General features: G+C 65.3%; 43 protein-coding genes, 2 tRNA genes and 1 pseudogene. 26 read left to right on the top strand and 20 right to left on the bottom strand.

The features are described 5' to 3' along the window. The coding region (locus RT97_RS29140) for an alpha/beta fold hydrolase (RefSeq protein ID WP_042582348.1) at window positions 1-239 on the bottom strand (239 nt) is incomplete at its 3' end. A 327-nt stretch (window positions 240-566) separates the two neighbouring features. Here RT97_RS29140 and RT97_RS29135 point away from each other — a divergent pair. The 3 genes from RT97_RS29135 (at window position 567) to RT97_RS33275 (ending at window position 2,438) form a co-directional block, all read left to right on the top strand. Beyond that, window positions 567-1,784 carry a zinc-dependent alcohol dehydrogenase gene (locus RT97_RS29135; protein ID WP_042582347.1) on the top strand — a complete coding sequence of 406 codons (1,218 nt, stop codon included), beginning with the start codon at window positions 567-569 and terminating at the stop codon, window positions 1,782-1,784. Window positions 1,785-1,824: 40 nt separating this feature from the next. Beyond that, window positions 1,825-2,034 (top strand): DUF3606 domain-containing protein, encoded by a 210-nt coding sequence (locus RT97_RS29130; RefSeq protein WP_042582346.1) that lies wholly within the window; start codon window positions 1,825-1,827, stop codon window positions 2,032-2,034. A 128-nt stretch (window positions 2,035-2,162) separates the two neighbouring features. Beyond that, a complete protein-coding gene (locus RT97_RS33275; RefSeq protein ID WP_155403930.1) occupies window positions 2,163-2,438 on the top strand; it encodes a hypothetical protein in 276 nt (91 codons plus the stop codon). On the opposite strand, the gene RT97_RS33270 is transcribed toward RT97_RS33275, so the two are convergent. Beyond that, window positions 2,435-2,899 (bottom strand): hypothetical protein, encoded by a 465-nt coding sequence (locus RT97_RS33270; protein WP_155403929.1) that lies wholly within the window; start codon window positions 2,897-2,899, stop codon window positions 2,435-2,437. The genes RT97_RS33275 and RT97_RS33270 overlap by 4 nt on opposite strands. Window positions 2,900-3,253: 354 nt before the next feature. Here RT97_RS33270 and RT97_RS29120 point away from each other — a divergent pair, with 354 nt between their 5' ends. Further along, complete coding sequence (locus tag RT97_RS29120; RefSeq protein ID WP_042582345.1) at window positions 3,254-5,554, top strand: FdhF/YdeP family oxidoreductase; 2,301 nt, start codon at window positions 3,254-3,256, stop codon at window positions 5,552-5,554. Between the two features lie 51 nt (window positions 5,555-5,605). On the opposite strand, the gene RT97_RS29115 is transcribed toward RT97_RS29120, so the two are convergent. Both RT97_RS29115 and RT97_RS29110 read right to left on the bottom strand, forming a co-directional pair. Beyond that, entirely contained in the window at window positions 5,606-7,354 is a 1,749-nt protein-coding gene (locus RT97_RS29115) for a RecQ family ATP-dependent DNA helicase (RefSeq protein ID WP_042582344.1), read from the bottom strand. Next, window positions 7,354-7,662: a hypothetical protein gene (locus RT97_RS29110; RefSeq protein ID WP_042582343.1), complete on the bottom strand. Its 309-nt coding sequence runs from the start codon at window positions 7,660-7,662 to the stop codon at window positions 7,354-7,356. The genes RT97_RS29115 and RT97_RS29110 overlap by 1 nt, the downstream gene beginning before the upstream one ends. Window positions 7,663-8,351: 689 nt before the next feature. Between RT97_RS29110 and RT97_RS29105 the strand changes: the two genes are divergently transcribed. Next, window positions 8,352-8,747, top strand: coding sequence for a response regulator (locus RT97_RS29105; RefSeq protein WP_042582350.1), 396 nt, complete (start codon window positions 8,352-8,354; stop codon window positions 8,745-8,747). A 208-nt stretch (window positions 8,748-8,955) separates the two neighbouring features. Here RT97_RS29105 and RT97_RS29100 read toward each other — a convergent pair whose 3' ends face one another. From RT97_RS29100 to RT97_RS29080, 5 genes are all read right to left on the bottom strand, one after another. Then, window positions 8,956-10,257 carry an NAD(P)/FAD-dependent oxidoreductase gene (locus RT97_RS29100; protein ID WP_042582342.1) on the bottom strand — a complete coding sequence of 434 codons (1,302 nt, stop codon included), beginning with the start codon at window positions 10,255-10,257 and terminating at the stop codon, window positions 8,956-8,958. Continuing rightward, window positions 10,254-10,874, bottom strand: coding sequence for a TetR/AcrR family transcriptional regulator (locus RT97_RS29095; protein ID WP_042582341.1), 621 nt, complete (start codon window positions 10,872-10,874; stop codon window positions 10,254-10,256). The genes RT97_RS29100 and RT97_RS29095 overlap by 4 nt, the downstream gene beginning before the upstream one ends. An 87-nt stretch (window positions 10,875-10,961) precedes the next feature. Beyond that, on the bottom strand, window positions 10,962-12,428 hold the full coding sequence (gene adeC / locus RT97_RS29090; RefSeq protein WP_042582340.1) for an AdeC/AdeK/OprM family multidrug efflux complex outer membrane factor: 1,467 nt from the start codon (window positions 12,426-12,428) through the stop codon (window positions 10,962-10,964). 10 nt (window positions 12,429-12,438) lie between these two features. Further along, window positions 12,439-15,600: an efflux RND transporter permease subunit gene (locus RT97_RS29085; protein ID WP_042582339.1), complete on the bottom strand. Its 3,162-nt coding sequence runs from the start codon at window positions 15,598-15,600 to the stop codon at window positions 12,439-12,441. A 15-nt stretch (window positions 15,601-15,615) separates the two neighbouring features. After that, the gene (locus tag RT97_RS29080) at window positions 15,616-16,830 is read right to left on the bottom strand and encodes an efflux RND transporter periplasmic adaptor subunit (RefSeq protein WP_042582338.1); all 1,215 of its coding nucleotides are present in this window, start codon (window positions 16,828-16,830) and stop codon (window positions 15,616-15,618) included. A 143-nt stretch (window positions 16,831-16,973) separates the two neighbouring features. On the opposite strand from RT97_RS29080, the gene RT97_RS29075 reads away from it, so the two are divergent. From RT97_RS29075 to RT97_RS29065, 3 genes are all read left to right on the top strand, one after another. Continuing rightward, window positions 16,974-17,597: a TetR/AcrR family transcriptional regulator gene (locus tag RT97_RS29075; RefSeq protein ID WP_042582337.1), complete on the top strand. Its 624-nt coding sequence runs from the start codon at window positions 16,974-16,976 to the stop codon at window positions 17,595-17,597. 171 nt (window positions 17,598-17,768) lie between these two features. Continuing rightward, window positions 17,769-17,845, top strand: a tRNA-Arg gene (locus tag RT97_RS29070). Between the two features lie 132 nt (window positions 17,846-17,977). Continuing rightward, window positions 17,978-18,421, top strand: coding sequence for a hypothetical protein (locus RT97_RS29065; RefSeq protein ID WP_042582336.1), 444 nt, complete (start codon window positions 17,978-17,980; stop codon window positions 18,419-18,421). Window positions 18,422-18,441: 20 nt separating this feature from the next. Here RT97_RS29065 and RT97_RS29060 read toward each other — a convergent pair whose 3' ends face one another. Beyond that, entirely contained in the window at window positions 18,442-19,044 is a 603-nt protein-coding gene (locus RT97_RS29060; protein WP_253278336.1) for a class I SAM-dependent methyltransferase, read from the bottom strand. A gap of 262 nt (window positions 19,045-19,306) precedes the next feature. On the opposite strand from RT97_RS29060, the gene greB reads away from it, so the two are divergent. Beyond that, on the top strand, window positions 19,307-19,885 hold the full coding sequence (gene greB / locus RT97_RS29055) for a transcription elongation factor GreB (RefSeq protein WP_042582334.1): 579 nt from the start codon (window positions 19,307-19,309) through the stop codon (window positions 19,883-19,885). A 25-nt stretch (window positions 19,886-19,910) separates the two neighbouring features. On the opposite strand, the gene RT97_RS29050 is transcribed toward greB, so the two are convergent. From RT97_RS29050 to RT97_RS29035, 4 genes are all read right to left on the bottom strand, one after another. Then, the gene (locus RT97_RS29050; protein WP_042582333.1) at window positions 19,911-22,166 is read right to left on the bottom strand and encodes a RelA/SpoT family protein; all 2,256 of its coding nucleotides are present in this window, start codon (window positions 22,164-22,166) and stop codon (window positions 19,911-19,913) included. A gap of 93 nt (window positions 22,167-22,259) precedes the next feature. Next, window positions 22,260-22,463, bottom strand: coding sequence for a DNA-directed RNA polymerase subunit omega (gene rpoZ, locus RT97_RS29045; protein WP_021009011.1), 204 nt, complete (start codon window positions 22,461-22,463; stop codon window positions 22,260-22,262). Between the two features lie 31 nt (window positions 22,464-22,494). Then, window positions 22,495-23,115 carry a guanylate kinase gene (gene gmk / locus RT97_RS29040; protein ID WP_013543329.1) on the bottom strand — a complete coding sequence of 207 codons (621 nt, stop codon included), beginning with the start codon at window positions 23,113-23,115 and terminating at the stop codon, window positions 22,495-22,497. A gap of 14 nt (window positions 23,116-23,129) precedes the next feature. Further along, window positions 23,130-24,053 (bottom strand): YicC/YloC family endoribonuclease, encoded by a 924-nt coding sequence (locus tag RT97_RS29035; RefSeq protein ID WP_042582332.1) that lies wholly within the window; start codon window positions 24,051-24,053, stop codon window positions 23,130-23,132. Between the two features lie 91 nt (window positions 24,054-24,144). Between RT97_RS29035 and RT97_RS29030 the strand changes: the two genes are divergently transcribed. From RT97_RS29030 to RT97_RS28985, 10 genes are all read left to right on the top strand, one after another. Then, window positions 24,145-25,152, top strand: coding sequence for a serine/threonine protein kinase (locus RT97_RS29030; protein WP_042582331.1), 1,008 nt, complete (start codon window positions 24,145-24,147; stop codon window positions 25,150-25,152). A 1-nt stretch (window position 25,153) separates the two neighbouring features. Beyond that, the gene (locus tag RT97_RS29025; RefSeq protein ID WP_042582330.1) at window positions 25,154-26,059 is read left to right on the top strand and encodes a PP2C family protein-serine/threonine phosphatase; all 906 of its coding nucleotides are present in this window, start codon (window positions 25,154-25,156) and stop codon (window positions 26,057-26,059) included. Window positions 26,060-26,098: 39 nt separating this feature from the next. Beyond that, on the top strand, window positions 26,099-26,830 hold the full coding sequence (gene rph, locus RT97_RS29020) for a ribonuclease PH (RefSeq protein ID WP_042582329.1): 732 nt from the start codon (window positions 26,099-26,101) through the stop codon (window positions 26,828-26,830). Window positions 26,831-26,886: 56 nt separating this feature from the next. Beyond that, window positions 26,887-27,486, top strand: a complete 600-nt coding sequence (locus RT97_RS29015; protein WP_042582328.1) for a non-canonical purine NTP pyrophosphatase — start codon at window positions 26,887-26,889, stop codon at window positions 27,484-27,486. Window positions 27,487-27,493: 7 nt separating this feature from the next. After that, on the top strand, window positions 27,494-28,765 hold the full coding sequence (gene hemW, locus RT97_RS29010; RefSeq protein ID WP_042582327.1) for a radical SAM family heme chaperone HemW: 1,272 nt from the start codon (window positions 27,494-27,496) through the stop codon (window positions 28,763-28,765). Between the two features lie 41 nt (window positions 28,766-28,806). Continuing rightward, window positions 28,807-28,894 (top strand) — tRNA-Ser (locus tag RT97_RS29005). A gap of 848 nt (window positions 28,895-29,742) precedes the next feature. Next, window positions 29,743-30,516 carry a hypothetical protein gene (locus tag RT97_RS29000; protein WP_042582326.1) on the top strand — a complete coding sequence of 258 codons (774 nt, stop codon included), beginning with the start codon at window positions 29,743-29,745 and terminating at the stop codon, window positions 30,514-30,516. A gap of 5 nt (window positions 30,517-30,521) precedes the next feature. Beyond that, complete coding sequence (locus tag RT97_RS28995; RefSeq protein ID WP_080898474.1) at window positions 30,522-31,040, top strand: GTP-binding protein; 519 nt, start codon at window positions 30,522-30,524, stop codon at window positions 31,038-31,040. Window positions 31,041-31,107: 67 nt separating this feature from the next. Further along, a complete protein-coding gene (locus tag RT97_RS28990) occupies window positions 31,108-31,491 on the top strand; it encodes a roadblock/LC7 domain-containing protein (RefSeq protein ID WP_042582325.1) in 384 nt (127 codons plus the stop codon). Window positions 31,492-31,580: 89 nt separating this feature from the next. Further along, window positions 31,581-31,940: a hypothetical protein gene (locus tag RT97_RS28985; protein WP_042582324.1), complete on the top strand. Its 360-nt coding sequence runs from the start codon at window positions 31,581-31,583 to the stop codon at window positions 31,938-31,940. Between the two features lie 69 nt (window positions 31,941-32,009). On the opposite strand, the gene RT97_RS28980 is transcribed toward RT97_RS28985, so the two are convergent. Together RT97_RS28980 and RT97_RS28975 are read right to left on the bottom strand one after the other, a co-directional pair. Beyond that, window positions 32,010-32,801, bottom strand: coding sequence for an SDR family NAD(P)-dependent oxidoreductase (locus RT97_RS28980; protein ID WP_042582323.1), 792 nt, complete (start codon window positions 32,799-32,801; stop codon window positions 32,010-32,012). A 114-nt stretch (window positions 32,802-32,915) separates the two neighbouring features. Further along, window positions 32,916-33,863 (bottom strand): alpha/beta fold hydrolase, encoded by a 948-nt coding sequence (locus tag RT97_RS28975; protein ID WP_042582322.1) that lies wholly within the window; start codon window positions 33,861-33,863, stop codon window positions 32,916-32,918. Window positions 33,864-33,982: 119 nt separating this feature from the next. Between RT97_RS28975 and RT97_RS28970 the strand changes: the two genes are divergently transcribed. After that, on the top strand, window positions 33,983-34,909 hold the full coding sequence (locus RT97_RS28970) for a LysR family transcriptional regulator (protein WP_042582321.1): 927 nt from the start codon (window positions 33,983-33,985) through the stop codon (window positions 34,907-34,909). Between the two features lie 91 nt (window positions 34,910-35,000). Here the strand turns inward: RT97_RS28970 and RT97_RS28965 are convergent, their stop codons facing one another. Next, complete coding sequence (locus RT97_RS28965) at window positions 35,001-36,014, bottom strand: AraC family transcriptional regulator (RefSeq protein ID WP_042582320.1); 1,014 nt, start codon at window positions 36,012-36,014, stop codon at window positions 35,001-35,003. A 194-nt stretch (window positions 36,015-36,208) separates the two neighbouring features. On the opposite strand from RT97_RS28965, the gene RT97_RS28960 reads away from it, so the two are divergent. The 5 genes and pseudogenes from RT97_RS28960 (at window position 36,209) to RT97_RS28945 (ending at window position 41,298) form a co-directional block, all read left to right on the top strand. Beyond that, complete coding sequence (locus tag RT97_RS28960) at window positions 36,209-37,000, top strand: SDR family oxidoreductase (protein WP_042582319.1); 792 nt, start codon at window positions 36,209-36,211, stop codon at window positions 36,998-37,000. A 38-nt stretch (window positions 37,001-37,038) separates the two neighbouring features. After that, window positions 37,039-38,277 carry a styrene monooxygenase/indole monooxygenase family protein gene (locus RT97_RS28955; protein ID WP_042582318.1) on the top strand — a complete coding sequence of 413 codons (1,239 nt, stop codon included), beginning with the start codon at window positions 37,039-37,041 and terminating at the stop codon, window positions 38,275-38,277. 14 nt (window positions 38,278-38,291) lie between these two features. Next, window positions 38,292-39,527 (top strand): annotated as a pseudogene (locus RT97_RS34165) (styrene monooxygenase/indole monooxygenase family protein); the annotation flags it as partial. Next, complete coding sequence (locus RT97_RS33950; protein WP_253278337.1) at window positions 39,528-40,028, top strand: flavin reductase family protein; 501 nt, start codon at window positions 39,528-39,530, stop codon at window positions 40,026-40,028. 49 nt (window positions 40,029-40,077) lie between these two features. Then, the gene (locus RT97_RS28945) at window positions 40,078-41,298 is read left to right on the top strand and encodes a dienelactone hydrolase family protein (protein ID WP_042582316.1); all 1,221 of its coding nucleotides are present in this window, start codon (window positions 40,078-40,080) and stop codon (window positions 41,296-41,298) included. A gap of 33 nt (window positions 41,299-41,331) precedes the next feature. On the opposite strand, the gene RT97_RS28940 is transcribed toward RT97_RS28945, so the two are convergent. Beyond that, window positions 41,332-42,051: a hypothetical protein gene (locus RT97_RS28940; protein WP_042582315.1), complete on the bottom strand. Its 720-nt coding sequence runs from the start codon at window positions 42,049-42,051 to the stop codon at window positions 41,332-41,334. A 205-nt stretch (window positions 42,052-42,256) separates the two neighbouring features. Further along, the gene (locus tag RT97_RS28935; protein WP_042582314.1) at window positions 42,257-43,114 is read right to left on the bottom strand and encodes a LysR family transcriptional regulator; all 858 of its coding nucleotides are present in this window, start codon (window positions 43,112-43,114) and stop codon (window positions 42,257-42,259) included. Between the two features lie 161 nt (window positions 43,115-43,275). Between RT97_RS28935 and RT97_RS28930 the strand changes: the two genes are divergently transcribed. Beyond that, window positions 43,276-44,589, top strand: coding sequence for an aspartate aminotransferase family protein (locus RT97_RS28930; protein ID WP_042582313.1), 1,314 nt, complete (start codon window positions 43,276-43,278; stop codon window positions 44,587-44,589). Between the two features lie 44 nt (window positions 44,590-44,633). Here RT97_RS28930 and RT97_RS28925 read toward each other — a convergent pair. Beyond that, window positions 44,634-45,221, bottom strand: a 588-nt coding sequence (locus tag RT97_RS28925) for a catalase (RefSeq protein ID WP_042582312.1), incomplete at its 5' end; no start/stop codon positions are given.

Here is a 45,221-nt window from a genome sequence, read left to right as displayed (position 1 = left end):
ATGTGGATGTCGTAGGGCCAGCCGTGAAGAAGGATCACCGGCGCGCCGTTGGCCGGGCCGGCCTCGAAGTAGCCCATGCTCAGGCCGTTGGCCTCGATGCTCTTGAGCGGTTCGAGGCGTTTGAGCGCGCCAGCGGGCTGCGCGAAGGCGGGAGTGATCGCTGCGAGCTGAGCGGCAGTAGCGCTCAGCGCGGTCGCGGCAAGGAAGGCTCGGCGTGGCATTTGGAACGACGATGTCATTGGATCTCCGTGGTGGCAGGTTCTGTTGGAAGGGCTGGTTGATCCAAATGTCGCCCGCGAGATAACCGCTTGACCTGTCCTGCGTATCGCTCTGTATCTCCCCCCGTCTTTCCAACAATACATTTCGATGTTGACGTGTGATGCGCGACGCGCGGCACATTCACAGGCTCTCTTGCCTGGCTGGAAACGAAGTTCCAGAGCGCGGGCCATCCCGACGGACCGGGCGCGCACGTCCAGGGCCTGCGCTCCTACAGCATCGAAAAAAGTGGCGCCCTAGTTTGACCGGCCGACTCAGCGAACTCACCCGCCCATCTTAAGGAACGCGCCATGAAAGCCCTCACGTACCAGTCCTCCAAAAACGTCAGCGTCGAGACAGTGCCCGACCCGGTGCTGGAGCAGGAAGACGATGTGCTGCTGCGCGTGACCGCCACCGCGATCTGCGGTTCGGACCTTCACATCTTCCGGGGCAAGATTCCGGACATGGAGTCGGGCGACATCCTCGGCCACGAGTTCATGGGCATCGTGGAAGAAACAGGCAAGGGCGTCACGCGATTGAAGAAGGGCGATCGCGTGGTCGTGCCGTTCACGATCGCCTGCGGACAGTGCTTCTTTTGCAGCCGCACGCTTTTTGCCGCGTGCGAGACCACCAATCCGGGCCGCGGCGCGATTCTCAACAAGAAGAACGTGCGCTCGGGCGCCGGGCTCTTCGGCTATTCGCACCTGTACGGTGGCTACCCGGGCGGCCAAGCCGAGTTCGTGCGCGTTCCCAAGGCGAACGTGGGCCCGCTCGTGATTCCGCCTGGCCTCGCCGACGAACAGGTGCTGTTCCTGTCCGACATCCTGCCCACCGGCTACCAGGCCGCGATCAACGGCGAGGTCGGTCCCGGCTCGACGGTGGCCATCTTCGGCGCGGGGCCGGTGGGCCTGATGGCCGCGGCCTCGGCCCGCCTGCTGGGCGCCGAGCGCATCTTCATGGTCGACGAACACGCTTACCGTCTCGAATTCGCACGCGCGACCTACGGCGTGGAGCCGATCAATTTCAAGGACATCGACGATCCCGCGGGCGCGATCATCGAGCGCACCGACTTCCGCGGGGTGGATGCGTCCATCGACGCCGTCGGGTTCGAAGCCAAGGGCAGCACGCTGGAAACCGTCATGACCGACCTGAAGCTGGAGGGGTCCAGCGGCAAGGCGCTGCGCCAGGCCATCGCGGCCACGCGGCGCGGCGGCGTTGTCAGCGTGCCCGGCGTGTACGCGGGCTTCATCCACGGCTTCCTGTTCGGCGATGCGTTCGAGAAGGGCCTGACCTTCAAGATGGGCCAGACCCATGCGCAGCAGCACATGCCCAGGTTGCTCGAACACATCCAGGCAGGAGACCTGAAGCCCGAAGTCATCATCACGCACCACATGGCCCTGGAAGACGCCGCGCGCGGCTACGACATCTTCGAGAAGGCCGAGGAAGAGTGCCGCAAGGTCGTGCTGACGCCTTCCGGTCCTGCGGTGACCCACGCAGCGCTTGCAGGCGATCGCGCACTTCCGCTTTGATCTTCGCCCGTCCGTTATTCATTCCTTTCCGGAGAACACCATGGCAGCCACTGGAAACACCGCGACTCCTCGCATCGACATGCAAGACGCAGCGCAACGCGCGCGTTGGACGCGCGAATTCAACGTCACGGACGACCAACTCGAGCAAGCCGTCTCCAAGGTTGGTGAAGTGGCCGCCGATGTGGAGCTGTATTTGAAGGGGAGCCGAAGTTCGACGAACTCGGACGCGACGGGCGACACGGGTTCATGAACCCGACCTGCAGCCAGGCCAGCATCCAGTCAAGTAGATGAGGTCCAAAGATCCGCTATGACTTGGCCTCGGCGCGCTTGCAGCGCAGCAGCCATCGACGGTCTTTCCACATACGTAAAGAGCACACAGTGAACAAAGCCAACACCCCCACATCTGAACCGGCCTCGAGCGGCCGACGCGCGAAGGCCGCCGGCGCGGTGAATGGTGAAGAGTCAGAAATCGGCGGCGACGACGCACAACGCACGATGAGCGGCTCGAATATTGAGCAGAACCGGCTGGTCGGCATCGACTCGCCAGAGAAAGGAAGCCGCATGGGACGAGAGGCGAACAAGCCTTCCGGAGATCCCGGGGAGCGCGGAGAGGAAGCCGAAGTCCCAGCCAAGCCGCACAGCACGTCGCGTTAGGGCAGATCCAGAAAGTCGTCGCGCGGGCTTTCGGTATCGCCCAATTCGGGCACCAGACAGTCCGAGAGAAATCCCGCCACATCCGTGCTGCGGAAAAGCAATCCCGCGACCATCCCGAGCGACAGAAGGCGCCAAGGCTTGAACAAGGCAATCAGCGCTCCGGTACCCGCGGCGTAAGCGATCAGACGGGCCGGGTGCCTCGAGGCATAGCCTTGGAGCAGAGGCCTGCCCACCTCGGCCACTGTGCTCAGACGGCTTCGCCGCCACCAGCGCCCGAGCATGCTCCGCTCGACTCTTCGTCGAGCCTGGCCACTCCATGTCAGGCCTCCACGGCCATCGCCTTTTGCAACGGCCACGATTCGCGGACCCGACTCTGTATCAGTCATCGTGAAGCCCATCGCCCCAAGAAGCGCGGCGCGGGACGACTCAAGCTTTCGCTTCGCAGAAATATCGCTGGTCATTGATTTTTCTCCCGCATGAGATGGGCGGTCACTTTGCGCACAGTTCAACTCCAAAACAATTGCCCTACACATTCGGGACAGGCGAAGTGCGCCGCGGTGTCGGGTTGGACGTCGATGTCTTGTAGGCGGAAACAAACCCAGGTCGAGTTGTTAACGCGTGCCGCTTCTTGATAAGTTTTCAGGGTGCGCATGGGCCCGTTTGCTGATCGGCATTGTGGCGACCCTGGGGCGCGGCAGATCGGGCTTTTGCATCGGTGCGCCAGCGCTGTACCCACAGCTCGGCTCGGCACCGGCCTACAACCCGTTGCGACCGGTCGCATACGGTGTGCCCACGTCATAGAAAGCTGGAGCAGTGTGAACGACAAAACGCGATTCGAGCCGTACACCCATGCGGCAGGTGGTTGGGGTTCGCTCAAAGCGGTCGGCACCTATCTGCTGCGCGAACGAATCCCCATCATCGGCGCCGAGGCGCTGTGGAAGCAGAACAAGCCCGAAGGCTTCGCCTGCGTGAGTTGTGCGTGGGCCAAGCCCGAGCATCCGCACGCTGCGGAATTCTGTGAGAACGGCGCCAAGGCAACCGCTTGGGAGCTGACTAGCAAGCGGTTGCCGGCGGCGTTCTTCCTCGAGCACACGGTGACCGATCTGCTGGCATGGGACGACCACGAGCTCGAAGCGGGAGGGCGCCTGACCGTGCCGATGAAATGGGACGCCCAGACCGATCGTTACCTCGAGACCAGTTGGGAGGAGGCGTTCGCCGGCATCGGCGCGCATCTGCGGGACCTCCGTGTTGAGGATCCAGCGTCGGTCGTCTTCTACGCCTCGGGTCGGGCGTCGCTGGAGACCAGCTACATGTACCAGCTGCTCGCACGCTTGTATGGCAACAACAACCTGCCCGACAGTTCGAACATGTGCCACGAGAGCACGTCGGTGGCGCTGCCTGAAACCATCGGCGTGCCGGTGGGCACCGTGCGTCTGGACGATTTCGAGCAATGCGATGCGATCTTCATCTTCGGTCACAACACCGGCGTCAGCAGCCCGCGCATGCTTCACCAGTTGCAGGACGCGCGCAAGCGCGGCGCATCCATCGTTACCTTCAATCCGCTGCGGGAGCGCGGCCTCGTCGAGTTCGTCAATCCACAGTCGCCCACGGAGATGCTGACGCCCGCGCACACCGACATCAGCACCCAGTATCTGCAGCTGAAGAACGGAGGGGATCTGGCGGCACTGACCGGCTTGTGCAAGGCGCTTGTCGCAGCCGACGACCGCGCGCTCGCCGAGGGGCATGCGCGCGTGGTCGACGCCGCATTCATCGCGGAACACACCGAGGGCTTCGAAGCCTTCGCAGCATCGTTGCGTACGACAGAGTGGGCTGCGATCGAGGCGGAATCAGGCCTGCTGCAGGCTCAACTGGAGGCCGCGGCAATTACGTTCGCGAACGCGAAGGCCGTGATCGGCATCTACGGGATGGGCCTCACGCAGCACCGCAAGGGCGTGGAAAACGTCCAGATGGTTTCCAACCTCTTGCTGCTCGGCGGCCACATCGGCAGGCCGGGCGCCGGCATCTGCCCGGTGCGCGGGCATTCCAACGTACAGGGTCAGCGGACTGTCGGCATCACCGAAAAACCGGAACTCGCACCGTTGGACAAGCTGGCGGAAATGTATGGGTTCATGCCGCCGAGGGAGAAGGGCCTCAACACCGTGGAGACCTGTGAAGGCGTGTTGGCAGGCGCAGTGCGCGCCTTCGTCGGTCTGGGCGGCAACTTCTTGCGGGCTGCGCCGGACACCGAAAGGCTGGAGGCGGCCTGGCGAGGCCTGGGCTTGACGGTGCACGTGGCCACGAAACTCAACCGCAGCCACCTCATTCACGGAGAGGTGTCTTACCTGCTGCCGTGTCGGGGTCGGATCGAGGTGGACCTCCAGGCCAGCGGAGAGCAAACGGTGTCGGTGGAGGATTCGACAGGCGTGATGCATGCCTCCCGAGGGGTGGCGCAGCCTGCCGCGGACACGCTGCTGTCCGAGCCGGCCATCGTCGCCGGCATTGCCATGGCGAGCCTGCCGGCCAACCCGAAGGTGCCGTGGACCGAATGGGTTGCAGACTACGCGTTGGTGCGCGACCAGATTGCACAGGCCTTGCCCGAAATTTTTCATGACTTCAACGAGCGCCTGGAGGCGCCTGGTGGTCTTCCGCGCCCTCTGCCGGCGAGCGAGCGCATATGGAAGACACCCAATGGGCGCGCGAACTTCAAGGGCTACGGCAACCTCGTTGCGGACCCCGATACGCCGGAGACCGCTCCCGACGTGCTGCGACTCATGACGCTGCGCAGTGACGACCAGTTCAACACCACGATCTACAGCCTGGATGACCGTTTCCGCGGCATCTACGGCACGCGTCGCGTGCTGCTGATGAATCGCAGCGACATCCAGCGTTTCGGTTTCGAGGTCGGCGGCTTTGTCGATGTGAGCACTGCGGTGGACGACGGCCATGCGCGAACGGTCAAGGGGCTGCGCATCACGGCATACGACATTCCGGCCGGCTGCGCCGGGGGGTATTACCCCGAGTGCAACCCGCTGGTTCCCCTGGCGCACCATGCGGAAAAGAGCAAGGTCCCGGCGTCGAAGGCCATTCCGATACGGCTGCGCGCGGCGGCGCTCTGACCTGATGCCTTTGGTGGCTGGCCGGCACTGTCAATTGCGGCTAAATAACGGCTAGGCGACCTCTGCAGCAGATTCTCGTTTCGCATCGCCTCGCGCCCGCGCGCGGCCCAGGCGAGTCACGTAGTCGGGATGAAAACAGCGGCTCGCGCCGTCCGCGAAGCCGACGGTAATCGACGCCGAATCCGAAGCGATGACCACACCCGGACCGAATCGCCGGACCTTCACCGGATCGCCGGCAACCAAGGCGGGCTTCTGTCGCACCGAGATCGCGACGTCTTCGCTCACCACGATCGGCTGTGCCATGGCCGCCTCAAGGGCCGCGATTCGTCGGCAGTTGTCGCACGAACCGCAACGTTGCCGATCCGGGTCCGGCGCGAGGTCGTTCAGCAGCAGTTGCCACCTGCACTGGCCCGATTGCGCATAGGAGATCATGCGTTCCAGCGTCTCGCGGTCTTGCCGACGCCGATCCTTGTAGGTCTCCAGCACCGCTGAAAAATCGACGCTCGCTGCGGCGCGGGGGCGCACCGAGATGGCTCCGCGCCGATCGACCTTCAACACCTGCTCCTGCTTGAGCACGGCAATGGCTGACTGCATCCGGGTGCGCGGCCGGTCCAGCGCGTCCAGCAGACCGGCTGCGGTCCAGCCTGTAGCCTCCGGCGGCTCGGCGAGCAGTTGCCGATAGATCGCGTCCAGGTCTTCCAGCTGCGGATACCTGCCCGCAAGAAAGAACTGCTGCACCGCTCTGTCTTTGGCGTGGAAGAGCAGCATGCAACGCGCGCGCTGTCCGTCGCGGCCCGCACGCCCCGCCTCCTGGTAGTAGGCCTGCAGGCTCGATGGCATCTGGCAATGCAGGACGAACCGGATATCTGCCTTGTCGATGCCCATCCCGAACGCGTTGGTGGCCACCATGGTCCGAACGTCGCCCGCCATGAACGCCTCCTGCGCCGCGTTGCGCTCGCGCGTGCCGAGCTTGCCGTGATAGAGCGCGACGGACTCGTCGCACGCCTTCAACGCTTCGAAAACCCGCTGCGCCGCTTTCACCGTGGCGGCATAGACGATGCCGTTGCCTGCCTCCTGCCGGACGAATTCGACGGTGCGCCGCAAGCGCTCCTTTTCGTCGGTCGCTTGCTCCACCGCGAATTGCAGATTGGCACGAAAGGCGCCGGTGTCGATCAGGCCCGATCGCGGAATCTCCAGAAGCTTCATGACGTCGGCCGCCACGCCGTCACCCGCGGTGGCCGTCAGTGCCAGCACCGTCGGGTTGCCCAGCGTCCGGATGGCAGGGCCTATTTCCAGGAAGGCGGGTCGGAAATCATGTCCCCACTGCGAGATGCAATGCGCTTCGTCAACGACGACCAATGCCACGTGACGCGTGCCCAGCAGCCGGAGAAATTCCGGTTCGCACAGGCGCTCCGGCGTCGTCAGTACGATGCGGGCGTTGCCGTTGGCGACATTGCGTGCGGCTTGCGCAAGGTCATCCGAGTTCACCGCGCTGTTCACCTGCACCGCGTGCACACCCAGGTCGCGCAACCTTTCGCACTGGTCCTTCATCAAGGCAATGAGCGGCGACACGACGACCGTCAAGCCTTCGAACAGCACGGCTGGCAGTTGATAACAAAGGGACTTGCCTGCGCCCGTGGGCATCACCGCAAGCGTGGACGCGCCGGCCAAGACCCGCTGGATGACATCGCCCTGACCGCTTCGGAGCCGGCTGTGCCCGAAGACATCGCGAAGGGCCTGTTCGATGCGTTCAGGGGAGGGCGGTCGCATGGAGACGGCTCGCGCAGGGAGGGCGGCCATCAAGCGGTCTCGTCGTCTTCGTCGTCGCTCCCGCTGTCGTCGGCAAGCTCTTCGGCACTGGCCGCTTCTGGATCGTCTACAGCCGTCGATGCTTCGTGTGCCGCTTCGGGGATCACACCGATCCGGTCCGGCAGGATGTCCGAATTTGTGGGCTCTTCGAGCCCTGCCTCGGAGGAAGCACGGCTTGAACCGGTGCCCGCTGCGTCGCTGCCGCTGTCGCTGGAGTCGCTGGGGCCAAGGCTGTCCTCGTCGGTCCCCTTGGGTTCGATGGGCGGGCGTTCGCCGCCCAGGATGCTGCTTGTTGCCATGACGTGGTCCTTCGGTTGAGGAATATTGAGAAAGTGAAAGGGCGTTACTGCGGAGGCGGCTTGGCCGCAGCTCCCGCACCTTGCGGGCCTACACCCCGGCTCGAGTGACCTGACGCCTTGTCGGCCTTATCGGACGTCGATGGGGCCGAGCCGGCGTTGCCGGGGGAATTCGCCGTCTGCGAGCGGCTCTTCACCGTCTCCTGGTCGGTCACGATTTTTCCGCTGTCCCCGAATCCGGTGGTGGGTGCGCGAGATGCAGGCGCCTTCTGTGCATCGCTGGTCGGCCCCGGCGCAGAGCCCTTGGGGCTACCTGTGGACTGGGCGGCGGCGGGCAAAGCAAGGCCTGCCGCGATGGCGAGGAAGGCGCCGCAGCGGCCTGCCGTGAGCTGGAGGGAATGAGTTTTCATGCATGAACATTCGATCCAACGATTCCGGTGTTGCGTAGGAGCAAGCCAGCACCGCTTGTATGAGCATCTGCAACGCCGCGCGAGGTAGGACTCTTCACGCATCGTTCGTTGCCCGGTGGACTCGTACCTGAGAGGGATGCCCATCAGCAGCTTGCTGTGTGCACTGGTTGTGCCGGCTGGCTCTCTTCTTAGGTGCCTGTCCGACAGGTTCAGAAGTGGATTGACCACCGGGCGAAATGCCACTGCGCTTAGTGTCGGATGCAACAACTGGAGAGGATCACTGTGGCACTCATCGCCTTTCTCGTGGAAGACAACAAAACGATCCGAGACCAACTGATCCCGACCCTCGAGGAGTTGACCAACGCACGTGTGCTTGGCGCTGCCGAGACCGAACTCGAGGCCGTGCACTGGATGACAACGCACGACGGCATGTGGGATATCGCCGTGGTTGATATGTTCTTGAAAGAGGGGTCTGGGCTCGGGGTGCTGCGGGGTTGCAAGGATCGAAAGCCACATCAGCGGGTCGTCATCCTGTCCAACTACGCCACTCCTGACATCCGAGCGCAGTGCCTGGCGCTCGGAGCGGACGCGATCTTCGACAAATCGACCGAGCTCGAGGCGTTGTTTCAGTTCATGGGGTCCATGCCGGGGAACGGGACTGCAACGAGTTCTTCATAGCAGGCCTCCTAAGTCATGAGTAGCTTCTTGAGAAGAAACAGTGCCCCGAACAAGGCGCCCAGGATCATGAAATACGCCAAAGGCGCGCCTGCCATGGTCTCCCACCATCTCGGTGGACCGCATGGCTTGGGTTTACGCGTCCGGGAATTCATTTTTTTCCTTTTTTGATTCATGCCGCAGCCTTCGTCCGCCAGATCTTTGCTGTTCTTCAACTGATCCGGATCTTCGGATTCACCAGCGCGTTGATCCGCTCAGCCACCCATAGCAGCAACGCGCGGCCGGGGCCATGCAATGAAAGCTGATGATTGCGATAGAGCAGGGCATGGCTCAACTGTGCGAAGCGGCCCCTGATAAAGCCGCCACGGAAAAAGCCGAAGCGTCCCAGTGTTCCAAAGGCGTTGTAGTCACTGAGTGAAACGAGAGCGCCGAAATCGCGAAAGCTGAAGGGCGGCACCTGTCTCCCGGACAACCATGCCGGAAGATGTCTTGCCAGATGCAGTGCTTGCTGGTTGGCGACCTGGGCTGTCGAAGGAAGCGGTCGCTCGGCGTCTTGCAGAACCAGGCTGGCGCAATCGCCAATGGCGAAGATGCAATCTTCGCCATTGGCCAGCAGGCTCGGCGTCACCACCACTTGGCCGAGTTTGTTCAGTTCGAGCTCGCTGCCTGCGATGCCGTCGGCCGCTCGGATGCCGGCCGCCCACACCTTGAGAGTGGCGTTGATCCGCTCCCCGCTTTCAAGCACGAATCCTTCGGAGTCGGCTGCCATGACCCGCACCCCGGCGCGAACGTCGATCCCCAGCGCGCGCAACTGCGTCGATGCCAAGATCGAAATTGCTTCCGGAAAAGCGTTGAGTATTCGGGGCGCGCCTTCCAGCAACGTCAGGCGGAGGCGCTGGCGAATGCCGGTCTCGGTTCCATAGCTGGCAGCAAGCTCGACCATGCGGCTCATCTCGGCGGCCAGTTCCACGCCTGTTGCGCCGCCGCCCACGATCGCGACATCGATGTGGTTCCCGCTCACGAAGCTGCGCGCCACGTGTGCACGCAAGCGCCTGTTGAAGGCATCTGCCTGCTCCTGGCTGTCTATCCTATGGCAATGTTCGTTGACCCCCGGAGTACCGAAGTCGTTGGCACTGCTGCCCAGCGCCAGCACGAGTGCGTCGTATGCCAGTTCGCGAGCTTCCGCCACCGTTTCTCCTTCCAGCCGGATCGGCGCCAGATGGATGCGTCGAGCGGCGCGGTCGATGCCGTCGAGTTCGCCGGGCACATAGCTGAAGTGATGGGCCCGCGCATGCGTCAGATACTGAACCTGCTGTTGATAGGCATTCCAGGTCCCTGCGGCGATGGTGTGCAGCATGGGCTTCCAGAGATGCGTCGGGCTTCGGTCGACAAGGGTGATCGCGGCACGCCCTGTCGCGCCGAGCGTGCGCCCCAGGCGGGTCGCGAGGATCAAGCCGGCGACGCCGCCTCCCACCACCACGATGCGCCGCGGATGCGGGTGAAGCGCGCTCATGGCGTTGACCCGATCAGGAGTCGTACCTGCTCGTTGGTCATGTCCACCACGGTGGCACGGTCTCGCCGCGGATCGACGATGGAGCGAAACGCCAAGCCGCTGAACAGCGCCGCGATCATGTCCATGCGATTCATGAGCGTCGTTTCGTCCAGTCCTGACGGCAGACCGATGCGCCGCGCCATGTCCAGAAAACGCTTTTTGACTGCACGATCTGTCCTCTGCAGGATCTTTGCGACAGCTGGGTTTCGCGCCGCTTCGGCTGCCAGCTCAAGCATCAGCCCGACAGAAGCCGGATCGCTGTTGCGCTCGACCATCTCTTGAGTCCGGCGAATCAACCGGGTCGCGAGGTTTCCACCGCCCAAGTCCTGTTCCATGCGGCGCACGAGTTCGGCCATGTCGCTTTCCTCGCGTTCGGCAATGGCTTCGACCATCGCTTCCTTGCAGGCGAAGTAGCGATAGAGGCCGGCCGGGCTGATACCGGCAACCTGGCAGATGGTGGCGGTGCTGCTGCCATGAAAGCCTTCCCGACGGAAACATTCCGCCGCGGCATCCAGCACTTGGTTCCGGCGCAACTCATCGTTGACCGGACCGGGATCGGGTTCTGATTGGGAGCTCATTTCGTTGTTTCAGCTGCGTGATGAATTACGTGCGATCGGGTTTTTTGGGGAGTACTCGATTTGTTCGGGAGCGCAATCGAACGCGCCTCATGACGCCGGTTCCGTGGTGCGTGCGAGGGCCCCGGTCATCGGGTTTTCCGAGGTTTCGACCCAACCGCCGCCCATCGTCTTGTAGAAGGTCGTCAGGTTGGTGAGGCGCGACAGTCGCGTGCCGATCAGGTCCTGCTGGGCGGTGTAGAGCGAGCGCTGCGAGTCGAGCACGCTCAGGTAACTGTCGGTGCCGCGCTGGAAGCGCGCCTGCGAAAGGCGGTAGCTGTCTGCCGTTGCGTTCACCAGCGACTGCTGCGCATCGAGTTGGCGCCCGAGGGTGCTCCGCTGTGCCAGGGCATCCGAAACCTCGCGGAACGCCGTCCGGATGGCCTTCTCGTACTGCGCCACCGAGATGTCGCGGTTCACGGTGGCGATCTTCAGGTTCGCGCGGTTGGTGCCGCCGTCGAAGATCGGCATCGAGATCTGCGGTGCGAAGCTCCAGCTGCCGGAGCCGCCCTTGAACAAGCCCGAGAGTTCGCCGCTCGACGTGCCTGCCAAAGCGGTGAGGGTGATGCGTGGATAGAAGGCCGCGCGCGCCGCGCCGATGTACGCGTTGGCGGCCTTGAGCTCGCGCTCGGCCTGCAGGATATCGGGGCGCCGCTGCAGCAGCTCCGACGGCAGGCCTGGCGGTATGGTGGCAAGGGGGCTCGCAGAGGCCGTTGCACCCTCGGGCAGCGTTTGGGGCAGCAGGTGCTGCGGGACCTCCGTGCCCACGAGCAGCACCAGCGCGTTGCGGTCCTGCGCAACCTGCGCGGTGTAGCGCTCGACATCCACGCGCGCTGCATCGACGCTGGTCTGCGCCTGGCTCAGGGTGAGCGCCGACGCCACGCCCAGCTCGAAGCTGCGCTGGTTGAGCCGGTAGGAGTCGCTCTGGCTCTGCAGCGTGTCGCGCGCAAGCTTCAGCCGGTCCTGGTCGGCGGCCAGCGTGAGGTAGCTGGTCGCCACCTCGGCCACCAGGCTGATCTGCGTGCTGCGGCGAGCCTCGGCCGTGGAGAAAAACTGCTGCAGCGCCTGTTCGCTCAGGCTGCGCACGCGGCCGAACAGGTCGATCTCGTAGGCGCTGAATCCAAGAGATACGCTGTACTGGCGCGCGGTGAGCGCCTCGCCCGCGGACGACAGGTCGGCCGGTGTGCGGCTGCCGCTGCCGCCGCCGCTGGCGTTGACGGCTGGAAAAAGCGCCGCGTCCTGCACCCGGTATTGGGCGCGGGCCTTCTCGATGTTGAGTACCGCCACGCGCAGGTCGTGGTTGTTTGCAAGGCTCATCTCGATCACGCGCTGAAGCGAGGGATCGGTGAACACCTCGCGCCAGCCGAGATCGGCAACCGCCGTGGGCGCCGGGTCGCCGCTCGCGTCGCCGGCGAACTTGCCGGGCACGGGGGCTGCCGGCTGCTGGTAGGCGGGCATCAGGCTGCAGCCGGCCATCAGGGCGGCGAGCGCGAGCGGTGTGAAACGCAACAGATTCATGACGGACACCTCAGGATGCGGCCGTGGCCGGTTGTGCATGCGTGTCGTGCGCGGGGGAACCGCTTCGGTCCTTGCCCTTGAAGAGCCCGCGCACCAGCACGAAGAAAAGAGGCACGAAGAAGATTGCGAGGACGGTGCCTGACAACATGCCGCCGATCACGGCCGTGCCCAGCGCATGCTGTGCGCCGGCCCCGGCACCGCTGCCAAGGACCAGCGGCAGCACGCCGAGGATGAAGGCCAGCGAGGTCATGAGGATGGGGCGCAGGCGCAGGCGCGCCGCCTCCAGCGCGGATTCGACCAGTCCCTTGCCTTGTGCGTGGAGGTCTTTCGCGAACTCCACGATCAGGATGGCGTTCTTAGACGCCAAGCCGATGGTGGTGAGCAGGCCGACTTGGAAATAGACGTCGTTCATCTTCCACGTCAGGAGCGCGCCGGCCAGTGCGCCCAGCACGCCGAGCGGCACGACCATGATCACCGAGAACGGGATGGCCCAGCTCTCGTAGAGCGCGGCCAGGCAGAGGAACACGATCAGGATCGACAGCCCGTAGAGCAGGCCGGTCTGGCCGCTCGATTCCTTTTCCTGGCGCGACAGGCCGGTCCATTCGTAGCCGATGCCGGCAGGCAACTTTGCGACCGCTGCTTCCACGATGGCGAGCGCCTCGCCGCTGGACGCGGCTCCCGGCGCCGCCATGCCCAGGATTTGAACGGACGGAACTCCGTTGTAGCGTTCCAGCCGCGGCGAGCCCGAACTCCAGCTCGACTTGGCGAAGGAGGTGAAGGGCACCATGGATCCGGCGCTGTTGCGCACGTACCATCGATCGATGTCCTCGGGCAGCATGCGGTACTGCGCATCGGCCTGCAGCATCACCTTCTTTACGCGGCCCTTGTCGATGAAGTCGTTGACATAGCTGCTGCCCCAAGCAGCAGAGAAGGTGTCGTTGATGTCGCTCATCGAAAGGCCCTGGGCCTGCGCCTTGTGCGGATCGATTTCGAGCCTGAATTCGGGCGTGTCTTCCATCCCGTTGGGACGCACGGCCACCAGGCGCGGGTCCTTGGCCAGCGTGGCAATCAACTGGTTGCGCGCCTGCATCAGGGCCTCGTGGCCCAGATTGGCGCGGTCTTGCAGCATCAGGTCGAAGCCGGTCGCGTTGCCCAGCTCCGCCACGGCCGGCGGTGCGAAGGCAAACACCTTCGCGTCGCGGATCGTGTTCAAGAAGGCACCGGCCTTCGCTGCCACGCCCGTCACGCTCAGTGCTTCGCCCTTGCGCTCGTCCCAGGGCTTGAGACTGACGAAGACGATGCCGGTGTTCTGTCCGCTGCCCGCGAAGCTGAAGCCCGCCGCCGTGAAGACGCTGGCGACCGCTTCCTTCTGGTCGACAAGGAAGTGATGCTCGACCTGCTGGAGCACTTCCTGCGTGCGCGCCTTCGTCGCACCCGCCGGCAACTGCACCAGCGTGAACATCGTGCCCTGGTCCTCGTCCGGCAGGAAGCCCACAGGCAGCTTCATGAAGCCGAATACCACTGCGGCCAGCAGCACCGCATACAGCGCCATGTAGCGCCATCCCTTTCCCACAATGTGCCGCACGATTCCCTGGTAGCGGTGATTGCCGCGGTCGAAGCTGCGGTTGAACCAGCCGAAGAAGCCTGTGTTCGTCATGGCGTGGCCCTTGGCCACCGGCTTTAGCAGCGTCGCGCACAGGGCGGGCGTGAGCACCAGCGCCACCAGCACCGACAGCGTCATCGCCGAGACGATGGTGATCGAGAACTGCCGGTAGATCACCCCCGTGGAGCCACCGAAGAATGCCATCGGCACGAACACCGCGGCCAGCACCAAAGCCACGCCAACCAGTGCGCCGGTGATCTGGTCCATCGACTTGCGCGTTGCCTCTTTCGGCGAGAGGCCTTCCTCCGTCATTACCCGCTCGACATTCTCGACCACCACGATCGCGTCGTCGACCAGCAGACCGATGGCCAGCACCATCGCAAACATGGTCAGCGTGTTGATGGTGAAGCCGAAAGCCGAGAGCACGCCGAAGGTGCCCAGCAGCACCACGGGCACGGCGATGGTGGGGATGAGCGTGGCGCGGAAGTTCTGCATGAAAAGGTACATCACCAGGAACACCAGCACCACGGCTTCGATCAGCGTGTGCACCACCTCCTCGATGGAGATCCGCACGAAGGGCGTGGTGTCGTAGGGCTTGTGCACCTTCATGCCCTGCGGAAAGAACTTCTCGAGCTCGGCCACCCGGGCATCGATGGCCTTCACGGTGTCCAGCGCATTGGCGCCCGTGGCCAGCTTGATGGCCAGGCCGGCGGCCGATTTGCCGTTGTAGCGGCCGACGATGTTGTATGACTCGCTGCCGAGTTCGATGCGGGCCACGTCGCGCAGACGGACCTGGGCGCCGTTGGTCTGGGTGAGCAGCAGGATGTCCTCGAACTCCTGCGCGGTCTTCAGGCGCGTCTGCGAAGTGATCGTCGCGTTGAGCTGCTGGTTGCCGTCCGCAGGCAGGCCGCCGAGCTGCCCGGCCGACACCTGCGCGTTCTGGGCCTGGATTGCGTTCTTCACGTCCAGTGGCGTGAGCTTGAAGTTGACAAGCTTGTTCGGATCGAGCCACACACGCATGGCGTACTGCGAACCGAGGAGCGTGGTGTCACCCACGCCTTCGACGCGGCTGATGGCGTCCTGCACGTTCGCGGCCACGTAGTCCGACAGGTCGGCGCCGTTCATGCTGCCGTCCTCGGAGGTGAAGGCCAGCACGTTCAGGAAGTTGGTTGCCGACTTGCTGACGATCACGCCTTGCTGCTGCACCTCCTGGGGCAGCAGAGGCGTGGCCAGCGAGAGCTTGTTCTGTACCTGCACCTGGGCAGTGTCGGGGTCGGTGCCGTTCTCGAAGGTGAGCGTGATGGTGACCGAGCCCGACGACTCGCTGGTCGAGGCCATGTAGCTCAGATTGTCGAGGCCCTTCATCTTCTGCTCGATGACCTGGGTGACGGTGTCCTCCAGCGTCTTGGCGGAAGCGCCGGGATACTTGGCGGTGATGGCGACGGCAGGCGGCGCGATGCTCGGGTACTGCGCGATCGGGAGGGTGACGATGGACATGACGCCGCCCAGCATCACGATGATGGCGATGACCCACGCGAAGATGGGGCGGTCGATGAAGAAACGTGCCATGGATGTCTTTCGCGATCAGTTGCCCGCAGCGGCTGGCTCGGCGGGAGCAGCCTCGGCCGTTTCGGTGCCGGTGCCGGGCTTGGGCTTGGGATTCCATTGCACGGTCTTCACCTCGACGCCCGGCGCCGCGTGCTGCTGGCCGTCCACCACGAGCTTGTCGCCGGCCTGCAGGCCGCTGCGCACCAGCCACTGGTCGCCGATGGCGCGTTCGGTCTCGAGCACTCGCCGCTGCAGCTTGTGCTGGGCATCCACCACGTAGGCCATCGGCTTGCCGGTGCCGTCGCGCGACACCGCTTGCTGCGGCACCATGAGCGCCTGCTCCTTCACACCTTCCTGCAGCACGGCACGAACGTACATGCCGGGCAGCAGGTCCGCCTTCGGATTGGGGAACACCGCACGCAGCGTGATGGCCCCGGTGCTCTGGTCCACGGTGACGTCGGAGAACTCGAGCTTGCCTTCGAGCGGATACACACTGCCGTCTTCCAGCATCAACTGCACCCTGGCAGCATTGGCGCCGCTCTTCTGAAGGTCGCCGCGACCCATCGCCTGCTTGAGCTGCAGCACCGCGGCGCTGGGTTGCGTCACGTCGACATAGATCGGATCGAGCTGCTGGATGGTCGCAAGCGAAGTCGGCTGGTTGGCGGTGACGAGTGCCCCGGGCGTGACCGTCGACTTGCCGATGCGTCCCGAGATCGGCGCGTCGATGCTCGCATAGGCAAGATTGATGCGGCTCATCTCTACATTCGCCTTCGCAGAGGCGACGTCCGCTTCACCTTGCTGCAGCGAGGCTGCGGCGTCGTCGTAGTCCTGCTGGCTCACCGCCTTGATGGCCACAAGCTCCTTGTATCGCTCGGCCTTGAGCCGCGTGGTGCGCAGGCTGGCTTGCGCCTTGGCGAGCGCGGCAACGTTGCTTTCGTAGGTGGCCTTGTACGTGGCGGGGTCGATCTGGTAGAGCGCCTCTCCGGCCTTCACGTTGCTGCCTTCGCGGAACTTGCGTGCTTTCACGATGCCGCCGACCTGCGGCCGCACGTCGGCAATGAGGAAGGGCACGGTGCGACCCGGCAAGTCGGTCGTGATGGCCACGCGCTGCAGCTGCACCGTGACGATGCCGACTTCGGGCGTGCCGGGCGTCGGCGGCGGACCGCCCGGCGGCTTGCCGCAGGCGACGAGCAGGCAGGTGGACGCGAGCGTTGCGGCAAACGTCAGCCGGTAGGCGAGAGGGGGGCGCATGGAGATTCTCCTGGGGAAGTGCGGTAGATCCGTGGCACGTCCGACAACTTTTAAATGGACAGTGCTGTACTGAAATGTATTTTGACTTTCAGGTGCTGTCAATCAATAATGATCACTTGTGTTCAGAAATAAGGAGGCGCGAGATGCGGGTCAAAACCGAAGCCAAGCGCGAGGCCATCGTTCAGGTGGCATCGGAGGTCTTCAGGGAACTGGGGTTCGAGGGGGCTTCGATGGTGGAGATCGCCGCGCGCGTCGGCGGTTCGAGGGCCACGCTCTACGGATACTTCAGCTCCAAGGAGGAGCTGTTCGTCGCCGTGATCCATGCCTCGGCCAAGAGCCACTTCGACCCGATCTTCACGGCGCTGGCCGAAGAGGGCGATGACGACATTGAACGTGTGCTGCAGCGCTTCGGCGAGAAGGTATTGGCCGTGGTGTGCTCGCAAGAGGTGATCCAGGCGCAGAGGGCGGTGATAGCAGAAGCCGGCCGCAGCGACATCGGGCGGCTTTTCTTCGAAGGCGGGCCCAAGAAGGGCATTGCCGCACTGGCGGGTTTCCTGGAACGGCAGATGCGCAATGGCCGGCTGCGCAAGGCTGATCCGCATGTGGCGGCCGGCCATTTGATGGCCCTGCTGGATTCTGAAACCGTCAGGCCGAGCCTTCTCGGCATGCAGGGGCCGCTGACCCGCAGGGAACTGCGAGAAGCGACGCGCCGCGCGGTCCAGGTGTTCCTGGGTGGCTACGCATCGGCCAGCATCCCGGACGAATGACGATGGGCGGAGACCCCTCGAACACTCACTTCGATCGGCAGGCTTGGTCCCATGAAGCCGGCGTCCGAGCCGCAGTTGTGGCTCCCGATCGCATCGATGTGCACCGCATTCTCAAATTTCGATGATGCGGGTCCGGAAGGTCAAAAAACGCATGCTATACTTGCAAGCTGTGCGGCTGTAGCTCAGTTGGATAGAGTACTTGGCTACGAACCAAGGGGTCGTGGGTTCAATTCCTGCCAGCCGCACCACTCTCTCAATGGCCTAGAAGGTTTACCTTCTAGGCCATTTTCTTTTGGGGCACCGCGTGCCTGAGCGCGGATCTGGGGCCGGTGCATAGGTGCACGTTTTTCCTCTGGCGTATGGGCGCTAAAGTCCCAACCATGAACACTCGAATCACGCGGCTCGCATGCCGGTTGCTCCTGCTGCTTTCGGCTGCGAGCTCGGTGTCTGCGGGGACCATCGCATGCGTGCCAGGTTCCGGCGGCGCGGGCGGCGCTTTCCACTGGATTCGCCGCATCGCCATCGACGAGCACTCGCGAACCGTCAACATGGACATCGTTCGCTCCAGGACGAAGGACACCGAGACCATGGGCAAGATGCGCGCCGAACTCGTGAATATGGAGGGGACCTCCTCCGGCGAGCCTGTCTATCTCTTCAATTCCATTCCCACCGCCGGAGATGAGGTCACGAACCTATTCAAGTTGTACAAGGCCGGCGAGTGGCAACTGGCCAGGGTTGGGGTCGTCTTCGTCAACAAGGTGCCCGTATTGCGAGGCGTCGAGCCGACAATGACATTCGACTGTAAGCGCTCGGACCTGGGTTGACTCGATGGCGTACGCTGGCCCTACAACGGCTTCCTCATGACGAACACCTCGAGGAACTCGCCATCGATGCCAAGCGATCGATCGCGCGTGATGTAGGTAGCCAGCGGATAACCGCACCAGGTGTTGAGCAAGAACTCGAAATCGTCGCCGTAGTCCCATGTCACCAGCGCCTTGCCGTCACCGACAGGATTGCCGTGATAGGCCTCTTCCGCGAAATGGACAATCTGCGAGCTTTCGAACGCCGCACGTTGAAAGCTCTTCCTCATTCCCTTGTGCTTCGGCGCAGTGAACACATGCGCGCCTCCAGGCTTGAGCACTCGCATGATTTCCTTGGCGGCCTTCGCTGGATCGAAGACATGTTCGAACACATCCTGTGTCAGGAACAGGTCGAATGACCCGTCCACGAAGGTCAGATGCTCTAGGTTCTCGCAGCGCCTGCCGTTGACCTCTTGTCCGATATGTTCTTCGTCAAAATAGAACGAATAAGAGTAGCCGGGGCAAAGTTGGCCGATCAGCCCATTCGAGGGCGAGGACTCATGGATCTTCTGGCTTTCCCAACCAGGGAAGTACGTGTCCAGGATGAGTTGAAGATGCCGCTGCCGAGGAATCGAGCGGCAGGACATGCAGAGGTACTCGTCTCGCAACCAGGGGCCCGTTATCTCAAACACTGCTGTCGATCTGCAGCAGTGGCAGTACCCTTCGTTCCTGGCTCCGATCATGTGGTTCCTCGCGGTTGTTGTAGCGCTTGAGTGTACATAGCGGTCTTGCTGGACGTGCCCTGTGGAGGTCCATACATTGCACGCTCGAAGTGCGCCGTGCCAGATGCTCGTACGCTTTGGAGTCGCAATCAGCTCCACCCGTTTTTCATATTCAAAAGGCTCTTCGTTGAACAAGGCATTCACCAAGGAAACCGACAACGACGCGGACGACGACGGTGCCGACAACGCAGCGCCTCCGCTGCCGGCCGGCAGCAGGAACTACATCACTCCGGCGGGCTACGCACGCCTTCGCGATGAGTTGCTCCAGCTGATGGACGAGGAGCGCCCGAAGGTCGTCGAGGCAGTGCACTGGGCCGCCAAGAACGGCGACCGCTCGGAGAACGGCGACTATCTCTACGGCAAGAAGCGTCTGCGCGAGATCGACCGGCGCATTCGATTTCTCACCAAGCGCCTCGAGATTGCCGAGGTCACCGATCCATCTGTGCACCATGGCAGCGACCAGATTTTCTTCGGCGCCACGGTCCGCTATGTCGACGAGACCGGCGACGACGAGCGCACCATCACGATCCTCGGCATCGACGAGGCGGACAGCGCCCAGTCGCAAGTCAGCTGGATTTCTCCGATCGCGCGTGCCCTGCTCAAGTCGCGCGAGGGCGACGTGGTGAAGCTCGTGACGCCGGGTGGGGCGCACGAGGTGGAAATACTGTCGGTGAGTTATCCGGCGCCGCGTCCGGCCGCGGACTGATTGGCGCGAAGCGCGGCCCGCTTTTTTAGAGGGCCGGAACAGTTCGCGCCGCGGTCAGCACCGACGCAGTCCGCCGGGCGGCGCGCAGCACGGCATCGAGGTGCGTGCGGTCGCGCACTGCGATCACGAAGCGAAGGTCGGTCGAGTCCTGCGGGGTCTCGTCGGCCATTTCCACGTGTGTGATGTCAGCTTCAGCATCCGCCAGCGTGGCCGCCACGCGCGCCAGCACGCCCTTGTCGTTGCGAACCGTGATCACCACGCCGGTCTCGAAGGCACGCGTCGGCTCGTCTGCCCATTCGACCGCGAAGAAGCGCTCGCTGTCCTTGTGGCGCAAGCGTTGGCCAACGCCGCAATCTTCGGTGTGCACCACCAGTCCTTCGCCGTGCCCGAGGTAGCCCACGATCTGGTCGCCGGGAATGGGGCGGCAGCACAAGGCAAAGCGCACGGACGAGTTCTCGCTGCCGTCGAGGGTGACCGCGCCCTGCGACACGGTCTCGTGCGAGATGAAGCGTTCGCGGCTCAGCAGCAGTGCGTCGGGCCGTTCGCCCAACTCGGCGAGAAGCGCCATGAGCCGCTTGGCGACGATGCTCGCAATGCGCTTGCCTAGGCCGATGTCGGTCAGCAATTCCGCGCGGTTGCGGTTGCCGGTGAAGCGCAGCAGCTTTTCCCACAGCGCCTGGTGTTCCTCGTCCTCGTCGGGCAGCTTGCCGAGGCCTTCGGCACGCAGCGCCTGCGCAAGCAGCTTTTCGCCGAGACCTTCGGATTCGGCATGCGCCAGAGTCTTCAGGTAGTGACGGATCTTGGAGCGCGCCCGACCGGTTCGAACGAACCCGAGCCAGGCGGGATTGGGCGTCGACACCGGCGCCGTGATCACTTCCACCACATCGCCGTTCTTGAGCTCGGTGCGCAGCGGCACCTGGTCGCCATTGATGCGCGCCGCCGAGGTGTGGTCGCCGATGTTGCTGTGGATGGCGTAGGCGAAGTCGACAACCGTCGCGCCGCGCGGCAGGGCCATGATCTGGCTCTTGGGCGTGAAGACGTAGACCGCGTCGGGGAACAGGTCGACCTTGACGTGGTCCCAGAACTCAGCGGCGTCGCGCGTCTCGTCCTGGATGTCGAGCAGCGACTGCAGCCACTTCGTGCCCAGCCGGTCGTTGCTCGCCCCGTTCGGCTCGGCCGCCTTGTAGAGCCAGTGCGCCGCCACGCCGGACTCGGCCACCACGTGCATGGCCTCGGTACGCAGCTGGAACTCGACGCTCACGCCGGCCGGACCCACCAGCGTCGTGTGCAGCGATTGGTAGCCGTTGAGCTTGGCGATCGCAATGTGGTCCTTGAACTTGCCGGGCAGCGGCTTGTACATCTGGTGAAGGATGCCTAAGCCCGTGTAGCACGCGATCACGTTCGGCACGATCAGCCGGAAGCCGTAGATGTCGGTCACCTGGGCGAAGCTCAGGTGCTTTTCTTCCATCTTGCGGTAGATGGAATAGAGCGTTTTCTCACGCCCTGCGATCCGCAGCGTCATGCCCGCGGAGGAGAAGGCTGCTTCGACTTCCTTCTGCACCTTCTGGATCAAGTCTCGTCGTCGCCCGCGCGCCTTCGCCACCGCTTTGGACAGCGTCGCGTAGCGCCAGGGCTTGAGGTGCCGGAACGACAACTCCTGCAGTTCGCGGTAGGTCTGGTTCAGGCCGAGGCGGTGCGCGATGGGCGCGTAGATCTCGAGCGTTTCGCGCGAGATCCGAGCCCATTTCTCGCGCGGCGCATCGGCCAGCGTGCGCATGTTGTGCGTGCGGTCGGCCAGCTTGACCAGGATGACGCGCACATCGCGCGCCATGGCCAGGAGCATCTTGCGAAACGACTCGGCCTGGTTCTCTTCGCGGGTATTGAACTGCAGCTTGTCGAGCTTGGTGAGCCCGTCGACCAGTTCGGCCACCGGGGCGCCGAAGCGCTCGATCAGCTCGGGCTTGGTGACTCCGCAATCTTCGATGGCGTCGTGCAGCAGTGCTGCCATCAGCGCCTGGGCATCGAGCTTCCACTCGGCGCATTGCGCCGCCACGGCGATGGGGTGGGTGATGTACGGCTCGCCGCTGTTGCGCAATTGGCCCAGGTGGGCCTCATCGGCGAAGCGGTAGGCGCGGCGAACCAGTTCGGTGTCTTCGGGGCCCAGGTAGTCGAGGCGTGCCGTCAATGCAGCGAAGCTTGCGGCAGCCGCATTCAGTGCCGCCGGGCTCGGCTTCGGCACGCCCGTGGGGGCTTGGGACTGATGTTTGGCAACCGCGCTCATGGCTACCACTTTAGCGTGACCATTCCATGGACGCGTCCAGACATAAAAAAAGCACCGCTTTGCGGTGCCTTTTCGTTGCAGGGCTGCGTCAGATCAGCCCGGCACTTTCTTGAGCATTTCGATGCCGATCTTGCCTTCCGCGATTTCGCGCAGGGCGGTCACGGCGGGCTTGTTCTTGCTCTCGATCTTGGGCGCGTGGCCTTGGCTCAGCATGCGCGCACGGTATGTGGCGGCCAGCACGAGCTGGAATCGGTTGGGAATCTGAAGCAGACAGTCTTCGACGGTGATGCGGGCCATGATGAGTATCTTTCGGTCGGTGAGCAGGGGATCAGGGGATGTTCAGTGCGGCAAAGGTGTCGGCACGTGCACGGCGCTGTGCGGAATACCGAAGCCGCTGAGCGTGGACAATCGCCTTGAGATCAAAAAGCGCCCGCTCAAATAACTCGTTGATTATAACGAAGTCGAATTCCCCGGCCCTGGCCATCTCTTCCGCGGCGTTTTTCAGGCGCAGTTCGATGACCGAGGCGCTGTCTTCGCCGCGTCGCTCGAGCCGGGAGCGCAGTTCTTCCCAGCTGGGCGGCAGGATGAAGATCATCACTGCGTTGGCAAAGGTCTTGCGGATCTGCAGCGCGCCCTGGAAGTCGATCTCGAGAATCACGTCCGCCCCCTGGGCGATCCGCTCCTCGATCGCCTTCTTGGAGGTGCCGTACCGGTGGCCGTGCACATGGGCCCATTCCACGAAGCCGTCGGCTGCGATCAGGGCGTCGAATTCGGGCGGCGAAGCAAAAAAGTACTCGCGGCCGTGTTTTTCCTGGCCGCGTGGCGGCCGCGTGGTGTGCGACACCGACGGCTGAACCGCCGAGTCGAGTTCCATCAGCGCCTTGACCAGGCTCGATTTGCCAGCCCCGCTGGGCGCGGCGACCACGAAGATGTTGCCGGGGTAGTCCATTCTTTCGCTCGTCGTCATTCGATGTTCTGGACCTGTTCGCGCATCTGCTCGATCAGGACCTTCATGTCCACGCCGATGCGCGTGAGCTCCAGGGCTGCCGACTTGGAGCCCAGGGTGTTGGCCTCGCGGTGCAGTTCCTGAATCAGGAAGTCCAGGCGTTTGCCGATCTCGCCGCCCTTCTTGAGCAGCCGCTCGATCTCGTCGAGGTGCGAATTGAGCCGGGTGAGCTCTTCCGCCACGTCGATGCGGATGGCGAAAGCGGTGGCTTCGGTCAGCGCGCGGTCCTGGGCGGCTTCGGGCAGCGTGCCGCCCGTGCCGGCGGTCAAGCCCATGGCCTCCTGCCAGCGCTCCAGGAAGCGGTTGCGCTGCTGCTCCACCAGCTGGGGCACCAGCGGGCCGGCTTGCTGCACCAGGGTGCGCAGCTGGGCCAGATGGGCCTCGAGCATCTTGGCGAGCCGGGCGCCTTCGCGTTGCCGGGCCGACATCAACGCTTCGAGCGCCTTGCCGGCCACCTCGATCAGGTCGGGGCCCCAGTCGCCGCGGGTGGCGCCGTCGCCGCCGGCAAGGCGGATCACGTCGGCCACGCTCAGTTCGCGGGCTCCAGGCAACCAGGCCTTGATGCTGTCCTGCACCCCGTTGAGCCGTTGGAGCAGCTTGACGGAAGGCTCGACGACGCCCGCCTGGGCGGTGTTCTCGATGGCCGCGCGCACCTCGACCTTGCCGCGCTTGAGCTTGCCCGTGAGCAGCTCGCGCAGCGCCGTCTCATGCTGGCGCAGCTCCTCCGGCAACTTGAAGGTGAGGTCGAGGAAACGGCTGTTGACCGAGCGGATTTCTACCCCGAGTCGGCCTGCGGCGGAAGGCCGTGCTTCGGCTTCGGAGTGGCTGCCTGCGGACCCGTTCTGGCCGCTGGCGTAGCCGGTCATGCTGTAAACTGGCATTGCGCCTCACTGTGGTTTTGCTTGCATGCACCGAGGCGTCGGTACAGCGTTCGCTTGCCGCACCATCGCCTTCGGGCGAAACTCCCGGATTATGTCAAAGGTCAAGCCTTCGCCCCTGTTGCCCGATACGGTCATTGGCGGTTACCGCGTTGTTCGCCGGCTTTCGGCGGGTGGTTTTGGCGTTGTCTATCTCGCCATCGACCCCAGCGGACAACAGGTGGCCATCAAGGAATACCTGCCTTCCTCGCTGGCCACCCGTGGGCCCGGCGAGCTGCATCCGCAGGTGCCGCCCGAAAAACTGTCCCTCTACCGGCTGGGGCTCAAGAGCTTTTTCGAAGAAGGCCGCTCCCTCGCGCAGATCTCGCATGCCTCGGTGGTGAGCGTGCTCAATTTCTTCCGGGAGAACGAGACCGTCTACATGGTCATGAACTACCTGGAAGGCGCGACCCTGCAGGACTTCGTGGTCACCGCGCGGGACCTCAAGCGCCAGAAGGTCTTCCGCGAATCGACCATCCGGTCTCTTTTCGACGAGATCCTGCGCGGGCTTCGCATCGTGCACCAATACAAGATGCTGCACCTGGACATCAAGCCGGCCAACATCTTCGTCACCGACGACGACCGCGCCGTGCTGATCGACTTCGGTGCCGCGCGCGAAGTGCTCAGCAAGGAAGGCATCTTCATCCGTCCCATGTACACGCCGGGCTTCGCCGCCCCCGAGATGTACCGCCGCGATTCGTCGATGGGCCCTTGGACCGACATCTACGCCATCGGCGCCTGCATCTACGCCTGCATGCAGGGCTACCCGCCCAACGACGCGCCGCGCCGCATCGAGAAAGACCGCCTGAGCCTGTCGCTCTCGCGCCTTCGCGGCGTGTATTCCGACAACCTCATCGAGGTGGTCGAGTGGTGCATGTCGCTCGATCCGCTTTCGCGTCCGCAGTCGGTCTTCGCGCTGCAGAAGGAACTCAGCCGCGAGGGCGAGCGCCGCTACACCAAGCTCACCGTCGGCGAGAAGGTGCGGCTGTCGATCGACAACATCCGCTCCTTCGACAAGAAGAGTCTGCCCCGGGCTGCGGCCCCCACCACGCGCCCCGCATGACATGAAATTCTCTGTCTTCCAGGTCAGCCGCAAAGGCGGACGTCTCAAGAACGAAGACCGCATGGGCTATTGCTACACGCGGGAGTCGGGGCTGTTCGTGCTCGCCGACGGCATGGGCGGCCACCCCGAGGGCGAGGTCGCGGCCCAGCTGGCCTTGCAGACCATTGCCGCGCTCTACCAGCGCGAGGCGCGCCCCACGGTGAAGGACGTCAAGGGCTTCCTGGCCGAATCGGCCATGGCCGCGCACCAGCAGATCATGCGGTACGCAAGCCACAAGGCGATGCTCGACACGCCCCGCACCACCGTCGTCGCGGCCGTGCTGCAGGGCACGAGCGCCACCTGGATGCATTGCGGCGATTCGCGCCTGTACGTCGTGCGCGACGGCCGCCTGCTCACCCGCACGCGCGACCACTCGCACGCCGAGCGCCCCAAGCCCCATGGCTCGGACATGCCGGTCAACCGCAACCTGCTGCTGACCTGCCTCGGTTCGCCGACCACGCCGCTCTTCGACATTTCGCCCCCGCTGCAACTGCAGCGCGGCGACCGCATCATGCTGTGCTCCGACGGCGTGTGGGGCGTGCTCGACGATGCGCTCATCGTGCACACGCTCTCCTCGGGCAAGCCGGTGTCCGATGCGGCCCCCGACCTCGCCGAGATGGCGCTGCGCAAGGGCGGCGCCCACAGCGACAACGTGACGCTCATCGCGCTCGAATGGGAAATGTCCGAGACCCCGGGCGAAGACCGCGGCATCTCCACCGAGACCATCGACGACGGCGTGTTCGCCTCCACCATCCAGGCCGGCATGCCCTCGGACAGCGAGATCGACGACATGGACGAGGACGCGATCGAGCGCTCCATTGCCGAGATCAACGAAGCCATCCGCCGTTCAGCCGCGCGCAAGACCTGAGTCGGCGCGCGCTCTTTTTTTCTTTTCGAGCTTCCAACAATGACTGCTTTCACCCGAAGCGGCGGCCGTGCCGCCGACCAGCTGCGCCCGGTTCGCATGACCCGCGGCTTCACCATCCACGCCGAGGGCTCGGTGCTCATCGAGTTCGGCCAGACGCGCGTGCTGTGCACCGCCTCGGTCGAGGAGCGCGTGCCCCCGCACAAGAAGGGCAGCGGCGAAGGCTGGGTCACGGCCGAATACGGCATGCTGCCGCGCGCCACCCACACCCGAAGCAGCCGCGAGGCGGCCAAGGGCAAGCAGACCGGCCGCACCCAGGAAATCCAGCGCCTCATCGGGCGCTCGATGCGCGCGGTGTTCGACCTGGCCGCGCTCGGCGAACGCACCATTCACCTCGACTGCGACGTGCTGCAGGCCGACGGCGGCACGCGCACTGCGGCCATCACCGGCGCCTTCGTTGCGGCACAGGATGCTGTCAACAAGCTGCTGGCTGCCGGCACCCTCAAGGCTTCGCCGATCAAGGGCCACGTGGCTGCCATCTCGGTGGGCATCGTCGGCGGCACGCCGCTTCTGGATCTCGAATACACCGAGGACTCGAGCTGCGACACCGACATGAACGTCGTCATGACCGGCGCCGGCCACTTCGTCGAAGTGCAGGGCACGGCCGAAGGCGTGGCGTTCACGCGCGAAGAAATGAACCTCCTGCTCGGCCTGGCCGAAAAGGGCATCGGCGAGCTCGTGACGCTGCAGCAGCAAGCATTGCTCTCGAACTGAAATTCCCCAGCGACTGACGTCCGCCCGCCGGCCGTCACAGCCACTTTGATCGATCCATGAAACTGGTCCTGGCCTCCAACAACCAAGGCAAGCTCGCCGAACTCCAGCAACTGTTCGCGGCGCTGTCCGTCACCCTGGTGCCGCAATCGTCGCTGGGCGTGGGCGAGGCTGAAGAACCCTTCCGTACCTTCGTCGAGAACGCGCTCACCAAGGCACGCCACGCCAGCACCGCCACGGGCCTTGCGGCCATCGCCGACGACGCGGGGCTGTGCGTCGATGCATTCGGCGGCCTGCCGGGCGTCGACACGGCGTACTACGCCACGCAATTCGGCTACGCCAAGGGCGATGCCAACAACGTGAAGGCGCTGCTCGAGCAACTCGACGGCGTGGTCAATCGCCGCGCCGCGCTCGTCAGCACGCTGGTCGCGCTGCGCAGCCACGACGACCCCGAGCCGCTCATCGCCGTCGGCCGCGTGGTCGGCGAGATCGCATCCGCGCCCATCGGCGACAACGGCTTCGGCTTCGATCCGGTGATGTACCTGCCCGCCTTCGGCAAGACCTTTGCGCAGCTCACGCCCGAGGTCAAGAACGCCAACAGCCACCGCGGCCGCGCGGCACAGGCGATGCTTGCGCTGATGCGCGAGCGCTGGCTGTAGGCCGCAGATGGCCACCGTCTTCCCGATCCAGCCGGCGCAGCCCACGGGTCAAGCCGGCGCTGTGCAGGCCAACGACGTGCTGCACTGGATGCGGCCCGGCCCGCTGCAACTTGCGGCACTGCCGCCGCTCTCGCTCTACATTCACCTGCCGTGGTGCCTGCGCAAGTGCCCGTACTGCGACTTCAACTCGCACGAATGGCGCGCCACGAGCGCGGCCGATGCCGAGGGCATTCCCGAGGCGGCATACATCGATTCGCTCGTGGCAGATCTCGATGCGGCGCTGCCATTGATCTGGGGCCGCACCGTCCACACCATCTTCATCGGCGGCGGCACGCCCAGCCTCTTCTCGCCGCAGGCCATCGACCGCCTGCTCGGTGACGTGCGCGCGCGCCTGAAGCTCGCGCCCGACTGCGAGATCACGCTCGAGGCCAACCCCGGCACCTTCGAGCGCAACCGCTTTCGCGCGTACCGCGCGGCGGGCGTCACGCGCCTGTCGGTGGGCGTGCAGAGCTTCAACGACGAACACCTCACCGCGCTCGGCCGCGTGCACGACCGCGCCCAGGCCATCGCCGCGGTGGAGGAGGCCGCGAGCGCTTTCGACACCTTCAACCTCGACCTGATGTATGCGCTCCCCGGCCAGACGCTCGAGCACCTGGAGGCCGACCTCTCGCAGGCGCTGGCGCTCGCGCCGCCGCACATTTCGGTCTATCACCTCACCATCGAGCCCAATACCTGGTTCGCGAAGTTTCCGCCGACGCTGCCCGAAGACGACATCGCCTACGCCATGCTCGACCGCATCACCGAGCGCACCAGCGAGCGCGGCATGTCGCGCTACGAGGTGTCGGCCTATGCGCGCGAGGGGCACCAGTGCGCTCACAACCTCAACTACTGGCAGTTCGGCGACTACCTGGGCATCGGTGCCGGCGCGCACAGCAAGCTGAGCTTCGCGCACCGCATCGTGCGGCAGGTGCGCTATCGCGAGCCGCGCCTGTACATGGAGAACGCGCGCGCTGGCGCGGCCGTGTCGCAGAGCGACGAGGTGTCGCTGGCCGACCTGCCGTTCGAGTTCATGCTCAATGCGCTGCGATTGAAGGCGGGGTTCACGCTGCCGCAGTTCAGCGAGCGCACGGGGCTCGCGATGACTTCGATCCAGCGCGGGCTCGAAGAGGCCGAGCGCAAGGGGCTCGTGGCGCGCGACCTGTTCCGCGTGTGGCCGACCGAGCGCGGGCTGGATTTCCTGAGCGACCTTCAGACGCTATTTCTGCCCGATGGCGATTGAGGGGATCGAGGCATCGGCCTCGGCATAAAATCGACAGTTCCGGAGAGTTGGGTGAGTGGTTTAAACCAGCAGTCTTGAAAACTGCCGACGTGAAAGCGTCCGTGAGTTCGAATCTCACACTCTCCGCCAGGATCCATCTCTGGCCGTTTTTGAAAGTCCCGCGCAGTCCATGCGACGGGACTTTTTCAATTGGCAGCTGAGTTTCTTCAAGTCCGGCGGAGCCTTCCGCCAATCGTCTACAGCCAAGCATCAATCGCGGCGTCAGTCACGGGGAAACACTGACCTCCGAGGCTGATATGTGACGCTTCAACTGCCGATCGCTGACCCCGGATATCGCAGCACCGTGCAGCTGCCCTGGCGGATAGGTCCAGCGCCGTCGCGACCTTGTCGGCGTATTGCAGGCTTGTGCGCAACCCGCTGGTAGCCATGCCCAACCTCCGCATCCGACCGGGCGACACCGAGCGAATGCCTGGACAGATTTACGGCTCGACGCCTTCGCGTTGCTGAAGGTGTTAGCGGACCGGACGGCCGATGTCGCCGCCCGATTCGACGACGCTGCATGCCCCTGAGCCCTCGACTTAGCCGACCCGACGGCGGTTGATACGGCCGAGCGTCGCGCAAAGCTCCTTCTGCTCCCATTGCGCAAACCACAACGCAGCCAGCAGCGCTGGCTGGCGCCCGAATCCGGGCGGAGATTCGAACGCCAGTCGCCCACCACGCAGTGGCCGAGTCGCCACACTTCTCTCACCGATTTCCGTAGCCATCAATTGGCTTTTGTAATCTAGTGTTTTTTTGTGCAACTGATGTTATATTTTTAAAGACAGTATCTATAACTTAAGTACTAATTTCGGCGTCGCCTCAAGGCTTCGCATGGATGTATCACCGACGGGAGCTCCTGAATTGCAGTCAACGCCGCAAAAAAGCCTCAAATTGGTGCATTCCAAGCCGGTTGTCGCATGGCGGCTTCCGCGACGCCAATGACCACGCCCGCCGCGATGCAGCGGACTCACCGCCCCCTGTTGAGCTTCAGTGTCGAAGGCTTGCCTGCCCGCGATGAGCTGCTGTTCAAGTCCCTCGTGCGGCTGCTGGACCACCGCACCCACCAGCACTGGGCCTGGCAGGTCGAGGACGCCGATCTGCTCGTGGTGGGTGAACGGCCGCCGATAGCGCCCCACGACGCGGCCGACCGGACGGTCCCAAGGCTCACGCTCGGAGAAACGCCGCCGCCGCAAGGCCTGTTCCTTCGGTTGCCGTTGCACGCAGACGCACTCGAGGGGATGCTCAACCGCCTCGGTGCAATGGTGATCCATGCCCGAGAACTCGGCCTGCCCGAAGCCCGGGACCGCAATGAACGAAGCGGGCGGGGCGAGGAATACCGCCTGCTGCGCTGGCCTTCGGTCGCGCTGCTCGACACCCCTGTGCGCATGAGGCTCGCCGCCGTGCTCGCGAGCCGCCCGGCCTCGCTGCAGGTGCTGCAGCAGCGCTCGAACGCCAGCGCGCACGAGTGCGCCGATTTCATCGCAGCGCTCGAGCGCGCGGGTTTCGCTGCAGGCAATGGCCGCACCAGCACCAGCGCCAGCACCGGCTTTGCGCCCAGCCGTTCGCCTGAATCGCTCTGGCCCGACTCGCAGGTTTCGTCCGGCGCGGATGCCCCCCGCGTTGCCGAGTCGGTGCGCGGCGTCGTGGAGCCGGGCCTGCTGGCGCGCATCCGCAGCCGCCTCGGGCTGTTTTCCTCCGGATCGAAGGCCTGAAGAACGTGGAACACAAGATCCTTTTCACCGGCACCATGGGCGCTGGCAAGACGACCGCCATTGCCGCGGTGAGCGAGATCGCGCCGGTTCGCACCGAGGTGCGCAACAGCGATGCCTCGGTCGCCAAGGCCACCACCACTGTCGGGCTGGACTACGGCGAGCTCACGCTCGACAACGGCGAGAAACTGCGCCTGTACGGCACGCCGGGGCAGGCCCGTTTCGACTTCATGTGGCGAATCCTTGCGCGCGGCGCACTCGGCCTGGTGATCCTGGTGGACAACAGCCGCCCCGATCCGCTGGCCGACCTGGAGGTCTATCTCGACGGCTTCGCCGAGCTCATCGAAAAGACCGCCTGCGTGGTCGCGGTGGGCCGCATGGAAACCCATCCCGAGCCGGACCTCGATGCCTACGCCCAGCGCATGCAGGACAAGGGCGTGATGTGCCCGGTGCTCCCCGCCAACGTGACAGACCCGGGCCAGGTGGTGCAACTGCTCGAACTGCTGCTGATCCAGCTCGAAGCCTGAGCACGACGACGCCGCTCCTTTCTTCGTCTTCTTCCTTCTCTCCTCGCAACGCCGGATCCCCAGCCACATGAACATCGCACCCCGCATCAAGGACGCCGCCGAGACGGCCGTGAACACGCTCATGCGCGAGATCAAGGGCGTGAAGGCCGTCGTGATCGCGACCGAGGACGGTCTCGAACTGGCCGCGCGCGCGGAAAACACGGCGCAGGTCGCGCGCATGTCGGCCATCGCGAGCTCGCTGGCCGCGCTCGGCGCGGTGGCCGGCGTGGAGAGCGGACTCGGGCAGTGCGAGAACGTCGCGATCGAGACCGATTCGGGCCACATCCTGATGCTGCAGGCCCGCCACGCCGAGATCGACCTGATCGTGAGCGTGGTGGCGGGCAAGGAGGCCGTGATCGGCCAGGTCCTGTACTTCTCCAAGCTGGCGACGCTTGCGCTGCAGCGCGCCTGAACCGCTTCCCTTCTTCAAAAAACGGCTGACGCTCATCACTCGCCCGGGCGCCGGCCGATCCTCAGGGCGATGGACTACGAAAGATTCCGATGGCAAATATCAAGCAATCCATGGACGAACTGATGACGATCGACGGCGCGCTGTGCGCCGCGCTGGTCGACTCCGGTAGCGGCATGGTCCTGGGGCAGATCGGTTCCGGCGTCGACCTGGAAGTGGCCGCCGCAGGCAACACCGAGGTGGTGCGCGCCAAGCTCAAGACGATGAAGGCGCTCGGCCTGAACGACGTGATCGAGGACATCCTCATCACGCTCGGCCGCCAGTACCACATCATCCGGCCGTTGAACAAGCACGAAGGCCTGTTCGTCTACCTGGTTCTCGACAAGTCGAAGTCGAACCTCGCGCTTGCGCGCCGCAAGACGCAGGACGTGGAGCAAGGGCTGGCAGTCTGATCGAGCGACAGCGACGGCGCACTGCCGGCGAGCGAGCCCGGTCTCGTCGTCGCGTTCAGCGCGCCTTCGTCAAAAGGCGCTCTTGACGACGCCGCCGTCAACCCGAAGGGCAGCGCCCGTGGTCGCCGACGCGAGGGGACTGGCCACGTAGGCCACGAGCGAGGCCACCTCTTGCGGCGAGGCAAAGCGCTTGATCAGCGACGTTGGGCGGACATGGTCGAAGAACTCTGCCTCGACTTGCTCGAAGCTCTTGTCGCTCGATCGCGCCATGCCCTCCACGAAGTCGCCGACGCCGCGCGATTTCGTCGGGCCCGGAAGCACGCTGTTCACGGTGATGTTCGTGCCGGCCAGGGATTCTGCAAGCCCACGCGACACCGCGACCTGCGCGGTCTTCGTCATGCCGTAGTGAATCATCTCGGTCGGTATCTGCACCGCACTTTCACTTGAAATGAAGATGATCCTTCCCCAGTTCACGCGCTTCATTTCCGGCAGCACCAGGCGTGCGAGGCGCACACCGCTCAGGACGTTGACGTCGAAAAAGCGCTGCCAGTCTTCATCGGGAATGTCTTCGAAGGCCTTGGCCTCGAAGATGCCCAGGTTGTTCACGAGGATGCCGATGCCGGGGTGGCGGCGCACGGCCTCTTCGGCCGCATCGGCGCGGCTGAGGTCTGCGGCGTAGCCGATCACCGTGCCGTTCGTCTCCGAGCGGATGCGCTCCGCCGCTTCGTCGACCGCCGCCTGCGACCTGCCGTTGACGATGACGCTTGCGCCTTCCTGGGCCAGCGTGCGCGCGATGGCATAACCGATTCCCGCTGTGCTGCCGCTTACCAGCGCGAGCTTGCCGTTGAGTTGAAGGTCCATGTGGGTTCTCCTTGGTCAGTTGGAAGTTCGTGTCCGTCGAGTTCTGCTGCCCGTGCCGTCGCGATCACGGCACATGGCTGGCATCCACTGTTCGATGGCGCGGTCCATTGGGCCTCAGCCGAGGAAGTTGATCAACGCCGGGATGACCTGGTCCGGCGCCTCTTCCATCAACCAGTGTCCGGAGCCCTTGACGATCACGCCCTGCACGTTGGTCGCGACCATCTTGCCCTGTTCGATCAGGAACGCTCCGCCGGCCTTCTCACCGGACAGGACCAGCATCGGCATGGGCAGCGGCGTCTTGCCCAGTTCGGCGAATTCGGCCGCGTCCTTCTCGAACGCCTTGAAGTATTCGAATCCCGCACGCATTCCGCCGGGCTGTGCGTAGGCCTTGGCGTAGAACTGGCGATCGGCTTCGGGCACCGAGTGCTTGGGGTCGGCCGCGAAGTCATTCCAGAAGTGCTCGAAATAGATGCGCTCGCGCCCCTTCACGAGCGCCAGCGGCGTCGTACCGTGGAAATGGAAATGCCACAGGTCGCGAAGGAGCCAGACGTTTTGCCACTGACCGATGCCGGGCAGGAAGGCGTCCATCAGCACGACCTTGTCTGTCTCCGTCGGGAACTGGGCGGCGTACGCATAGGCCACCATCAAGCCGATGTCGTGGCCGACGATGCTCACGCTGCGGATGCCCAGCGACCGGACGAGTTCGTGGATGTCGACGGCCATGTTCTTCTTGCCGTAGCCCGTCTCGGGCTTGGACGAATTGCCGGCGCCCCGGAGATCGGGAACGACCACGGTGTGCGTCTTCGCCAGCAGCGGCATCAGCGGGTTCCACATGTGTCCGGTCTCCGCATAGCCGTGCAGCAGCACGATGGCCGGCCCGTTGCCGCCGATACGGTAGTTGATGCGGGTGCCATTGACCTCCGCGCTGGCTGCGCGAAAGCCCGGCACCGCGTCGACGCCGTTTGCGGCGTGCGCCGTGGTGCCCATGGTGAGTGCGGCGCCGACCGCGACTGCGCCGGCAATCAGCGCACGGCGGGTGGGGGCGGGAGAGGTATCTGTCATGGCGAGGTCCTATGAGTTGGTTGAGGTGTGAAGCGAATTTATGATTCAGCTTCACTTCCACAAAGGGCCCAAAAGTGGTTTACTCATTCAGCTTTACTGAATGATTGGAGCCGCGGACCATGGACCGATTGCGTGCCTACGAGGTCTTCGTCACCGTGGTGGCGCGGGGCAGTTTCACCAAGGCGGCCGACGCGCTGGACACTTCCCCTGCCAACGTGACGCGCTACGTCAACGAGCTGGAAGCCCACCTGCGGACGCGGCTGATCAACCGCACGTCGCGGCGCCTGTCGCTCACCGAAGGGGGCGAAGCATTGTTCGACCGGGCGAAGTCGATCCTCGAAGAAGTGGCAGAAACCGAGGCGCTGGCAACCACCGCGTCGCTGCAGCCGCGTGGGCGCCTGCGCATCAACGCGCCGCTGAGTTTCGGCAGCCTCGTGCTGGCACCGCTGTGGCCGAAGTTCATGGCGAGGTATCCCGATGTCGAACTGGACATCGCGCTCATCGACCGCGTGGTCGACATCGTCGAGGAGGGCTACGACCTGGCCATCCGCATCTCGCGGACCACGTCGGGAAACCATATCGCGCGGCGCCTGGGCCAATCGCAGAACCTCGTCTGCGCCTCGCCCGACTACCTTGCGTTCCACGGCATGCCCGAGGTTCCCGCGGACCTGTCGCGGCACCTGTGCCTGGGCTACACATACGGCGCGACATCCGATGAGTGGCAGTTTGCGGGCCCGGGCGGAACGCTGGAGTCCGTGCGCGTGCGTTGGGCCCTGCGGGCCAACAATGGCGACACCGCCCGCGCGGCGGCACTTGCCGGCGTGGGCGTCATCTGGCAGCCGAGCTTCGTCATCGGCGAGGACGTGCGGGCCGGCCGATTGGTCGAGGTCATGCCCGGATATCGCATGCCGCCCATCGACATCCTGGCGATCTACGCGAGCCGTCGCCACCTCAGCGCCAAGGTGCGGGTGATGGTCGACTTTCTGGTCGACGCCTTTCAGGGTTCACTGCTGGCGAGGGTCGAACCGGCGGCGACTGGAAAGTGAATGTCCGCCGATTTGATGAATGGCGTTGGCGCACTTCGGATTTTTGAAGCGCCACCCATCGGCTGCGCCGGTCCCGAAGCCCTGGCCAACGTCAAAGGGCCCGCAGTCCCCGCGTCTCCGACGGCCGCTCCCCGAACCGCGCGCGGTACTGCGCCGCAAAGTGCCCGAGGTGGAGAAACCCGTACTTCTGCGCCACCTCGCGCACGCCGCCTTCGGGCGCTCCGGCCGACGCCTGCAGCTCGGCCCGGACCCGATCGAGCCGCATCTCCCGCAGAAACTCCATCGGCCCTTGCCCCGCATGCTGCCGGAACGCCACCTGCAAAGCCCGCGCGCTGCACCCGACTTCACGGCACACATCGGCCAGCGACAGCGGCTCATCCGCATGCGCCGCCATGTATTCCTGCGCCTTGCGCACCACACGCGGCAACAGCCGCCGCTTGGCATCGCCAGCGAGCGCGCGCGAGTAGTTGTGCCCCGCCGACATCAACAGGCTGGACATCAGGTAAGCCTCGGCATGCTCGGCCAACGGGCTGCCCGCCTGCAGTGCGTTGCCCGCATCGAGCGTCAGCCGCAGGTAGTCGATGAAATGCACCAACGGCGCCAGCGCCGGGTTGTCCAGCGGCACCCCCAGGTCGAACACCAGCGGCTGCCCGACGGGCGCCTGCAGCAACGATTCGAGCCGCGAGTGCAGCGCCGAGCGCGCCAGTTGCACGATCAGGTGCGGGCTGTCGTCCGCCCAGCGCATCGAGAGCGGCTCGGTCGGCGAGGGCAGCGAGGCGAGCCGGGGCGTCGCATCCACCCGCTGCGCGCCGCAGCGGATTTCCGCACCGCCGCGCAGCGGAATCTGGAGAAGAAAAAAGTCCTGCAGGTACCCGGGATCGATCTGCACGCCCGGGCCGTACTGCACGTAATTGAGGCTCACGTCCCGATTCAGCCGCGCGCTGTGGTGGCAGGCGTCCAGTTCGGTGCGCGGCCGCAGCATGACCAGGCCGTGCGGGCAGAACACGCGGGCGACGCTTTCGCGTGCCTCGTCCATGTCGTGGCTCTCGAACAGGCGGTAGCGCTGCAGCGGCAGAGGCAACGTGGGGGTCGTGACGGTTTGCATGGGGCGAGGGCACCGTAGCAAAAACCATCCCCACCCACAATTCGGACCTCCCCTCGGCAAAAACCTGCGCGCCAGGGACATCGCCTGCGTTTGCGGGACGCTCCACAGCCCCGCCCCCTCGTAACGTTCGGCTCCAGGCCAGCCCGGCCTGCCCGATCGATCGGTCGATCGACTTACCCAGGAGAGCAAGCGTCATGTTCAAGGGACTCGCAGGCAAGAGCGCCATCGTCACCGGCGGCGCCACATTGATAGGCGTGGGGCTGGTGCGCGCGCTGCACGCGGCCGGCGTGAAGGTCGTGGTCGCCGACATCGATGCGGACAACGGCCAGGCACTGGCCGATTCGCTGGGTGCGGGCGTGCGCTTCGTGCGCACCGACATCACCGACGACGCGCAGGTGAAGGCCTGCGTGGCCGAGGCCGCTGCGCAGCACGGCGGGGTGCACTTTCTGGTCAACCTCGCGTGCTCGTACGTGGACGACGGCTTCAAGTCGCCGCGCGCCGATTGGCTCACCTCGTTCAACGTGAACGTGGCGAGCGCGGTGGCCATGCTGCAGGCCGCGCATCCGCACATGGTGGCGGCCGGGGGCGGGGCGGTGGTCAATTTCACGAGCATCTCGGCCCGCGTGGCGCAGACGGGGCGCTGGCTCTATCCGGTGAGCAAGGCAGCAATGGCGCAGCTCACCCGCAACATGGCGATGGACCTGGCGCAGGACAACATCCGGGTGAACAGCGTGTCGCCGGGCTGGACCTGGTCGGCCGTGATGGAGCGCCTGAGCGGCGGCGACCGCGCCAAGACCGATCGCGTGGCCGCGTCCTTCCACCTGCTCGGGCGCGTCGGCGATCCGGACGAAGTGGCGCAGGTGGTGCTGTTCCTGTGCTCGGACCACGCGAGCTTCGTGACCGGCGCCGACTACGCGGTGGACGGCGGCTACGCCGCCATGGGCCCCGAGCAGGCGGTGCCCGCCATTCCCCAGTTGATGGATTGAACAGACCGCTCCCATCGGAGCAATCAAGGAGCAAAGCAATGAAGCGAATCGCCATCGTCGGAGCGGGCCAGTCGGGCCTGCAACTGGGGCTCGGCCTGCTCGCGGCAGGCTACGAGGTCACGATGTTCAGCAACCGCACGGGCGAGGACATCCGCCGCGGCAAGGTGATGTCGAGCCAGTGCATGTTCGACACCTCCCTGCAGATCGAGCGCGACCTGGGCCTGGACCACTGGGCGGGCGATTGCCCCACGGTGGACGGCATCGGCCTTGCCGTGCCGCACCCTGAGCAGAAGGGCGCCAAGGCCATCGACTGGGCCGCGCGCCTCCATGCGAGCGCGCAGTCGGTCGACCAGCGCGTGAAGATCCCGGCGTGGATGGACGAGTTCCAGAAGAAGGGCGGCGAGCTCGTCTTCAAGGACGCGGGCATCGACGAACTCGAGGCCTGCACGCAGAGCCACGACCTCACGCTGGTGGCGAGCGGCAAGGGCGAGATCTCGAAGCTCTTCGAGCGCGATGCGCACAAGTCGCCCTACGACAAGCCGCAGCGCGCACTGGCGCTCACCTACGTGAAGGGCATGGTGCCGCGCGAACCGTTCTCGGCGGTGTGCTTCAACCTGATTCCCGGCGTGGGCGAGTACTTCGTGTTCCCCGCGCTCACCACGACGGGGCCGTGCGAGATCATGGTGTTCGGAGGCGTGCCTGGCGGCCCGATGGACTGCTGGGCCGACGTGAAAACGTCCGAGGAACACCTCGCGCGCAGCAAGTCGATCCTCGAGACCTTCACGCCGTGGGAGGCCGAGCGGTGCAAGGACATCGAACTGACCGACGACAACGGCATCCTCGCGGGCCGCTTCGCGCCGACCGTGCGCAAGCCCGTGGCCACGCTGCCTTCGGGGCGCAAGGTGCTGGGCCTAGCCGACGTGGTGGTGCTCAACGATCCGATCACGGGCCAGGGCTCCAACAACGCGGCCAAGTGCGCCGACACGTATTTGAAGAGCATCCTCGCGCGCGGCGACGGCGCGGCCGATGCGGCGTGGATGCAGCAGACCTTCGACCGCTACTGGTTCGGCTATGCGCAATGGGTCACGCAGTGGACCAACATGCTGCTCGCACCGCCGCCGCCCCATGTGCTCAACCTGCTCGGCAGTGCCGGCGGGGTGCCGCCGCTCGCGAGCGCCTTCGCCAACGGCTTCGACGACCCGCGCACCTTCTTCCCGTGGTTCGCGGACGCGGCGGAGTCGGAGCGCTACATCGCCACCTGCGCGGCCGTCGCATAACCCGGAGCGGGCGCATGAAGCAGCGACGCGTGGCCATCGTTGGCGCCGGCCAGTCCGGCATGCAGCTTGCGCTCGGCCTGCAGCGCGCGGGGCACGAGGTGACGGTTTTCTCGAACCGCTCGGCGCGCGAGATTCTCGAAGGGCCGGTGATGTCCAGCCAGTGCATGTTCGAGTCCGCGCTGCAGACCGAGCGCGAGCTCGAGCTGGACTGGTGGGCGAACGAGTGCCCCGCCATCGAAGGCATCGGCATCGCGGTGCGCAACCCCGAGGGTGGGAAGGCCATCGAATGGCGCGCGCGGCTCGACGGGCCCGCGCAGTCGGTCGACCAGCGGCTCAAGATCCCCGCGTGGATGGACGCGTTCGAGAAGCGCGGCGGGCAACTGGTGCTGAAGGACGTGGGCCTCGACGACCTGGAGACCTGCGCGCGAACGCACGACCTTGTGGTCGTCGCGAGCGGCAAGGGCGAGATCTCGAAGCTTTTCGAGCGCGACGAGGCGCGCTCCGCGTGCGAGCAGCCGCAGCGCGTGCTGGCCCTCACCTATGTGAAGGGCATGAAGCCGGCCGAGCCGCATGCGCGCGTGTGCTTCAACCTGATTCCCGGCGTGGGCGAGTACTTCGTGTTCCCGGCGCTGACCACCTCGGGGCCGTGCGAGATCATGGTGTTCGAAGGCGTGCCCGGCGGCCCGATGGACTGCTGGGCCGATGTGAAGACGTCGCAGGAACACCTTGCGCGCAGCAAGCAGATCCTCGCGACCTTCCTGCCGTGGGAGGCCGAGCGCTGCACGCATATCGAACTGACCGACGACAACGGCGTCCTCGCGGGCCGCTTCACGCCGACGGTGCGCAGGCCCGTCGCGACATTGCCATCGGGCCGCCAGGTGCTGGGCCTGGCCGATGCGGTGGTGCTCAACGACCCGATCACGGGGCAGGGCGCCAACAACGCGGCCAAGTGCGCCGACATCTACCGGAAGCGCATCCTCGAACACGGCGACGCGCCGTTCGACGCCGCATGGATGCAGGAGACCTTCGACCGCTACTGGGAGGGCTACGCACGCTGGGCCACCGACTGGACCCACAGCCTGCTCGCGCCGCCGAAGCCGCACCTTCTGAAGCTGCTGCAGAGCGCGACCCAGATGCCCGCGGTGGCGAGCACCATCGTCAACGGCTTCGACGATCCGCGCGTCTTCGCGCCCTGGTGGTTCGATGCTGCCGAGGCCGATCGCTTTCTCGAAGCGCGGGCGCGCGAGGCCGTGGTCGACCGCTTCGACCGGCGCGACTTCCGCAAGGCGCTCGGCCAGTTCAGCACCGGCGTGACCGTCATCACCACCCGCGCCATCGATGGCCGCCGCGTGGGCATGACCGCCAATTCGTTCTCGTCGGTCTCGCTCGATCCGCCGCTGGTGCTGTGGAGCCTGGCCCGGCAGGCGCCGAGCGTGGCCGACTTCACCGGCGCCAGCCACTTCGCGATCAATGTGCTGGCTGCGAACCAGCATCACCTGTCGCGGCAGTTCTCCACGCCGCAGGCGGACAAGTTCGCCAGCGTGAACTGCTGCGAGGGCACCGCGGGCGTGCCGCTGCTGGACGGCGCCATCGCGCGGTTCGTCTGCCGCAACGTGAAACAGTACGACGGCGGCGACCACCTCATTTTCATCGGCGAGGTCGAGCGCTACGATCGCTTCGACGGCGAGCCGCTGGTCTTTCATTCGGGCTACTACCAGGTGACGACGCGACACCCCGAATGCATGCAGTGAGCGCGCGGCCCCGCATCACCCTCTCACCTCATCCCACGGAGCAGTTCACATGCAGCAAAAAATCCGCATCCAGTCTACGGACGGCAGCGGCAGTTTCAACGGCTACCTCGCACTGCCCAAGGCCGGCAGCGGCCCGGGCCTCGTGATCGCGCAGGAAATCTTCGGCATCAACCACACCATGCGCGAGGTGGCCGACTACTACGCCGAAGAAGGCTACGTCGTGCTGGTGCCCGACCTCTTCTGGCGCCAGGAGCCCGATGTGGAACTGGGCTACAGCGAGGCTGACTGGCAGCGCGCCTTCGCGCTCTACGGCGGTTTCGACGAGGCCAAGGGCATGCAGGACATGCAGGCCGCGATCACCGCGCTGCGCGAGCGGCCCGAGGTGCAGCAGAAGAAGGTCGGCGTGCTGGGCTTCTGCCTCGGCGGCAAGCTTGCATACCTCGCCGCCTGCCGCACCGATGCGGACGTGGCCGTCGGCTATTACGGCGTGGGCATCGACGCTGCGCTGGACGAGGCCGACAACATCAAGCGCTCGCTCACGCTGCACATCGCCGAGCTCGACAAATTCTGCCCGCCCGAGGCGCGCGACCGCATCGTGCAGACGCTGCAAGGCCGGCCCGGCGTTTCGCTCTACGTGTACCCCGGCATGGACCACGCCTTCGCACGCAACGGCGGCGAGCACTTCCACAAGCCCTCGGCGCTGATGGCGCACGAGCGCAGCATCGCCGCGCTGAAGGGCGCGATCGGTCCGGACTACGACCTCTCGGCGCTCTGGGACAAGCATTGCGAGTACGAATTCGGCACGCGCAACGTCGACGACACCATGGACACCATGGTCTCCGAGCCCTATGTGAACCACATCCCGACCATGACCGGTGGCGTGGGCTACAAGGCGCTGCACGCCTTCTATACGAACCACTTCGTCAACAGCAATCCGCCGGACACTTCGCTGGTGCCGATCTCGCGCACCGTGGGTGCCTCGCAGGTGGTCGACGAAATGCTGTTCTGCTTCACGCACACCACCGAAATCCCGTGGATGCTCCCGGGCGTGGCGCCGACCGGCAAGCGCGTGGAGATTCCGCTGCTCGCGGTCATCAAGTTCCGCGGCGACAAGCTCTACCACGAGCACATCTACTGGGACCAGGCGAGCGTGCTGGTGCAGGTCGGCCTGCTCGACCCCAAGCTGCTGCCGGTGGCGGGCGTGGAGACGGCGCGCAAGCTGCTGGACGAGACGCTGCCGTCGAACACCCTGATGCACAAGGGAAGCTGAGGCCGGGGCGAACGGGAGCGCCCAGCCCCGGGGTTATTCTTTCGCGATGGTGTAAGACGCCATGAGCACCCAGCGCCGGGCCTTCGATTCGTGGCCCGGCCGCCCCATCAGCGGTGTGACGTAGTGCCAGAAGGGCAGGCGGTACACCGCGATCGACCCGGTGCGGGTGACGTTGTACAGCGCATTGAGGTGGCCGTCCGCGCCCTGGCAGACCAGCGACTGCGAATCGACGTGCTCGTTCACGAAGGACAGGTGCACATCGACGTAACCGTGGCGAAGGTGGGCTTGTTCTGGATGGTGGTCGTTGTGCGGCCCCACGTAGTCGCCATGCCCGTACAGGATGGCCTGCACGCCGTTCGCGCGCTCCAGCCGTTCGCCGGACACCGTCTCCGCAAGGCGCGCCAGCGACTCCGAGCGCATGAGGCGTAGCAGTCCGATCTTCGTGGCGACCTTGTAGGCCGGATGGCGCGTCGACTCGAAGCTCACGCTCTTTTGCCGCATCACCTTGGTCAGCGATTCGGTGTAGTTGCGGCGCATGCCCCAGATGCTGTTCGGGTCCAGCGGGCGGTCGGCATTTTTCGCGAGCGGCCCGAGCGCGTTGTCGAGCAACGCGAAGCACGCGCGCGAACGCCGGGCGCCGAGCACGCCGCTCGCCATCGAGAAGTGACCGGGGCCGTCGGCGCCCGACCATCGGGCGCGGGACGCGGCCGATGGAGAGAGCAGGTCGGAGAACTCGGATGGAAAGATTTCCATGGGAACCTTCAGGAGGTGAATTTCACTTCGGGCCGGATTTCCGCGGGAGCCAACGGGGCCAGACTATTTTCGAAATCGAGCGGTTGCAAGAGGAAACGCGCCCGGCGCGGCGTTCACCGCTGGTCGGCGCAAACAAAAGGCCCTGGCTTCGGCACCTCGCCGACATTTCGCCAACATTTCGCCGACATTTCGCCGGCCATCCGGCTCAAGCCGCGGGAAGGAATTTCCGGACGTGGGCCGCGAATGCCGCGGTCAATGCCGTGGGCGCCTCTCGGTCGAATGCCAGCGTGACCCCGACGCTCGGCAGATCTGGAAACCCCTGCACTGCCGTGAGGATCTGCAGGTCGTCGGGAACGGCCGTGCGGGTCAGCACGATGACGGCCTGCCCCGAGCGCGCCATGCCGACCAGGCCCGAGAGGCTGCTGCTCGCATAGGCGAGCCGGTAGGCGCGGCCAGCGGCTTCGAGCGCCTGCCTCGGCAGCCGGTGGTCCAGCGCGTCGAGCGCGCCGAGCGCCAGCGGCAGCGGGTCCATCGATGCGGCGGCGCCGTCGCGGTGCGCCACCCACACGAGCGGCTCGTGGCGGATCACGTCGGCGCCGGCCACATCGCTCGCCACCGACACCAGCGCGAGATCGACCGCATGCCGCGCCAGGAGCTCGTGCAGCCGCGGCGTCGGCGCGCACATCACTTCCAGCTGCACGCGCGGATGCAGGCTCGCGAAGCTCTGCAGCAGGTACGGCAGGAAGACGACCGCATAGTCGTCGGGGCAGCTGAAGCGCAGCACGCCGGACAGTTGTTCGCCGCGCAGCTCGGCCAGCGCTTCGTCGTGCCTGCGCAGCAGCTCGCCCGCCCGCACGAGGAGCCGCTCGCCGGTCGCGGTGAGCGTGACGCCGCGGCCGGTGCGGTGCAGCAGCGGCTGCTCGACGATGCCTTCGAGCCGCTGCATCTGCATGCTGAGCGCCGACTGCGTGCGCCCCACGCGCAGGGCGGCCTGGCCCAGCACGCCGGTTTCGGCGATGGCCACGAAGCTGCGCAAGAGGTCGATGTCCAGCGACTGGCTCACGGCATGAATTCTCCTGATAGCTGGTGTCAAAACAATTCGCTTCCCGGCGGGGGCGCCCCTGCGTAATGTGCGTCATTTTGATCGGCAGGAATCCACATGAGCGCTGCGCCGGACCGCCCCAGGCAAGCTCGCACCGCAGTGCGAAGCACGAAGGTACTTCAATGAACAGCAACGACGACCCCAAGTTCTGGCAGCAGGCCCGGCAGCATCTGGTGCGCTACGGCGGCACCTTCGAGCCCTTGATCATCGAGCGCGCACAGGGCTGCTTCGTCTACGACGCCAATGGCCGCGGCATCCTCGATTTCACCTCGGGCCAGATGAGCGCCCTGCTGGGGCATTCGCACCCCGACATCGTCGCTGTGGTCACGGAGCAGATCCGCTCGCTCGACCACCTCTTCAGCGGCATGCTGTCGCGCCCGGTGGTCGCTCTCGCCGCGGAAATCGCGCGGCACGCGCCGCCCGGGCTGGAGCGCTGCCTGCTGCTGAGCACCGGCGCGGAGTCCAACGAAGCGGCGCTGCGCATGGCCAAGCTCGTGACCGGCCGGCACGAGGTGGTGGCCTTCACGCAGTCGTGGCACGGCATGACGGGCAGCGCGGCCGCGGCCACCTACAGCGCCGGCCGCAAGGGCTACGGGCCGGCCGCGGCGGGCTCGCTGGCCATTCCGGCGCCCAATGCGTACCGGCCGCGCTTCACGACGCCGGACGGCGCGCTCGACTGGCGCCGCGAACTGGACGACGGCTTCGAGCAGGTCGACCGGCAATCCACCGGCGCGCTCGCCGCCTTCATTGCCGAGCCCATCCTCAGCAGCGGCGGCATCCTCGAGCTGCCGCCGGGCTACATGGCGGCGCTCAAGCAAAAGTGCCAGGAGCGCGGCATGCTGCTGATCCTCGACGAGGCGCAGACCGGCGTCGGCCGCACCGGGCTGATGTTCGCCTGCGAGCGCGACGGCGTTGCGCCCGACATCCTCACGCTCTCCAAGACCCTGGGCGCGGGCCTGCCGCTGGCAGCAATGGTGACGACCGCCGCCATCGAGGAAGAAGCCCATGCGCGTGGCTTCCTGTTTTACACGACGCACGTCTCCGACCCGCTGCCGGCGGCAGTCGGTTTGAAGGTGCTGGAGGTCGTGGAGCGCGACGGGCTGGTCGAGCGCGCGCGTGTTGCCGGCGCGCGCCTTGAAAAGGGACTGCGGGAACTCCAGTCGCGCCACGAATGCATCGGCGACGTGCGCGGCCGCGGCTTGCTGCTCGGGCTGGAAGTCGTCGCCAGCCGCGAGACGCGCGAGCCCGCCTTCGAGCTCGGCGAGGCCGTCACGCGCGAGTGCATGAAGCTCGGCCTCAGCATGAACATCGTGAAGCTGCCCTCGATGGGCGGCGTCTTCCGCATCGCGCCGCCGCTGACGATCAGCGACAGCGAGATCGACCTCGGCCTGGAGCTGCTCGACAAGGCGATCGCCACGGCCGTTCGCGGCACGTAGCGAAGGCAGAGGCCCCGGCGTCCGTGCCGGGGCCCGTGCTCAGGTCAAAGACCCAGCGCCTTCGCCACCCCCGCGCCGTAGGCCGGATCGGCCTTGCTGCAGTTGTCGATGTGCCTGCGCTTGATGAACTCCGGCGCATCGCCCATCGCGCGCGCCGTGTTCTCGAACAGCACCTGCTGCTGCTCGGGCTTCATCAGGCGGAACAGGTCGCCCGGCTGCTTGTAGTAGTCGGCATCGTCCTCGCGGAAGTTCCAGAAGTCCGCGTCACCGCGCAGCTTCAGGGGCGGCTCGCGGTAGTCGGGCTGCTCCTGCCACTGGCCGAAGCTGTTGGGCTCGTAGTGCAGCGTGCCGCCGTAGTTGCCGTCCACGCGCATCGTGCCGTCGCGGTGGTTGCTGTGCACCGGGCAGCGCGCCGCGTTCACTGGGATCTGGTGGTGGTTCACGCCCAGGCGGTAGCGCTGCGCGTCCGAGTACGCAAAGAGGCGCGCCTGCAGCATCTTGTCGGGCGAGACGCCGATGCCCGGCACCAGGTTGTTCGGTGCGAAGGCGCTCTGCTCCACGTCGGCGAAGAAGTTCTCCGGGTTTCGGTTCAGCTCCATCACGCCCACCTCGATCAGCGGGTAGTCCTTCTT

The sequence above is a fragment of the Variovorax paradoxus genome, assembly GCF_000834655.1.
GTDB classification, from domain to species: Bacteria; Pseudomonadota; Gammaproteobacteria; order Burkholderiales; family Burkholderiaceae_C; genus Variovorax; species Variovorax paradoxus_F.
Note: the sequence above shows the minus strand (reverse complement) of the source record. Positions and strands in the feature narration are given on the sequence as shown.

Bases quoted from the DNA above. Each gene is read 5' to 3' on its own strand.
- RT97_RS29135 (WP_042582347.1), top strand. From the start codon at position 567: ATGAAAGCCCTCACGTACCAGTCCTCCAAAAACGTCAGCGTCGAGACA.
- RT97_RS29130 (WP_042582346.1), top strand. From the start codon at position 1,825: ATGGCAGCCACTGGAAACACCGCGACTCCTCGCATCGACATGCAAGAC.
- RT97_RS33270 (WP_155403929.1), bottom strand. From the start codon at position 2,899: ATGACCAGCGATATTTCTGCGAAGCGAAAGCTTGAGTCGTCCCGCGCC.
- RT97_RS29115 (WP_042582344.1), bottom strand. From the start codon at position 7,354: ATGGCCGCCCTCCCTGCGCGAGCCGTCTCCATGCGACCGCCCTCCCCT.
- RT97_RS29110 (WP_042582343.1), bottom strand. From the start codon at position 7,662: ATGGCAACAAGCAGCATCCTGGGCGGCGAACGCCCGCCCATCGAACCC.
- RT97_RS29100 (WP_042582342.1), bottom strand. From the start codon at position 10,257: ATGAGCGCGCTTCACCCGCATCCGCGGCGCATCGTGGTGGTGGGAGGC.
- RT97_RS29095 (WP_042582341.1), bottom strand. From the start codon at position 10,874: ATGAGCTCCCAATCAGAACCCGATCCCGGTCCGGTCAACGATGAGTTG.
- adeC (WP_042582340.1), bottom strand. From the start codon at position 12,428: ATGAATCTGTTGCGTTTCACACCGCTCGCGCTCGCCGCCCTGATGGCC.
- RT97_RS29085 (WP_042582339.1), bottom strand. From the start codon at position 15,600: ATGGCACGTTTCTTCATCGACCGCCCCATCTTCGCGTGGGTCATCGCC.
- RT97_RS29080 (WP_042582338.1), bottom strand. From the start codon at position 16,830: ATGCGCCCCCCTCTCGCCTACCGGCTGACGTTTGCCGCAACGCTCGCG.
- RT97_RS29075 (WP_042582337.1), top strand. From the start codon at position 16,974: ATGCGGGTCAAAACCGAAGCCAAGCGCGAGGCCATCGTTCAGGTGGCA.
- RT97_RS29065 (WP_042582336.1), top strand. From the start codon at position 17,978: ATGAACACTCGAATCACGCGGCTCGCATGCCGGTTGCTCCTGCTGCTT.
- RT97_RS29060 (WP_253278336.1), bottom strand. From the start codon at position 19,044: ATGTCCTGCCGCTCGATTCCTCGGCAGCGGCATCTTCAACTCATCCTG.
- RT97_RS29050 (WP_042582333.1), bottom strand. From the start codon at position 22,166: ATGAGCGCGGTTGCCAAACATCAGTCCCAAGCCCCCACGGGCGTGCCG.
- rpoZ (WP_021009011.1), bottom strand. From the start codon at position 22,463: ATGGCCCGCATCACCGTCGAAGACTGTCTGCTTCAGATTCCCAACCGA.
- gmk (WP_013543329.1), bottom strand. From the start codon at position 23,115: ATGGACTACCCCGGCAACATCTTCGTGGTCGCCGCGCCCAGCGGGGCT.
- RT97_RS29035 (WP_042582332.1), bottom strand. From the start codon at position 24,053: ATGCCAGTTTACAGCATGACCGGCTACGCCAGCGGCCAGAACGGGTCC.
- RT97_RS29030 (WP_042582331.1), top strand. From the start codon at position 24,145: ATGTCAAAGGTCAAGCCTTCGCCCCTGTTGCCCGATACGGTCATTGGC.
- RT97_RS29025 (WP_042582330.1), top strand. From the start codon at position 25,154: ATGAAATTCTCTGTCTTCCAGGTCAGCCGCAAAGGCGGACGTCTCAAG.
- rph (WP_042582329.1), top strand. From the start codon at position 26,099: ATGACTGCTTTCACCCGAAGCGGCGGCCGTGCCGCCGACCAGCTGCGC.
- RT97_RS29015 (WP_042582328.1), top strand. From the start codon at position 26,887: ATGAAACTGGTCCTGGCCTCCAACAACCAAGGCAAGCTCGCCGAACTC.
- hemW (WP_042582327.1), top strand. From the start codon at position 27,494: ATGGCCACCGTCTTCCCGATCCAGCCGGCGCAGCCCACGGGTCAAGCC.
- RT97_RS29000 (WP_042582326.1), top strand. From the start codon at position 29,743: ATGACCACGCCCGCCGCGATGCAGCGGACTCACCGCCCCCTGTTGAGC.
- RT97_RS28990 (WP_042582325.1), top strand. From the start codon at position 31,108: ATGAACATCGCACCCCGCATCAAGGACGCCGCCGAGACGGCCGTGAAC.
- RT97_RS28985 (WP_042582324.1), top strand. From the start codon at position 31,581: ATGGCAAATATCAAGCAATCCATGGACGAACTGATGACGATCGACGGC.
- RT97_RS28980 (WP_042582323.1), bottom strand. From the start codon at position 32,801: ATGGACCTTCAACTCAACGGCAAGCTCGCGCTGGTAAGCGGCAGCACA.
- RT97_RS28975 (WP_042582322.1), bottom strand. From the start codon at position 33,863: ATGACAGATACCTCTCCCGCCCCCACCCGCCGTGCGCTGATTGCCGGC.
- RT97_RS28970 (WP_042582321.1), top strand. From the start codon at position 33,983: ATGGACCGATTGCGTGCCTACGAGGTCTTCGTCACCGTGGTGGCGCGG.
- RT97_RS28965 (WP_042582320.1), bottom strand. From the start codon at position 36,014: ATGCAAACCGTCACGACCCCCACGTTGCCTCTGCCGCTGCAGCGCTAC.
- RT97_RS28960 (WP_042582319.1), top strand. From the start codon at position 36,209: ATGTTCAAGGGACTCGCAGGCAAGAGCGCCATCGTCACCGGCGGCGCC.
- RT97_RS28955 (WP_042582318.1), top strand. From the start codon at position 37,039: ATGAAGCGAATCGCCATCGTCGGAGCGGGCCAGTCGGGCCTGCAACTG.
- RT97_RS28945 (WP_042582316.1), top strand. From the start codon at position 40,078: ATGCAGCAAAAAATCCGCATCCAGTCTACGGACGGCAGCGGCAGTTTC.
- RT97_RS28940 (WP_042582315.1), bottom strand. From the start codon at position 42,051: ATGGAAATCTTTCCATCCGAGTTCTCCGACCTGCTCTCTCCATCGGCC.
- RT97_RS28930 (WP_042582313.1), top strand. From the start codon at position 43,276: ATGAACAGCAACGACGACCCCAAGTTCTGGCAGCAGGCCCGGCAGCAT.